General features: G+C 66.7%; 48 protein-coding genes and 3 tRNA genes (2 of these 51 cut by a window edge). 27 read left to right on the top strand and 24 right to left on the bottom strand.

Going from position 1 to position 57,232, the window contains the following annotated elements; genetic code table 11:
• From ACH0BU_RS05270 to alr, 4 genes are all read right to left on the bottom strand, one after another.
• Positions 1–2,430, bottom strand: the 5' portion of a protein-coding gene (locus tag ACH0BU_RS05270; protein ID WP_496001201.1) for a monovalent cation/H+ antiporter subunit A. The gene continues 387 nt to the left of window position 1, outside the view; only the first 2,430 of its 2,817 coding nucleotides appear in the window; its start codon is at positions 2,428–2,430; its stop codon lies off the left edge, out of view.
• Between the two features lie 91 nt (positions 2,431–2,521).
• A complete protein-coding gene (locus ACH0BU_RS05265; RefSeq protein ID WP_046411425.1) occupies positions 2,522–2,872 on the bottom strand; it encodes a RidA family protein in 351 nt (116 codons plus the stop codon).
• Between the two features lie 14 nt (positions 2,873–2,886).
• Positions 2,887–4,137: a D-amino acid dehydrogenase gene (locus tag ACH0BU_RS05260; RefSeq protein WP_145119701.1), complete on the bottom strand. Its 1,251-nt coding sequence runs from the start codon at positions 4,135–4,137 to the stop codon at positions 2,887–2,889.
• Positions 4,134–5,270, bottom strand: a complete 1,137-nt coding sequence (gene alr / locus ACH0BU_RS05255) for an alanine racemase (protein ID WP_296221655.1) — start codon at positions 5,268–5,270, stop codon at positions 4,134–4,136. Before alr ends, ACH0BU_RS05260 begins: the two co-directional genes overlap by 4 nt.
• A 128-nt stretch (positions 5,271–5,398) precedes the next feature.
• On the opposite strand from alr, the gene ACH0BU_RS05250 reads away from it, so the two are divergent.
• Complete coding sequence (locus ACH0BU_RS05250) at positions 5,399–5,839, top strand: Lrp/AsnC family transcriptional regulator (RefSeq protein ID WP_046411430.1); 441 nt, start codon at positions 5,399–5,401, stop codon at positions 5,837–5,839.
• Between the two features lie 18 nt (positions 5,840–5,857).
• Here ACH0BU_RS05250 and ACH0BU_RS05245 read toward each other — a convergent pair whose 3' ends face one another.
• Genes ACH0BU_RS05245 through ACH0BU_RS05235 form a run of 3 tightly spaced genes read right to left on the bottom strand, consistent with a single transcriptional unit; the run spans position 5,858 to position 8,646 of the window.
• Positions 5,858–6,499 carry a 3-oxoacid CoA-transferase subunit B gene (locus tag ACH0BU_RS05245; protein ID WP_296221668.1) on the bottom strand — a complete coding sequence of 214 codons (642 nt, stop codon included), beginning with the start codon at positions 6,497–6,499 and terminating at the stop codon, positions 5,858–5,860.
• Positions 6,499–7,209, bottom strand: a complete 711-nt coding sequence (locus tag ACH0BU_RS05240; protein ID WP_314470127.1) for a 3-oxoacid CoA-transferase subunit A — start codon at positions 7,207–7,209, stop codon at positions 6,499–6,501. Before ACH0BU_RS05240 ends, ACH0BU_RS05245 begins: the two co-directional genes overlap by 1 nt.
• Before the next feature lie 9 nt (positions 7,210–7,218).
• Positions 7,219–8,646: an NAD-dependent succinate-semialdehyde dehydrogenase gene (locus tag ACH0BU_RS05235; protein WP_296221661.1), complete on the bottom strand. Its 1,428-nt coding sequence runs from the start codon at positions 8,644–8,646 to the stop codon at positions 7,219–7,221.
• A 101-nt stretch (positions 8,647–8,747) separates the two neighbouring features.
• Between ACH0BU_RS05235 and ACH0BU_RS05230 the strand changes: the two genes are divergently transcribed.
• The 5 genes from ACH0BU_RS05230 to ACH0BU_RS05210 all read left to right on the top strand — a co-directional run bounded on the left by ACH0BU_RS05230 (position 8,748) and on the right by ACH0BU_RS05210 (position 14,259).
• Positions 8,748–9,518, top strand: a complete 771-nt coding sequence (locus ACH0BU_RS05230; RefSeq protein WP_296221663.1) for an SDR family NAD(P)-dependent oxidoreductase — start codon at positions 8,748–8,750, stop codon at positions 9,516–9,518.
• Between the two features lies 1 nt (position 9,519).
• The gene (locus tag ACH0BU_RS05225) at positions 9,520–11,289 is read left to right on the top strand and encodes an FAD-dependent oxidoreductase (RefSeq protein ID WP_296221665.1); all 1,770 of its coding nucleotides are present in this window, start codon (positions 9,520–9,522) and stop codon (positions 11,287–11,289) included.
• Between the two features lie 99 nt (positions 11,290–11,388).
• A complete protein-coding gene (locus tag ACH0BU_RS05220; protein WP_500263847.1) occupies positions 11,389–12,846 on the top strand; it encodes an ABC transporter substrate-binding protein/permease in 1,458 nt (485 codons plus the stop codon).
• 2 nt (positions 12,847–12,848) lie between these two features.
• Positions 12,849–13,538, top strand: coding sequence for an amino acid ABC transporter permease (locus ACH0BU_RS05215; RefSeq protein ID WP_046411442.1), 690 nt, complete (start codon positions 12,849–12,851; stop codon positions 13,536–13,538).
• A complete protein-coding gene (locus ACH0BU_RS05210; protein WP_046411444.1) occupies positions 13,516–14,259 on the top strand; it encodes an amino acid ABC transporter ATP-binding protein in 744 nt (247 codons plus the stop codon). Before ACH0BU_RS05215 ends, ACH0BU_RS05210 begins: the two co-directional genes overlap by 23 nt.
• Here the strand turns inward: ACH0BU_RS05210 and ACH0BU_RS05205 are convergent.
• Positions 14,240–15,376 carry an NAD(P)/FAD-dependent oxidoreductase gene (locus ACH0BU_RS05205; RefSeq protein WP_296221057.1) on the bottom strand — a complete coding sequence of 379 codons (1,137 nt, stop codon included), beginning with the start codon at positions 15,374–15,376 and terminating at the stop codon, positions 14,240–14,242. The genes ACH0BU_RS05210 and ACH0BU_RS05205 overlap by 20 nt on opposite strands.
• A 142-nt stretch (positions 15,377–15,518) precedes the next feature.
• On the opposite strand from ACH0BU_RS05205, the gene ACH0BU_RS05200 reads away from it, so the two are divergent.
• Both ACH0BU_RS05200 and ACH0BU_RS05195 read left to right on the top strand, forming a co-directional pair.
• Positions 15,519–16,478, top strand: a complete 960-nt coding sequence (locus ACH0BU_RS05200; RefSeq protein ID WP_168770701.1) for a dihydrodipicolinate synthase family protein — start codon at positions 15,519–15,521, stop codon at positions 16,476–16,478.
• Complete coding sequence (locus tag ACH0BU_RS05195) at positions 16,475–17,584, top strand: NADH:flavin oxidoreductase/NADH oxidase (RefSeq protein ID WP_296221056.1); 1,110 nt, start codon at positions 16,475–16,477, stop codon at positions 17,582–17,584. Before ACH0BU_RS05200 ends, ACH0BU_RS05195 begins: the two co-directional genes overlap by 4 nt.
• Positions 17,585–17,685: 101 nt before the next feature.
• Here ACH0BU_RS05195 and ACH0BU_RS05190 read toward each other — a convergent pair whose 3' ends face one another.
• On the bottom strand, positions 17,686–19,368 hold the full coding sequence (locus ACH0BU_RS05190; protein WP_296221054.1) for a DUF885 family protein: 1,683 nt from the start codon (positions 19,366–19,368) through the stop codon (positions 17,686–17,688).
• An 86-nt stretch (positions 19,369–19,454) separates the two neighbouring features.
• Between ACH0BU_RS05190 and ACH0BU_RS05185 the strand changes: the two genes are divergently transcribed.
• On the top strand, positions 19,455–20,363 hold the full coding sequence (locus tag ACH0BU_RS05185; RefSeq protein WP_046411452.1) for a polysaccharide deacetylase family protein: 909 nt from the start codon (positions 19,455–19,457) through the stop codon (positions 20,361–20,363).
• Between the two features lie 21 nt (positions 20,364–20,384).
• Here the strand turns inward: ACH0BU_RS05185 and ACH0BU_RS05180 are convergent, their stop codons facing one another.
• The gene (locus ACH0BU_RS05180; RefSeq protein WP_125944823.1) at positions 20,385–22,022 is read right to left on the bottom strand and encodes a DUF885 family protein; all 1,638 of its coding nucleotides are present in this window, start codon (positions 22,020–22,022) and stop codon (positions 20,385–20,387) included.
• A 286-nt stretch (positions 22,023–22,308) separates the two neighbouring features.
• On the opposite strand from ACH0BU_RS05180, the gene ACH0BU_RS05175 reads away from it, so the two are divergent.
• A complete protein-coding gene (locus ACH0BU_RS05175; RefSeq protein ID WP_500263846.1) occupies positions 22,309–23,997 on the top strand; it encodes a DUF885 family protein in 1,689 nt (562 codons plus the stop codon).
• Positions 23,998–24,262: 265 nt separating this feature from the next.
• On the opposite strand, the gene ACH0BU_RS05170 is transcribed toward ACH0BU_RS05175, so the two are convergent.
• Both ACH0BU_RS05170 and ACH0BU_RS05165 read right to left on the bottom strand, forming a co-directional pair.
• Positions 24,263–26,041 (bottom strand): DUF885 domain-containing protein, encoded by a 1,779-nt coding sequence (locus tag ACH0BU_RS05170; RefSeq protein ID WP_314470109.1) that lies wholly within the window; start codon positions 26,039–26,041, stop codon positions 24,263–24,265.
• 89 nt (positions 26,042–26,130) lie between these two features.
• Positions 26,131–28,995 (bottom strand): TonB-dependent receptor plug domain-containing protein, encoded by a 2,865-nt coding sequence (locus ACH0BU_RS05165; protein WP_500263845.1) that lies wholly within the window; start codon positions 28,993–28,995, stop codon positions 26,131–26,133.
• 189 nt (positions 28,996–29,184) lie between these two features.
• Here ACH0BU_RS05165 and ACH0BU_RS05160 point away from each other — a divergent pair, with 189 nt between their 5' ends.
• Positions 29,185–31,473, top strand: a complete 2,289-nt coding sequence (locus ACH0BU_RS05160) for a DPP IV N-terminal domain-containing protein (RefSeq protein WP_314470167.1) — start codon at positions 29,185–29,187, stop codon at positions 31,471–31,473.
• 90 nt (positions 31,474–31,563) lie between these two features.
• On the opposite strand, the gene ACH0BU_RS05155 is transcribed toward ACH0BU_RS05160, so the two are convergent.
• Complete coding sequence (locus tag ACH0BU_RS05155) at positions 31,564–32,337, bottom strand: IclR family transcriptional regulator domain-containing protein (protein WP_046411458.1); 774 nt, start codon at positions 32,335–32,337, stop codon at positions 31,564–31,566.
• A 193-nt stretch (positions 32,338–32,530) separates the two neighbouring features.
• On the opposite strand from ACH0BU_RS05155, the gene ACH0BU_RS05150 reads away from it, so the two are divergent.
• Positions 32,531–33,928, top strand: a complete 1,398-nt coding sequence (locus tag ACH0BU_RS05150) for an aminotransferase (RefSeq protein ID WP_500263844.1) — start codon at positions 32,531–32,533, stop codon at positions 33,926–33,928.
• Positions 33,929–34,037: 109 nt separating this feature from the next.
• Here the strand turns inward: ACH0BU_RS05150 and gcvPB are convergent, their stop codons facing one another.
• Positions 34,038–35,552, bottom strand: coding sequence for an aminomethyl-transferring glycine dehydrogenase subunit GcvPB (gcvPB, locus tag ACH0BU_RS05145; protein ID WP_125944830.1), 1,515 nt, complete (start codon positions 35,550–35,552; stop codon positions 34,038–34,040).
• The gene (gcvPA, locus tag ACH0BU_RS05140; protein ID WP_222119846.1) at positions 35,549–36,943 is read right to left on the bottom strand and encodes an aminomethyl-transferring glycine dehydrogenase subunit GcvPA; all 1,395 of its coding nucleotides are present in this window, start codon (positions 36,941–36,943) and stop codon (positions 35,549–35,551) included. Before gcvPA ends, gcvPB begins: the two co-directional genes overlap by 4 nt.
• 62 nt (positions 36,944–37,005) lie before the next feature.
• Here gcvPA and ACH0BU_RS05135 point away from each other — a divergent pair, with 62 nt between their 5' ends.
• Positions 37,006–38,088 carry an ATP-NAD kinase family protein gene (locus ACH0BU_RS05135; RefSeq protein WP_046411466.1) on the top strand — a complete coding sequence of 361 codons (1,083 nt, stop codon included), beginning with the start codon at positions 37,006–37,008 and terminating at the stop codon, positions 38,086–38,088.
• A gap of 16 nt (positions 38,089–38,104) precedes the next feature.
• On the opposite strand, the gene ACH0BU_RS05130 is transcribed toward ACH0BU_RS05135, so the two are convergent.
• The 3 genes from ACH0BU_RS05130 to ACH0BU_RS05120 are packed head-to-tail and all read right to left on the bottom strand — an operon-like array spanning position 38,105 to position 39,951.
• A complete protein-coding gene (locus tag ACH0BU_RS05130) occupies positions 38,105–39,136 on the bottom strand; it encodes an MBL fold metallo-hydrolase (RefSeq protein ID WP_296220806.1) in 1,032 nt (343 codons plus the stop codon).
• 24 nt (positions 39,137–39,160) lie between these two features.
• Entirely contained in the window at positions 39,161–39,697 is a 537-nt protein-coding gene (locus ACH0BU_RS05125; RefSeq protein ID WP_296220808.1) for a TspO/MBR family protein, read from the bottom strand.
• Positions 39,694–39,951 (bottom strand): glutaredoxin domain-containing protein, encoded by a 258-nt coding sequence (locus ACH0BU_RS05120; protein ID WP_231622021.1) that lies wholly within the window; start codon positions 39,949–39,951, stop codon positions 39,694–39,696. The genes ACH0BU_RS05125 and ACH0BU_RS05120 overlap by 4 nt, the downstream gene beginning before the upstream one ends.
• 198 nt (positions 39,952–40,149) lie before the next feature.
• Between ACH0BU_RS05120 and ACH0BU_RS05115 the strand changes: the two genes are divergently transcribed.
• The 4 genes from ACH0BU_RS05115 (at position 40,150) to ACH0BU_RS05100 (ending at position 44,008) form a co-directional block, all read left to right on the top strand.
• Positions 40,150–41,412 carry a DUF763 domain-containing protein gene (locus ACH0BU_RS05115; protein WP_500263843.1) on the top strand — a complete coding sequence of 421 codons (1,263 nt, stop codon included), beginning with the start codon at positions 40,150–40,152 and terminating at the stop codon, positions 41,410–41,412.
• A 5-nt stretch (positions 41,413–41,417) separates the two neighbouring features.
• Positions 41,418–42,008: an alpha-ketoglutarate-dependent dioxygenase AlkB gene (locus tag ACH0BU_RS05110; protein WP_500263842.1), complete on the top strand. Its 591-nt coding sequence runs from the start codon at positions 41,418–41,420 to the stop codon at positions 42,006–42,008.
• 104 nt (positions 42,009–42,112) lie between these two features.
• Positions 42,113–43,450, top strand: coding sequence for a ferredoxin reductase family protein (locus tag ACH0BU_RS05105; protein ID WP_500263841.1), 1,338 nt, complete (start codon positions 42,113–42,115; stop codon positions 43,448–43,450).
• 165 nt (positions 43,451–43,615) lie between these two features.
• A complete protein-coding gene (locus ACH0BU_RS05100) occupies positions 43,616–44,008 on the top strand; it encodes an HdeA/HdeB family chaperone (protein ID WP_046411989.1) in 393 nt (130 codons plus the stop codon).
• 257 nt (positions 44,009–44,265) lie between these two features.
• On the opposite strand, the gene ACH0BU_RS05095 is transcribed toward ACH0BU_RS05100, so the two are convergent.
• Both ACH0BU_RS05095 and ACH0BU_RS05090 read right to left on the bottom strand, forming a co-directional pair.
• Positions 44,266–44,341, bottom strand: a tRNA-Ala gene (locus ACH0BU_RS05095).
• 95 nt (positions 44,342–44,436) lie between these two features.
• Entirely contained in the window at positions 44,437–44,757 is a 321-nt protein-coding gene (locus tag ACH0BU_RS05090; protein ID WP_046411472.1) for a TIGR02300 family protein, read from the bottom strand.
• A gap of 101 nt (positions 44,758–44,858) precedes the next feature.
• Between ACH0BU_RS05090 and aroA the strand changes: the two genes are divergently transcribed.
• The 8 genes from aroA (at position 44,859) to ACH0BU_RS05050 (ending at position 52,370) form a co-directional block, all read left to right on the top strand.
• Entirely contained in the window at positions 44,859–46,199 is a 1,341-nt protein-coding gene (aroA, locus tag ACH0BU_RS05085; RefSeq protein WP_296221104.1) for a 3-phosphoshikimate 1-carboxyvinyltransferase, read from the top strand.
• 47 nt (positions 46,200–46,246) lie between these two features.
• A complete protein-coding gene (locus ACH0BU_RS05080; RefSeq protein ID WP_500263840.1) occupies positions 46,247–47,233 on the top strand; it encodes an alpha/beta fold hydrolase in 987 nt (328 codons plus the stop codon).
• 8 nt (positions 47,234–47,241) lie between these two features.
• Complete coding sequence (gene cmk / locus ACH0BU_RS05075) at positions 47,242–47,871, top strand: (d)CMP kinase (protein ID WP_145120388.1); 630 nt, start codon at positions 47,242–47,244, stop codon at positions 47,869–47,871.
• A 330-nt stretch (positions 47,872–48,201) separates the two neighbouring features.
• Complete coding sequence (gene rpsA, locus ACH0BU_RS05070) at positions 48,202–49,914, top strand: 30S ribosomal protein S1 (protein WP_046411993.1); 1,713 nt, start codon at positions 48,202–48,204, stop codon at positions 49,912–49,914.
• A 175-nt stretch (positions 49,915–50,089) separates the two neighbouring features.
• Positions 50,090–50,368 carry an integration host factor subunit beta gene (locus tag ACH0BU_RS05065; protein ID WP_046411477.1) on the top strand — a complete coding sequence of 93 codons (279 nt, stop codon included), beginning with the start codon at positions 50,090–50,092 and terminating at the stop codon, positions 50,366–50,368.
• Between the two features lie 46 nt (positions 50,369–50,414).
• A tRNA-Leu gene (locus ACH0BU_RS05060) sits at positions 50,415–50,501 on the top strand.
• Between the two features lie 59 nt (positions 50,502–50,560).
• Positions 50,561–51,940 carry an ABC transporter substrate-binding protein gene (locus tag ACH0BU_RS05055; RefSeq protein ID WP_500263839.1) on the top strand — a complete coding sequence of 460 codons (1,380 nt, stop codon included), beginning with the start codon at positions 50,561–50,563 and terminating at the stop codon, positions 51,938–51,940.
• A gap of 7 nt (positions 51,941–51,947) precedes the next feature.
• Positions 51,948–52,370 (top strand): DUF4112 domain-containing protein, encoded by a 423-nt coding sequence (locus ACH0BU_RS05050; protein WP_296221098.1) that lies wholly within the window; start codon positions 51,948–51,950, stop codon positions 52,368–52,370.
• A 30-nt stretch (positions 52,371–52,400) separates the two neighbouring features.
• On the opposite strand, the gene ACH0BU_RS05045 is transcribed toward ACH0BU_RS05050, so the two are convergent.
• Positions 52,401–53,504, bottom strand: a complete 1,104-nt coding sequence (locus ACH0BU_RS05045) for an anhydro-N-acetylmuramic acid kinase (RefSeq protein WP_296221107.1) — start codon at positions 53,502–53,504, stop codon at positions 52,401–52,403.
• A 112-nt stretch (positions 53,505–53,616) separates the two neighbouring features.
• Between ACH0BU_RS05045 and rimO the strand changes: the two genes are divergently transcribed.
• Positions 53,617–54,975: a 30S ribosomal protein S12 methylthiotransferase RimO gene (gene rimO / locus ACH0BU_RS05040; protein ID WP_296221095.1), complete on the top strand. Its 1,359-nt coding sequence runs from the start codon at positions 53,617–53,619 to the stop codon at positions 54,973–54,975.
• A 300-nt stretch (positions 54,976–55,275) separates the two neighbouring features.
• Entirely contained in the window at positions 55,276–55,818 is a 543-nt protein-coding gene (locus tag ACH0BU_RS05035) for a Pycsar system effector family protein (protein ID WP_125944839.1), read from the top strand.
• A 210-nt stretch (positions 55,819–56,028) separates the two neighbouring features.
• On the opposite strand, the gene ACH0BU_RS05030 is transcribed toward ACH0BU_RS05035, so the two are convergent.
• The 3 genes from ACH0BU_RS05030 to ACH0BU_RS05020 all read right to left on the bottom strand — a co-directional run.
• Positions 56,029–56,105, bottom strand: a tRNA-Met gene (locus ACH0BU_RS05030).
• A gap of 64 nt (positions 56,106–56,169) precedes the next feature.
• Positions 56,170–56,712: a 2'-5' RNA ligase family protein gene (locus tag ACH0BU_RS05025; RefSeq protein WP_125944840.1), complete on the bottom strand. Its 543-nt coding sequence runs from the start codon at positions 56,710–56,712 to the stop codon at positions 56,170–56,172.
• A protein-coding gene (locus ACH0BU_RS05020) for a potassium transporter Kup (RefSeq protein ID WP_296218886.1) crosses the window boundary here: on the bottom strand, positions 56,709–57,232 show its final stretch. The gene runs 1,384 nt beyond the window's last position; 524 of the gene's 1,908 nt are visible here — the last part of the coding sequence; its start codon lies off the right edge, out of view — the gene reads right to left on this strand; the stop codon is at positions 56,709–56,711. Before ACH0BU_RS05020 ends, ACH0BU_RS05025 begins: the two co-directional genes overlap by 4 nt.

Raw genomic sequence — 57,232 nt, 5'->3', positions numbered from 1 at the left:
GTAAATGCCGACCAACAATGCGATCGGCAGCAGCAGCCGCGTCACCATCACGAACATCACCGGGTGGCGTTCGGGCGAATGCGGCATGTCGCTGCGCCACGCGCGCAGCCGCCGCCCCGCGACGCCGCGCACCGCCGGCTCTAGCAGCGCAAAGATCGCCAGCCCGGCAATGCCAAGCACGATGATCTCGCCCAACGTGTCAAAGGCGCGAAAATCGACGAGGGTCACGTTGACCACATTGGTCCCGCCCCCACCGGCGTAGCTGTTCGCCCAATGGAAGGCGGAAATCGTGTCGCCCTGCACCCGCGTCATGATCGCCCAGGCGCCCACGCCAGCGGCGCCGCCGACGAACAGCCCGAGCAGCCCGTCACGCACTCGCCGCCCCCTGCCCGACAGCAACCGCGGCGTCTTGGGCATCAGGTGAAGCGCGAGCAGCAGCAAAAGGATCGTGACCACTTCGACCGCGATCTGGGTCAGCGCCAAGTCCGGCGCGGACAGATGGATGAACGCCAGCGCCATCACCAGCCCGATGACGCTGATGAAGATCAGCACCAGGAACCGCTGCCGATGCATCAGGACAACCGCCAGCGTCGCGACCAGCAGCAGCAGCCAGGCAATGATTGCGGTCATGCTCGCCGGCGTTGTCGCCCGGTCGCCGGTGACGATCGTGCCGGCCACGCCGGCGCCATCGACGGCGAACAGCGCCGCGACCGCGAAAACCATCAGCAGCGCGCGTTGCAGCGACGGCGCGTGGATGGTGAGCGTCATCCGCCGCGTGGCGGCTATCAACGCCTCAAGCCAATGCTCGAACAGCCTCTTCGCATCTGGCGTCTTCCACGCCCGGACGCGTCGTTCCAGCAGCGGATAACCCGACAACAGCAGGGCACCGACCAGTACCGCACCGATACTCAGCACCAGGGCGACGTTGACCCCGTGCCAAAGCGCAAGGTCGACTTTCACCGCTGCGCCACCGGTCACTGCCGCTGCGGCCTCGATCACCAGCGGCCCGGCAATCGCCATCGGCAGCAGCCCCAATGCCAGCGCCAGGACAGCCAGCAGCAGCGAGGGTCCCAGCATCAGCGCGCCGGGGTCATGCGGCGCCGGCACATCGCCGGTGCGCGTACGTCCGACATAGAGGCCGATGGCGTAGCGCAAGGAATAGGCCACCGACAGCGTCGCACCGATCGCCGCCAGCGCCGGTACCAGCCACGGCTGCCCCAACGCCACGGTATGGGCGCTCTGCTCCAGCATCATTTCCTTGGAAATGAACCCGCCAAGCGGTGGCAGCCCGGCCATCGCCGCGGCAGCCAGCGTGCCGCCAACTGCGGTCAGCGGCATCAACTGCGCCAGCCCGCCCAGCCGACGGATGTCGCGCGTTCCCGTCTCGTGATCGACGATCCCCGCGTTCATGAACAGCGCAGCCTTGAACGCGGCATGGTTGAGGATGTGGAATATCGCCGCCACTACCGCCGCGGGCGTCGCAAAGCCGAGCAGCATCACCATCAGGCCCAACTGGCTGATCGTCGAATAGGCCAGGATCGCTTTCAGATCGTCACGGAACAATGCGACGCTCGCGCCGAAGATCAACGTGACCAGCCCGGTGGTCGCCACCAGCGCGAACCACAAATCGGTACCGGCCAGCACCGGCCACAGCCGCGCGAGCAGGAACACGCCCGCCTTCACCATCGTCGCCGAATGCAGATAGGCGCTCACCGGGGTTGGCGCGGCCATCGCGTGCGGCAGCCAGAAGTGAAACGGGAATTGCGCCGATTTGGTGAACGCGCCCAGCAGGATCAGCGTCAGTATTGCCGGGTAGAGCGGCGATTGCTGCACCAGTTCGCGCTGAGCCAGCACTGCGGGCAGCTCATAGGAGCCGGCGACCTGCCCCAGCAGCAGCACCCCGGCGATCAGCGCCAGCCCGCCGCCGCCCGTCACGGCCAGCGCCATCCGCGCACCCTGTCGCGCGTCGGCCCGGTCGCGCCAGAAACCGATCAGGAGGAACGACGACAGGCTCGTCAGTTCCCAGAAGATCAGCATCAGCAGCAGGTTGCTCGACAGGGCAATGCCGATCATCGCGCCCTGGAACAGCATCAGGAACGACAGGAACCGCCCCGTCGCCTCCGCCCGCGCCAGATATCCTTGCGCATAGATGACGACGAGCAGGCCGATGCCAAGGATCAGCCCGGCGAACAGTAGCCCCAGCGGATCAAGCCACAGGCTGACGTCGAGGCCGAGCGCCGGTACCCACGGCACCTGCACCGCAATCGGCGCGCCTGCCAGAACCTCCTGCGCACGCGACAGCAGCAGCGCCAGCCCGGTCGCACTGGCCGACGCCGCAATGGCGACGTGCACCGAGCGCGGAAAGCGCGCCAACAGGCCGATCGCGACTGCGGCTGCGAACGGCAGCGCCAGAAGAACAAGAAGGGTCAAACGAGATCCTGCATCGTCTGGCCCCTCTTACATGCCTGCGCGCTCAGGTCGACCTGCGTTGATCCGCCGACCAAGCCAGCGCCGTGACGTGTCAGTCTGGCAGGGCGGCGGTGGCGATGATCTCCACCTTATAGTCCGGGGATGCGAGCTTCACCTCGCCCGTCGCGCGGGTCGGGGCATTGCCGCCGCCGATCCACTCTTCCCACACCATGTTCATGGCGTCGAAGTCGGCGATGTCCGCCAGCCAGATCGTCGCATGCAGCAGGTTCGACTTGTCGGTCCCGGCCAGGGCCAGCAGTGCGTCGATTTCGGCCAAAGTTGTCCGGGTCTGGGCCGAAATGTCCTCGCCGGGATTGCCCACCTGGCCGGACAGATACACGGTACGGCCGTGAATCACGACCTGGCTCATCCGGCCATCCTGGTCGATCCGGGTAATCGTCATCGCGTTTCTTCCCTTCAGTAGCGGTCGAGGCCCAGCCCATCGACGGGAATGGGCGGCTGCTTTCCGCTGATCATCGCCGCGGCAACCGCGCCCGATCCGCACGCCATCGTCCACCCCAGCGTGCCGTGGCCGGTGTTGAGGAACAGGTTCTTCACCTTAGTGGCGCCGATGATCGGCGGGCCGTCCGGCGTCATCGGGCGCAGCCCGCTCCAATACCCGGTCTCGCGCGTTTCCGCCGCGCCCGGGAAGAGATCGTTTAGGCAATGGAGCAACGTCGCCTCGCGGCGCGGGGGGAGCGAGCGGTCAAATCCGGAAATCTCCGCCATGCCCCCGACGCGGATCCGATCGCCCAATCGCGTGATCGCGATCTTGTACGTTTCGTCCAGCAGCGTCGATTCCGGTGCACGCGTCGTATCGGTGATCGGCACGGTGATCGAATAACCCTTGACCGGGTACACCGGCACCCGCAGCCCAACCGGCGCGACGACGTGCGGCGAATAGCTGCCCATCGCCACCAGATAGGCGTCGCCGCGGATCACCCCGGCGCTCGTCCGAACGCCGGTAATCGCTCCGCTTGCCTGCTCCAGCGCCTCCACGTTGGTGGACCAGCGGAAATCCACCCCCTCGGCCGCCAATCGCTCGGCAAGCTTGGTCGTGAAGATGTGGCAATCCCCGGTCTCATCATTGGGCAGACGAAGGCCGCCGGCGATCAGGTGCCGCGACGAGGCAAGACCCGGCTCCGCCCGCACGCAGCCATCGGCGTCCAGCAGTTGGAATGGTACGCCGTAGGAGCGAAGCACCTCGACATCCTTCGCGCTGCCCTCAACCTGCTTGGTCGTACGGAACAGCTGCAGCGTACCCTGCGCCCGTTCGTCATAGGCGATGCCCAGGCTCGTGCGCAGCGCGCGCAATTCATCGCGGCTGAACTCCGCCAGTCCCACCATGCGGCTCTTGTTCAGCGCGTAACGCTCCTCGGTGCAGTTGCGCAGCATCATCGCCAGCCACGCCAGCATCTGCGGGTCCAGCTTGGGCCGCAGGATCAAGGGCGCGTGGCGCATCATCAGCCATTTGATTGCCTTTGCCGGGATGCCGGGCGCTGCCCAGGGTGAGGCATAACCGGGCGAAATCTCGCCCGCATTGCCGAAGCTGGTTTCCAGCGCGGCGGCAGGCTGGCGGTCGACCACGACCACCTCATGCCCCTCCTGCCGAAGATAGTAAGCAGCAGTCACGCCGATCACACCGGCGCCGAGAACGACGACCTTCAACGTACCTCTCCAGCGATGCAGGCGGTGGCCATGCCGTGCTCCTTGTAGAAGCGCGCGTGCCGCCGGCCCAGGCTTGTCAAAATTTCGTAGGGGATGGTGCCGGCATCCGCGGCGACCTGGTCCAGGCTCTGCCCAGGGCCGATCAGTTCGACGAGGTCACCCTCGCCCAGCGCGCCCTCGTCCAGCGCGGTAATATCGACCATGATGCTGTCCATCGAGACCCGGCCGACGATCGGCAGTCGCTTGCCGTCGTGCCATGCAGCGCCCCGGTTGCTCAGCGCGCGCGGCCAGCCGTCCGCATAACCAATGGCCAGCGTCGCCAGCCGCCGCGTATCCGGTGCGGTGTAGGTCAACCCATAGCCTACGCCGGTGCCAGCAGCGATCTGGCGCGTCTGCAGGATGCGCGCGCGCAGGCCCACCACCGGCTGGATCACCGCCGCGCCCGGCGGCAGTGGCACGCCGTACAGGGCAATTCCGGCACGCACGACGTCATTGTGGAAAGCCGCCGGCAAGGCGCTTCCGAAACTGTTCGCGACCGATCGCGGCACGCCGGGGAATAGCGCGGTAAGCGCATCGAAGGTGCTCAATTGCGCGGCATTGCTCGGCGCACCCGGCTCGTCGGCCGATGCGAGGTGGGTCATCACCAGCCGCAGCTCCACCTCCGTGGCAAAGCCCGGATCACAGGCCACCCGCCGCGCTGTGGCGCCATCCACGCCCAGACGCGACATCCCGGTGTCGAACTGCAGCGCAGCCGGCAAACGCTGCCCGCGCCGACGCGCCGCCTCACGCCACCGCTGGAGCGCGCCGGGCGCATTGAGCGCCGGAACGAAGCCATGGTCTGCGCAGAGGTCCTCTGCCCCCGGATCGAGCCCGTTCAGGATCACGAGCGTGCAATCGTCGCCAAGAACGTCGTGAAGCTCGATTGCTTCGCACAATTGCGCGACAAAGAACGTCCGGCATCCCGCTTGGTACAGGGCCGGTACGGCGCGCCGGGCGCCAAGGCCATAAGCGTCCGCCTTGACGACGGCGCCGCATTGCGCGGGCGCGACATGATCGCGCAGGTTCCGGTAGTTTGCCGCGAGCGCGTCCAGATCGATCGTCAGCTCGCTGGAAAAGGTCATTTCGTGCGTCATCGCCCTTGGCATTATTGCGCGCATGGTGGATGCGGCACCTGCAAATGTCCGCTCCTTTCTGCGACGGATGTTGCGAAATATGGTGTTCATTAGCAAAAACCGCTCAATCTTCGAAGGATTCTGCAACCATGCTCGACGCGGTGGATCGTCGCATCCTGAACCAGTTGCGGCTCAACGCGCGGATCACGAATACGGCCCTCGCGCGGGAGGTCGGATTGTCGGAATCCGCTTGCCTTCGACGGCTGAAGATCATGGAGAAATCGGGCGTCATCCGCGGCTACACTGCCGTGGTCGCTGGCGTCGATACGGATGAGGGGACGGTCGCCATCGTCCAGGTCGAATTGCTGCGCCAGTCCGAGGAATATCTCTCCCGCTTCGAGGCCGCGATGCGCAAACATGCCCAGATTCGCGAATGGTACCTGCTCACCGGGATGGGCGATTACCTACTCCGCGTGCAGATCGCCGACATGGAGGATTATGCGACCTTCCACCGCGAAGTGCTCTCGCGGCTGCCGGGGGTCTCGCGCATCACGTCCAGTTTCGCGATGCGCAGCCACCGCAAGGCCTGAGGTCACGCGGCGCCTGGATCAGGCGACGGCAAGCTCGCGAAACGGCGCGCCGGTGCATGCGCGCACCTCGTCCCGCGTGACGCCGGGTGCCAGCTCAACCAGGGTCAGCCCCTCCTCACCGCATTGCATGACGCACCGGTCCGTGATCACCAGATCGACGCAGCGCGCGCCGGTCAGCGGCAGGGTGCAATTCTCCAGCACCTTCGGCTTCCCGTGCTTCGACACGTGATCCATCACCACGATCACGCGCTTCACGCCGGCCACCAGGTCCATCGCCCCGCCGACGCCCTTCACCATCGCGCCCGGTATCGTCCAGTTCGCGATGTCACCGCGCGCCGAGACTTCCATCGCCCCAAGGATGGTCAGGTCGATATGCCCGCCGCGAATCATCGCGAAGCTGTCGGCGGAGGAAAAGAAGCTTGATGTCGGCAGCAGGCTGATTGTCTGCTTGCCCGCATTGACCAGGTCGGGATCGACCTCATCCTCATAGGGGAATGGCCCCATGCCCAGCATGCCGTTTTCCGACTGAAGGATCACGTCGATCCCTGCCGGAATTTGATTGGCCACCAGCGTCGGAATGCCGATGCCCAGGTTGACGTAATCACCATCGCGCAATTCGCGCGCGGCACGCGCCGCCATTTCGTCGCGAGTCCAGGCCATCACGCCATCTCCCGGGGACGAGTCATCAGCTTCTCGATGCGCTTTTCGTTGATCGTGCACTGGACGATGCGGTCGACGTAGATGCCGGGCGTATGGACCAGATCGGGGTCGATGCTCCCGGCGGGCACGATCTCCTCCACCTCGACGACCGTGACCCGGGCTGCGGTCGCCATCTCGGGATTGAAGTTTCGCGCGGTGCGGCGGAACACCAGATTGCCCGCGGGGTCCGCCTTCCACGCCTTCACGATGGCAAGGTCTGCGCGCAGCCAAGTCTCGCGCACATAGTCCCGCCCCTCGAACGTCTCCGCCGGCTTGCCTTCGGCCAGCAGGGTGCCCGCCCCCGTTGCGGTGTAGAAGGCGGGGATGCCAGCCCCGCCCGCACGGATGCGCTCCGCCAACGTCCCTTGCGGCGTCAGCTCCAGCTCCAGCTCGCCCGACAGATATTGCTGCTCGAACAGCTTGTTGTCGCCAACATAGGACGCGATCATCTTCGTGATCTGCCGCGATCGCAGCAGCATCCACAGGCCGAAGTTGTTCGCGCCCGCGTTGTTCGAGATGACCGTCAGCCGCTGGACCCCGGAGGCCCTGATCTCGGGGATCAGGCTCTCCGGGTTGCCCGTCAGGCCGAAGCCGCCTGACATGATGGTCATGCCGTCGAACAGCACGCCCTCCAGCGCCGCTGCCGGGCTGTCGTAGATCTTGGAGCGCATCGCCGTGCCTCAGGCCTGGTGGATTGCCTTGACGTTCAGGAACGGCTCCAGCCCCTCGCGCCCGCCCTCGCTGCCGAAGCCGCTGTGCTTGACCCCGCCGAACGGCGAATCCGCGCCGCTGATGGCAAAGCTGTTGATGCCCACCATGCCTGCCTCGATCGCATCCGACACACGCGCGGCACGGCGTCCGTTCTCGGTAAACATGAACGATGCCAGGCCATACGGCAGGCGATTGGCGCTGCTGATCGCCTCTTCCTCGGTGTCAAACGGCTGGATCAGGGCGACCGGGCCGAACGGCTCGTTCGACATGATGTCCGCCTCCAGCGGCACGTCGGCCAGCACGGTCGGCTGATAGAAGAAGCCGCCATCGATCCGGCCGCCACCCGCCATCACCCGCGCGCCGCGAGACACGGCATCGTCAACCAGCGCCTCGATCGCATCCGGCCGGCGACCATGCGCCAGCGGCCCCATCTTGGTGTCGGGGTCCATGCCGTTGCCCACGGCAACGCCGCGCGTACGCGCCGCAAAGCCATTGGCGAACTTCTCGTAGATGCTGCGCTGGACGTAGAAGCGCGTCGGCGACACGCAGACCTGGCCCGCGTTGCGGAACTTCTGCGGCACGACCATGTCGAGCGTACGCTCCAGATCGCAATCGTCGAAGATCAGGACCGGCGCATGACCGCCCAATTCCATCGTCGTACGCTTCAGGTCCTCCGCCGCCAGCTTCATCAAATGACGTCCCACCGGCACCGATCCGGTGAAGCTCAGCGCGCGTACCACCGGCGATCCCAGGATGTGCCGGCTGACAAGATCCGGATCACCGAAGACGAGCTGCAGCACCTCGCCCGGCAGGCCGGCGTCGAGCAGGCAGCGGACGGCCGCGCTGGTGCAGCCGGGCGTCTCCTCGGGCGGCTTGGCCACGACCGAGCAGCCCGCCGCCAGCGCCGGTGCCAGCTTCTTGATCATCAGATAAACCGGGAAATTCCACGGCGTGAACGAGGCCACCGGGCCCACCGGCTGGCGAATCACGATCGAACGTGACCCCGCCGGGCGCATCAGCACCCGTCCGTCGATCCGCGTCGCTTCCGCCGCATAGAAATCGAGCAGTTCGGCGCTCGCACCCACTTCCCCGCGCGCCTCGCCGATCGGCTTGCCCTGTTCGGTGGTCAGCAGCGTGGCGATGGCGTCGACGCGCTCCCGCATCAGCGTTGCTGCCTTGCGCAGGACCGCGGCGCGCTGTGCAGGATCGGTGTTGCGCCAGGTGACGAAGCCGCGCGCCACCGAGTCCAGCGCGAGGTCGAGATCGGCCTTGGACGCAAGCGGAACCGCCGCAATCGCATCACCGCTGGCGGGGTTCAGCACCGGACGGGCATCCCGCCCCTCGCTACCCTGCCATGCGCCGTCCACGAACAACTGCAATTCAATATCGTAAGCCATAATCCTCCGCGCGGGACGATCGTTGCGCCCCGACTGTTGATGTTCGCATAGCGCCGGAAAGTTCGCTTTACGAGCAAAATTCGCGGCGATATGGCTCTACCATGACACAGGCACTCAGCGGAAAAACCATCCTTCTGACCGGCGCGTCGAAGGGCATCGGGGCAGCAACGGCACGTATTCTGCTGGAAGGGGGCGCGCACCTGATCGCCCATTATGGCAGCGACGAAGCCGGCGCGCGGCGGGCAGTCGACGGCTATCCCGAAGACCGCGTGACGCTGCTCTCCGCCAACCTCGGCGACCGCGCATCGACGCTGGCGTTGTGGGATGCGGCGCTTGCGTGGCGCGGGCGGATCGACGTGCTCGTCAACAATGCGGCGGTGATGCCGTTCAACGGCGCCTTCGATGGGCCGGATGAGGATTTCGAGGCGGCGTGGGACCAGTCGCTGGAGGTCAACGTGCGCGGGCCAGCGCGACTGATGCGCGGGGCCGTGAACCACTTCAAAGAGGCCGGAGGTGGTGCGATCGTCTCCATTTCGAGCTGGGCAGCGCAGCGCGGCGTCACCAATCCGGCCACCATCGCTTATGGTGCGTCGAAGGCGGCGGTGCGATCCGCCACCCAGTCGATCGCGCGTGCTTACGCCCGCGACAACATCCAGGCCTATATCATTGCGCCCGGCGTCGTCCGCACGCGATTGTCGGAGGAGTTCGCCGCCAGCCAGGGCGGCGAGGAAGCGGTCAACGCCACCTTAGCGAGCGGTGAATGGGTAACGCCGGAAGAGGTCGGCAATATCGTCGCATTCGTCGCCAGCGGCGCGGCGCGGCAGCTGTCGGGCGCGACGCTCGACGTGAACGGCGCGACGTACATCCGCTGACATGCGCATCACCCTGCCCGGAGCGGAACGCCGCGGCTCACCCTTCGCGCTGACCTTTGATGGGGAGACGATCGAGGCGTGGCCGGGCGAAAGCGTCGCCGCCGCACTGACCTCGGCGGGCAAGCGGGCGCTGCGGGAGGCGTCCACCGGCGCGCCGCGCGGCATGTGGTGTGGCATGGGGGTATGCGGCGAATGCCGGGTGGAGGTAGATGGGCAGGTCCGCCTTGCCTGCATGACACCGGCCCAGCCCGACCAGCAGATCAAGCAGGCGCCTGCCCGCGTCGTGGCAGGCGAAAAGACGATAATGCCCGCCCCCGGCGCGGCTACGGTGGAGACCCCCGACGTGCTGGTCGTCGGCGCTGGGCCGGCGGGTTTGTCCGCCGCGCGCATCGCGGCTGCCGCCGGCCTCGACGTCCTGATCGCCGACGAGCGCGCAATGGCGGGCGGGCAATATTTCAAGCAACCGGCCAGTGCCTTTGCGATCGATCCTGAGCGCAGCGATCGGCAGACCGCCGAGGGGCGGGCGCTCATCGGGCAGACACTGGCGGCCGGCGCGCGCCTGCTGCATGGGCGTACGATGTGGGCCGCCACGCGAGACGAGGCGGGGCAGCTGTCGATCAGCCTTTCCGGTGATGCAGGCGCGGTGGTGGTGCGACCGAAGCGGCTGGTGCTGGCGATGGGCGCCTATGAGCGGGCGTGGCCGGTGCCCGGCTGGACGCTGCCGGGCGTCATGACGGCGGGGGCGGCGCAGACGTTGCTGCGCGCCTATGCGACCGCGCCGGGGCGGCGCGTGCTGGTGGCGGGCAATGGCCCGCTCAACATTCAGGTTGCGCGCGAATTGCTGCGCGCAGGATGTGAGGTGGTGGCGCTGGTCGAGGCTGCACCGGCACCGGGGCCCAGACGCACGCTCGATGTGCTTCGCATGGCCAAGGCTGCACCAAGGCTGGTGATGGATGGCGCGGGGATGCTGGCTGCGCTGCGCCGGGCGAAGGTGCCGATGCTGTACGGCCATGTGGTGACCGGGATCGAGGGCTTCGACAAAGCGGAGAGGGTCACGGTCGCGAGGACCGATGCCGACGGTACGATCGTCCCCGGCAGCGAGCGGTCGTTCGAGGTTGATGCGGTGTGCCTGGGCTATGGCTTCCTGCCGCAAGCGGAGGCGGCGCGGGCGCTGGGATGCGCGACGGAGAGCAGCGCCGACGGCACGATCCGCGTCGTGCGCGACGATGCCGGGCACACCACGATCGAGGATGTTCAGGTGATCGGCGACGGCGGCGGGCTGGGCGGCGCGCGGATCGCGATGGCGCAGGGCGTGCTTGGCGGCGCGGCGCTGGTGGAGGCGCTGGGCGGGCGACCTGTTGCCGCCGCGGAGCGTGCGAAGGCGGTTCGCGAGTTGGGGCGGCATCGTGTGTTCCAGGATGCGCTGTGGCGCATCTACGCGCCCGTGGGGCTGCCGAATTTGCGGCCTGATGCGCTGCTGTGCCGGTGTGAAAGCGTGCCTGTTTCGGCCGTGGATTCGCTGCTGGCGGCCGGTCTGCGGGATATTTCGGCCATCAAGCGCGCAACCCGCGCGGGCATGGGCGCGTGCGGGGGAAGATATTGCGCCGCCGTGATCGAAGCGCGCCTGAAAGCGGCCGGCGAGGGCAACGTGGCCACCGCGCTGCCGGGCTTTGCGCCGCGCGCCCCGTTCAAGCCGACGACGATCGATCAGATCGTCGCTACCGCAACGAATGGTCGCATAAAGAACGAGAGTTCGACAGAAGAACATTGACTGGCCGGAGGGTCATTGTCATTCGACGCAGCGGGGAGGGCTGCCGTGCTGCGCCTGTGCTGGATGTTATCGTTTCTGATTGCTGTGGTGGCAGGCGGGATGGCGCATGCGCGCACGCTGGAGGATGTCCGCCAATCGGGTGAGATCCGCGTCGGGGTGAACCCCAATTTCCCGCCGATGAGCAGCTATGGCGACGACAACCGCCTCGCCGGGTTCGACGTGGATGTGGCGCGGCGCATCGCCGACGCGCTGGGCGTCAAGCTGACGCTGGTGCCGACCGAGGCGGCGCAGCGGGTCCCGTTCCTGGTGTCGGGGCGCATCGACATGTCGATGGGCGCGCTGACGATCACGCCGGAACGCCAGGCGCTGATCGATTTCACCATTCCGCTCCATTCGGAAGCGATGGGCGTCATCACCACCGATCGCGTGAAGGCCGACCGTTGGGAGGATCTGAACCGCCGCGACATCACGCTGGTCAACATGCGCGGCAACCAGTCGGTCAGCGTGCTGCAGGAAAAGCTGCCCCTGCCCCGCCGCCTGCTGGTCGACGGCAACGCCGACACGATCCGCGCGATCGCGCAGGGGCGCGCCGACGCGCTGATCGAGAACACCGATTTCTTCCTGGGCTTCACGCGCAACTATCCCGAGGTCAAATGGCGCGTCCTGCCCGACCCGATCTTCGCCGCCTGGTGCGGAATTGGCGTCGCCAAGGGCAATGCCACCCTTCAGGCCGAACTCGACCGCGTGCTCCATGCGCTGCACAAGGACGGCAGCATCGCCGCCATGTGGCGCAACCATTATGCCGCGGACATGAGCGTGCCGGTGGGCGAGGAGCAGATCGCGCCCGCGCTGCGCGATCGTCCCGCCGCCACGCAGGCGGAGAGCAGCGGCTACGCCTTCGATTTCAGCGGGGTGATCGGCCAGATCCCCTACCTGCTGGGCGGCGCGGCGATATCGCTGCAGATCGCGTTCCTCGCCTTCATCATCGGCGCCTCGATCGGCCTCGGCGGCGCGATGGCGCTGCTTTATGCGGCAGGGCCGGTTCGCAGCTTCGTCAGCGGCTATGTGACGCTATTCACCAACACGCCTGCGCTGGTGCAGATCTTCCTCATTTATTACGCGCTGCCGGACGCGGGGATCAAACTGGGCTCGTTCACTGCGGTGGTCATTGGCCTGACGCTTAACGCCGGCGCCTATCTGACCGAGATCATCCGCGCGGGCGTCGCATCGGTGCGGCCGGCGGAACTCGAGGCGGCGAGCGTCCTTGGTCTCAACCGCCGCGACGTGATGACTCATGTCATCGTGCCGCACGTGTTGCGCACGGTGTACCGCCCGCTGGCCAATTTCTTCATCGTGCTCGTGCTCGGCAGCTCGATGGCGGCGCTGTTCGGCGTCGAGGAACTGACCGGCCGCGCGATCAACGTCAGCACCGCCAGCCTGCGCACGATCGAGACGTTCGCCGTCGCTGGCCTCATCTACATCGCCCTGACCCTGATCGCCTCCGCGGCGCTGGCATGGTTCGGGCGCACCTTCTTCCGCGTCCGCACGGGGGCCTGACCATGATCGAGTCCATCGTTGAAAGCGCGCCGCGCTTCTTCACGCCGGGGGTCGCGCTGTTCCTGCTCGGCGCGCTGTGGCGCACGATCGTGATGACGGCGATCGGCTGCTCGCTCGGCTTTGCGTTCGGCATGGGACTGGCCGTCCTGCGGCGCACCCGCGCGCCGGCGCTGGCGCCGCTGCGGTTCGCCGCGATGCTGGTCGTCGAGACGTTCCGCCGCCTGCCCTTCCTGGTGCTGCTGATCCTGTCGCTGTTCGCCACGCAGATCATCGCGCCGGAGCTGTCGCTGCTCGGCATCGCGACGGTGGCGATCACGCTTTACGCCACCGCCTATCTGTCGGAGATCATCCGCGCCGGCCTCGATTCCGTGCCGCGCACGCAGGTGGAGGGCGCCGAGGCGCTCAACTTCAACGCCTGGCAGGTGTTCTGGCTGGTGGTCCTGCCGCAGAGCTGGCGCATCATCCTGCCGCCCGCGACCGCCTTCATCGTCATGTTCATCAAGGACACTTCGCTCGCCTCGCACCTAGGCGTCGTGGAGCTGACCTTTTCGGGCAAGATCCTGGTGAACCGCGGCTTCCCGCCGACTTTGGGCTTCGGCGCAGTCCTGATCCTCTATTTCCTTCTGTCTTGGCCGCTCGGCCTGCTCGCCAAGCGCCTGGAGAACCGCCTTGCACCATCTCGACGTCCGTGACCTTGAAGCCAGCTATGCCGGCAACCCTGTCCTGCGCGGCGTTACCCTGTCCGCCGACAAGGGCGAGGTCGTCAGCCTGATCGGCCCGTCAGGATCGGGCAAGAGCACGCTGCTGCGTGTCCTGATCGGCCTGACGCCGCCGACGGCGGGGGCGGTCTGTATCGGTGGCACCGCGGTCGATTATGCCGACAAGCGCAGCCTGCGTGCGCTGCGCAGCCGAATGTCGATCGTGTTCCAGCAGTTCAACCTGTTCCAGAACATGACCGCGCGCGCCAATGTCGCGATCGCGCCGGTGAAGGTGCACGGCGTGCCCAAGCGCGAGGCGGAGGAGCGCGCAATGGCGCTGCTGGAGAAGGTCGGCCTGGGGCACAAGGGCGACAGCTATCCCGATCAGCTGTCGGGTGGCCAGCAGCAGCGGGTGGCGATCGCCCGGGCGCTGGCGGTCGAGCCGGAGATCCTGCTGCTCGACGAAGTGACCTCAGCGCTTGATCCCGAGCGTGTCGGCGAAGTGCTGGACACGGTCCGCGCACTGGCGGGGGACGGCATCACCATGCTGCTGGTCAGCCACGAAATGGCGTTCGTGCGCGAAATATCGACCCGCGTGGTGATGATGGATGCCGGGCAGGTGGTGGAGACCGGGACATCGGCGGAGATCTTCACCGCCGCGAAGATGGAGCGGACGCGTGCCTTTGTCGGCGCCGTCATCCGGCACGCGGCCTGAAGGCGTCGAAGGGCGCCGCCATCGGGGGCGCCTTGCCCTGCACCATGCTGGCGATCGCGCGCGCCGCCGCCGGGCCGCCGGTGAAGCCCATCCACGGCACATAGTTCAGGAACACGCCGGGCGCGCCGGGCAGCTCGCCCAGGATCGGCAGCCAGTCATCGGTGCCGTTGACGAAGGCCGCCCAGCTGCGCACCAGTTTCAGCCCGCCGATCGCCGGCACCGCAGCGCGGGCGAGCGACAGGTTCTGCGCCAGGTTTTCGATATCGACCACCGGCCGCCCCTCCGCGTCGAGCCGCGCCGACCAGCCGCCGCCGATCAGGATGCTGCCCGCGCGCGTCTGCTTCATGGTGAGCTTTTCGCCAGCACTGTAAACGAGATGCTTGATCAGCGGCGCGGCCGGCTCGGTCACGCTCACCTGGATCGGGAAGGCCTGAACGCCCAGCGTCACGCCCAGCGACTGCGTCAGCGCGCCGCTGGCCGAGCCGGCGGCGATCACGATCCGATCGGCGGTGTAGCGGCCAGTGTCGGTGGTGACGGTATAGGCCCCCGCCTCGCGCCGGAGCGCCGCTGGGCCGCTGTAGCTGGCGATCTGCGCGCCCGCCGCCTGCGCGGCGCGGGCGAAGGCGGGGGCGACCAACATCGGATTGGCCTTCCCCTCGATCGGGCAAAGCGCGCCGCCGATCAGCGATTCGGAAAGATAGGGTGCGTGTTCGCGCAGCGAACGGCTGTCGAGCAGTTCCATCGGCAGCCCGGCGGCCCGCTCAACCTGCGCCTTGGCCGCGATCTCCGCCATCTCCGCCTCGGTCGCGCCGACCAGCAGGCCGCCGCCGAAGCCGATTTCGAGATCGGTGCCAAGCTCCGCCTCCAGCGTGCGCCAGATGTCGAGCGACGCCATGTAGAAGGGGATCGCTTGCGCATAGTTCTGCGCCCATTCCGGGCCGAGATTGCGGAAGGGATCGTGCGGGATCTGGGCGTGAAGGCTCCCGGCATTGGCGCTGCTCGCCAGGCCGCTGAGCCCCGCCTGTTCGACCAGCGTCACGGCAACGCCATCACGCGCCAGATAATAGGCCGTCGCACATCCGGCGATCCCGCCGCCGACCACGATCACCTCGTCCACGCGCATGCTCCCGTTATTAACCAACACCGTAACGTTCCCATCTTGCCACTGCAAAGTTGGGCGCTATGGTTACAAGTGTTCGCTTATCGCATCGCATGGCAAAAGCATATCCGTCATGCGTCCCCAGACAGAAAGCAGGTTCATGAAGAAATTCCGCGGTAGCTACACCGTCGCGGTCACGCCGTTCTCGACCGATGGCGCCACCGTCGATGTGGGCGCGCTTCGCTCCTTCCTCGACTGGCAGATCGACTGCGGCGTGCCCGGCATCATCATGCTGGGCACCACGGGCGAGTTCCTGACCATCAGCCGCGAGGAACGCCGCACGATCGTCGAGGAGACGGTGAAGCATGTCGATGGCCGCATGGACGTGCTGGTCGGCACGATGGATGCCTATACGCCCAACGCCGTCGCGCACAGCGCAGAGGCGCAGGCGCTGGGCGCCGATGGCCTGATGATCATCCCGCCTTATTATTACACGCCGACCGACGACGAGATCTTCGCCTATTATCGCGCCATCTGCGACGCGGTCACCGTGCCGATCATGGTGTACAACAATCCGGTGACGTCGAACCGCGACATGAGCGCGGCGCTGATCGCCAGGCTGACGAACGCGTTCGAGCAGGTCCGCTACATCAAGGAGGCAAGCATGGACGTCGCCCGGGTGTACGACATCGTCGAGGAAACCGGCGGGGTGATGAACGTGTTCGCCGGCGAGCGTCCGGTGGAAAGCTTCCTGCTAGGCGCGGTCGGCTATGTGAACCCTTACGGCAACTACCTGCCCTATTCGACGACACGGATGTGGGAGCTGCTGGAGGAAGGGCGCGTGCGCGATGCCGCCGCGATCCAGCATCTGGTGCACCGCGCCGATCGCATCATCGCGGAGGGCCACCCGACCTATGGCCATCAATGCTATTCCAAGGCGCTGGCCGCTGCGGTCGGCCATCCGGTCGGCGATGTGCGCCAGCCGCTGACGACCTTCGCCAGCCTGGGGGATGAGGGCAAGCAGAAGCTGGCCGCGATCCTCGCGATCTTCGAGGAGATCGACGCGCTGATGAAGGACATTGACGCGCGCAAGACCGACACCGTCGGGACCGCCGCGTGAGCGAGACGCCCGTCCTCTTCACGCCCTTTGCGTGCCGGGGCGTGGCGTTCCGCAACCGCATCATCCTGTCGCCGATGTGCCAATATGTCGCGCAGGACGGGCACGTCACCGACTGGCACCGTGCCCACCATGCGCGGCTCGCGCTGGGGGGCGTGGGCGGCGCGCTGGTCGAGGCGACGGGCGTCACGGCGGACGGGCGCATCACGCCCGGGTGCCTTGGCATCTGGTCCGACGATCATGTCGCCGGACTGTCGACGATCACGAAGCTGTACCACGATCATGGTGCCGCGGTCGGCATCCAGTTGGCCCATGCCGGTCGCAAGGCGAGCGCAGAGGTGCCGTGGGACGGGGCGCAGCCGATCGAACCGGCGGACCCGCGCGCGTGGCAGAGGGTAGCGCCGAGCGCGCTGCCGTTCCTCGACGGCTGGCCGACGCCCCATGCGCTGAGCGAGGATGAGATTTCGGGCGTCATCGATGCGTTCGCTGCCGCTGCGCAGCGCGCCGTCGCTGCGGGCTTCGATTTCGTCGAGGTGCATGGCGCGCACGGCTATCTGATCCACAGCTTCGTCTCGCCGCTGAGCAACCAGCGGAGCGACAGCTGGGGCGGCGACGAGGCGGGGCGGTTCCGGCTGCCGCTGGAGATCGTGCGGCGGCTGCGCGCCGAGCTGCCCGAAGGCATGCCGATCTTCTATCGCCTGTCGCTGTTCGACGGCGTCGACGGCGGGCTGACGGTGGATGACATGGTGCGGCTGGCGGCGGCGCTGCGTGCGGCGGGGGTCGACGTGGTCGACTGTTCGTCGGGCGGCGTACGCGGCAGCTCGGGCGTGGCCGATGCCGCCCCCTCCCCCGGCTATCTCGTACCCCATGCCGCGCGCATCCGTGCCGAAGGCGGCGTCGCGAGCATGGCGGTGGGGCTGATCGTCACGCCCGAAATTGCCGAACAGGCGATCGCATCGGGCAGTGCCGATCTGGTCGCGATCGGGCGCGAATTGCTGGCCGACAGCAACTTTGCCTATCGCGCCGCGGCCGAGCTGGGAATGGAGCGGCCCAATGCGGTGTTCCCGCGTAACTACGCCTTCTTCCTGGAGCGCCGGCGGTATCGCTGAGCTCGCTTAACCGACAAGGAAACGCCCGCGTCGCCCCTGGCAGCGCGGGCGTCTTCGTTTCATCCCGAGCCCCGCCGGTATCATCGACGGGGCTCCGGCGATCAGCGCATCGTGCGAACCTGATCGTCCTTGCCGGTCATTTCCCAGCGGATCAGCGCGATCGGGATGATACCCGACTGGATGAAGCGATCATGGAATTTGGTCAGATCGAAATCATCGCCCTTGGCCAGCCGCTCCTCGGCCAGCAATTGTTCGAGCTGAACCTTCCCGAAATAATAGTTCAGGCCAAGTCCCGGCTGACGCAGGTAGAGCGCCATGTCGTAGATCGCGGTGTCGTCGGTCTTTTCCATCCAGCGCGGGGTGCGACCGGAGAGTGACTCGAGCGCCTGGTCGAACGTCCATTCATTCGCCTGCGCCAGCAGCTCCGCCTTTAGCCGTGCGCCGCGATTGGCCTGCAGCACATAATGGATCTCACGCGCCTTGGGCCGATCGTCGAGCCAGCCGGACTGGAGCAGCATTTCCTCCAGATAGAAGGCCCAGCCCTCCAGCCGTCCGCTGTCGATGAACCCAAGTCGCTCGTCGCCGCGGATCGGCCGGGTGTCGCGCTTGCGATAGGCGCTGTCGAAGATGTGCCCCGGCAGGTTGTGCGCGCGCAGGCTGCGCGGATCGCGATCCTCCGCCTCGCGGAAGAAGTTGCGGTCGATCGGCGCGTCGAACGGCCCCGGCACCGCGGGGTCCTGGTTGGCGGGCATGACATAGGGGCCCTCGGGCGGCGGCACCGTCAGCCAGTCGGGCACGGTCATGATCCGTCGTTCCTTCAGGAAGCGCAGCAGATCCTCATCCGCCTCACGCCGAAGCGCCTCGAACCCCTCGAGCGACGTCACCGGCGCCGGCATCGGCGTCGCCTTATGCTCATGTTCCTCAAGCGCGAGGAAGGCCATGCTGCGTTCCCATTCGCGTTCGCCCAGCGCCTTCAGCTCGGCGAAGGTCCACGGCATCAGCATGACATTCTTGATGTACCAATCGAAGTCCGCAACGCCGATGCCGGCATGCTGCTTCGCCCGCGGCTTTTCGGCGCGCAGCCATGCCGCGAAGTCGCTCGAGGCCTTTTCTGCGGCACGCGCCGGGCCGACCAACTCTGGGTGATGCTTCGCCAGATCGCGCGCCATCCGGCCATAGACGCGCGTCTCAATATCATGGTGCATGATGCCGAGGTCGATCAGGTCGCCGCGCGCATCGGTCAGCGTCAGGCGCGCATTGGCCAGGATCGTCGGCGTTGCCCGCAACTGCGCCGCAAATGTCGCCTTTGCGGCCGCGTCGGTGATCGGCAGCTTGGGCGGGGAAAAAGCGGTCTTCACCTTCGGTCCCCAGCCAAGGTCGAGCGTCGACCACCAGCTTGGGTCGCGCGCCCACGGGCGCAGGACGCGGTGTTCGAAATCGACCCCGCGCATTTCGGCAAGCGCCAGCATCAGGTCGGCGCGCTGCGGGATCGGCCACGCCTTGTCATCAATCGCGCCGATCTGAGCGACCGCACGCTGCGCCGCCTGCTGCCGCGCGGCCATCGCCGCTTCGGACACGTCGGGCACATGGTTGCGGACGGTGAAGTCCACGTTCTTGCGCGCCTGCTGATAGAGCGCGACCAGACCGTCATGCGTGCGCACGCTGCCTGTCGGCGTCGTCATGGATGGCGCGGCCTGAAGCGCCGCGGGAGCCGCGATAGCTGGGGCGAGCGGCACCATCAGCGCCAGCGACGCGCTCATCATTCCCCGGAACATTCTATTCATCAAACCCCTCCCTTGTCCGCCAACCGAAACACGATCACAGTGCGAACGCAAGTTCGCATGGCGCATTTAAGTGAGAAGGATCGGCGATGCAGGATGCCAAGCCTTGGATGATCCCGCAGGACGAGTTACGTTCGCTGATCAACCGCGTACGCGCGGGACGAACGTTGCAGCCCGCATCATGGCCGGACGGGGCGCGCTTCGCCGTCGCGCTGTCGTTCGACTGCGATCATGAATCGTTCGAGATCGGCGCCGGCGGGCGTGCGATCGGGCGCCTCGCCTGGGGCGAGTTCGGGCGAAGGGTGGGCCTGCCGCGCGTGCTGGACGTGCTGCGTCGTCATGACGTGCCGGCAAGCTTCTTCATGCCTGCGCTGTGCGCCATCCTTGATCCGGACGAGACGCGTGGGCTGATCGGCGCGGGTCACGAGGTCGGCATGCATGGCTGGGTGCATGAGAATAACAGCCTGCTCGACGCGGCGACCGAGCGCGAGTTGATGCTGCGCGCGCATGACGTGCTCACCCCGCTGATCGGGTCGCCGCCGGTCGGCTTCCGCTCCGCCAACTGGGACCTGTCACCCAACACGATCGCGATCGTCGCGGAAATGGGGCTGCTGTACGACAGTTCGCTGATGGCGGACGAGGTCCCGTACGAGCTGCTGCTCGACGGGCGGGCCACGGGGGTCGTCGAGATACCGGTCGAATGGCTGCGCGACGATGCCGTCTACATGATGTTCAACCGGACGCCCGCCACCCGCCCGTGGATGACCCCTGACGACGTCTATTCAATCTTCAAACGCGAGCTGGAAGCCGCGGCGGTCGAGGGCAGCGTGTTCCAGCTGGTCATGCACCCCTTCGTCATTGGCTACCGATCGCGCATCTGGATATTGGAGGCGCTGATCGAGGCGGCGAAGGATCTGGGCGGCGCGTGGTTCGCCACCCATGCCGACATCGCGCGCTGGGTGCGCGACGCCGGCGGGCTGGGCGGCCGGGGCGAATAGCCACCGGCTGCCCTTCATCGGTTACGGCTTGATCCCCAGCTTTTCGAGTTCGTCGGTCTTGCCCAGCATTTCCCAGCGGATCAGCGACAGCGGGATCATCCCGTGGCGGTTCAGGCCGTCGAAGAATTCGCGCGGACGGAATTGCTGGCCGCGATCCTCCGCCATTTCGGTCAGCAGCCGCTCGACCATCGCCTTGCCGGTGATGTAGCTGGGGCCGTAGCCCGGCAGCCGCAGGTACATCTGCTGTTCAAAGCCGAGCAGCGGCAGCGTCGGCGACATATAGCCGTTGGGCGTGCGCGCGACCTGCATGTCCATCGCCGCCTTCAGGTCGATCATGTTGGCCTGCGCATACAGCGAGGCGAGGCCACGCGCGGCGCGCTGCGCCTGCATGATCCACACGAATTCGCGCGACCGAGGCTCATCGTCGAACAGCCCGGCGTGGAGCATCAGTTCCTCGACCGCAGTCGCCATGCCTTCCGAGCGGCTGAGCCACACATTGTACAGCAGGGGCCCGCGGCGCACCTCGCTTGGGTGCGGATCGGCCTGCATCATGCGCAGGTCCCACCAGTGATAATAATGCGTCCACAGCGTCATCGGCGCGCGGTGCATCACAATGTGGAAGAAGTTCTGCTTTTCCGGCGGGACATAGCTGCCCACCCGCTTCATCAGCTCCGGTTCCATATAGTCCCGGATGGTCAGGATGTCCTTGTCCTTCAGGAACTGCATGTACTTGCGCACCGATGCGGCGGCGAGCGCGTCATATTCCTGCGGGGTGGAGGCGCCGACCAGCTGCGGCAGGTTGCGATTGCGCTGTTCCTCCATGCGCAAGGCGGCGTGCGAGCGATCCAGCTCGCGCTGCATGATCGCGACCTCGTCGGCCCAGGTGAGCGTCGACAGCTGAACGTTCTTCAGGAACCAGTTGTAATTCTCGATGCCAACGCCCGACGGGCCGGTCTTGCGCGGCGCCTCGGCCTTCACCCAGGCGATGAAGCTGCGCGTGGCGGTCGCGGCATCGCTGACGGCGCGCACCAGCTTCGGATCGCCGCCGGCAACCTTGCGCTGAAGGTCGTCGAGCGCCTCCTGCTGGCCGCCCAGCGTGACGAGGCTCGCGGTCCACAGGTCGCGGGCGTTGCCGGTCAGGTTGACGCGCGCCTGGCGCAGCAGCTCGGGGATATGCGCCAGCTCGCCCGCCAACTTCTTCGACGCGGCGGCATCGAGCGGGAAGCTGTAGGTCCATAGTTCGACCGGCATCGGGTGGACCGGGCCTTCGTGCGCGGGCGTATCGCTCTGCGCCGCCCAGACGGAAAGGTACCAGGCGGGGTCACGTTCCCACGGCTTCGCGACGCGCAGGTCGAAATCGAGGCCGTTCATCTCCGCGCGGATGATCTCGCGATCGACCTTCTGCGACACGGTCCAGCCGGTGGTGGGCAGCGCGTCGAGCCGGGCACGAAGCTGCTTCAGCCCCGCCGCCTGCCGCGCCAGCGCGGGGGCGCTGTAATCCGTCGCGCCGTTCTTCACCTCGCCAAGCTGCAGCGTGCGCCAGTCGCGGAACACGCTCTCCAGCGTGTCGTGCCGTACCTGCGCCGCCAGCGGGGTCGGCACGGCGAGCGCCGCCATCGTCCCCATCATCGCCGCCGCCAGCAACAAACCATGTTTCATCTACCATCCCCTTCCCGCGCGGTACCGGGCACCCGGTCATCCACCAAGCGCACCGGCATCTTGCCTTTGCCGGCCATGACACAGCAGCAGTGGTCACACCAGACACTATGTGCGCACAGCGGCTATGTGTTCGCCTGATGATATCTTTCTTGACAGTTCGGATGCCCCCACACGATAGTACGCACAGAGAGCAGGATGTTCGCTGAGCGACCAAGGTTGGATCGGCGCCCGCACCTGCCGACGTGCACACTGCGCGAAGCAACAAATGCCAAAAGGAGTCGATGCCATGTCTTTGAAACGCCGGCCAATGACGCTGGTGATCGCTGCCGCGCTGATGACGACGGCGATGCCGGGCATTGCCGTTGCTCAGGGCGGAACGACGCTCGCCGCAGCATCCACCACCGCACGCCCGCCCTCGGGCCAAGGCAGCTACCAGGACCTGCTGCGGACTTGGGGTGAGTTCCTGGAATGGCGCACGGCGCAGGCCAAGAGCACGGATTTCACCCCAGCCGCGATCGAGGCACGCCGTGCGCAAGTGGGCGGCTACCTCAGCGCGATGGAGAATATGAACGTCGCCGGCTGGGAGCGGGCGCAGCAGGTCGACTGGCTCGCCGCGCGCGCCAAGATGAACGAGGAGGATTTCCTCCTGCGTGTCTCGAAGCCGTGGGAGCGTGATCCCGGTTTCTACGTCGACCAGATGCTGCGCGTGTCGTTCACCGAACTGCCCGCCAAGGGCGCCGCGCTGATCACGCTGCGCGGCCAGCTCCGCGAGATGCCGACGATCGTCGCGCGCGCCAAGGCAACGCTGCGCAACGTGCCCGGCGACTATGCCGATCTGGCGCTGCATAACCTGACCAACGCCGATGGCGTCGGCCATGGCCATCCGTACCGCAAGGTGCCGCCCGCCGGCATCATCGGCTGGTTCGACGATCTGGAAGCGCGCGCGAAGACCACGCAGCCGGCGATCCTCCCCGACATTCGCGCCGCGCGCGCCGCCGCGGCTGACCTTCGTACGTGGCTGGAAGCGGAGCGGCCGAAGATGACCGCGCCGGCCGGCGTCGGCGAAGCGAATTTCAACTGGTATGTGAAGAACGTGAAGCTGCTGCCGTACAATACGGACCAGCTGCGCACGATCGGCCATCGCGAAACCGAGCGCCTGTGGGGCATGCACGCGCTGGAGAAACATCGGAACCGCAACCTGCCCGAGCTGACGCTGCCGGCCAGCGAGGCGGACTATGAAAAGCGCAAGGCCGACACGCTGCGCGACATCCACGCCTTCCTGAAGGACGAGGAGATCATCACCGTCCCGGCGGACATCGGCTATCTCTATGTCAACGTGCCGTGGATCGTTCGGCCGAACGGGCCGAATTTCTGGGAGCAGATCCAGTATCGTGACCCCAGCCCCGACCTGTTCCACGCCACCATCCCCGGCCACGCCTTCGATGGGCAGATGGACAAGCGCGACACCCACCCGATCCGCAGCAAGATCGACGATGGCGTGCGGACCGAAGGCTGGGGCACGTATCTGGAGGAAGCGGCCCAGCGGCTCGGCTTCTTCGACAAGGATCGCGCGCGCACGCGTGAGTTGATCGACCTGTTCGGCATCTTCCGCGCGGTACGCGTCGCCGGCGACCTCGACCTGCAGCTCAACCGCGCCAATGTCTCGCAGGTCGTGGCCGAGTGGCAGAAATATACGCCCTGGCTCGACGCGGACGTGGCGCGCGTCGACGCCGAAATCTATCTGCGGCGGCCGCCGGGCTATGGCCTGGGCTATACGATCGGCATGGTCGAGATGCAGAAATTGCTGGGTGACGTTCGCCGGCATCAGGGCGACAAGTTCGTCCTCCGCGATTTCCACGATCGCATGATGACGATCGGCCGCATACCCTTGTCGCTGATCCGATTCGAGATGACCGGCAACGACGACGAAGTGTCCACTTTCTGGCGACGCGACCCTCTCCCCGGAGGGGCGTAGTCGGAAACGGCCGCCATCGCTCCCCAGCGATGGCGGCACCTTTCCCCGGTGTCATCATGCATGTTCCCGCGCCGGGGGAACCCAGAAACTCAGGGTGCTGACCGGCCATGGTCGGCCCCCTTTTTTTCGTCCCGGCCGCGGGCCGGACGTGATGTGTCATTTGTGACTTGTTGGATCGGCGGGTCAAGCACTTAACTGGCGACAAGCACAAAAAAGGCGCGGAGCATCAGCCCCCGCGCCCTTTTCCGTTGCCTGATGTGGTTGTTCAGATCGCTTGCGTGCCGATCCATTCCTCGATCCGCTGTTCCAGCACGCCGAGCGGCATGATGCCCGACAACAGCCCCGCATCATGGAAGGCGCGGATGTCGAAGCGCGCGCCGAGCCGGCGACGTGCGTCCTCCCGCAGGCGGATCCATTCGCGCTGGCCGATCTTGTAGCTCGGCGCCTGCCCCGGGATCAGGCAATAGCGATCGACCTCCGACGTAACGGAATCGCGGCTGCTGCCCGTGGCCGCGACCATATAATCGACCGCTTTCTCACGGCTCCAGCGATGGTGGTTGAGCCCGCTGTCGACCACCAGGCGCGCCGCGCGGAACAATTCGCTCTGCAAATAGCCGAGGCGACCAAGCGGATCTTTCTCGAACACGCCCATCTCGTCGGCGACGGTCTGCGCGTAGAGTGCCCAGCCCTCGACATAGGCGCTGCATTCCATCGTCCGGCGCCACATCGGGATGCTTTCATTCTCCTGCGAGAGCGAAATCTGCATGTGGTGGCCCGGAACGGCCTCGTGATGGGTGAGCGTGGCCAGTCCGACGATGGAGCGATCCTCCATCTCGCGCATGTTGATGAAATAGGAGCCCGGCACGCTGCCGTCGATGCTGCCGCGGCTGTAATAGCCGCCTGCCTTGCCGGCCTCGATCGCCTGCGGGATCCGCTTGGCGACAACCGATGCGCGTGGCTGGGTGCGGAAATAGCGCGGCAGCAGCGCGCTGATCTCCTCGATCTGGCGCGTGGCGTCGACCAGCATCTTCTCCCGGCCGGCGTCCGAATTCTCGTACACGCCCTTCATGTCGATCGCCATCGCGTGGATGCGCTCGCCCAGCGTGCCGCGGGTATAGCCACCCGGTTTCAGGATCGCCTCGATATCGGCGGTGTTCTGCGCCACCATCTCCAGGCCAAGGCGGTGAATCTCGTCACCGCTGAAGGCCTTGGTGTTGAAGAGGCGGATGCCCCAATCGTAATAGGCCTCGCCATCCGGCAGGCGCCACGCGCCGGCATCGTGATTGGCGGTCTGTCGCTGGCGTTGCAGCTCAGCAATCTGGCGGTCGAGCGCGGGATAGACGCGCTTCTCGACCAGCTCGGTCGATCGCTTCGCCCAGTCCCCCGTTACGCCGCGCGCAGTCGCCCGCCGCGCCACCGACGTGGCGAGCATCGATTGCGCCGCGGGCACGCCGCGCAGCAGCGAAATCTGCCTGATGCACGTATCGAGGATGAAATCGGGGGCCGACGCACCATTGGAGGCGTCGCGCCGCGAGCGTTCGGTGTCCTGATCCAGCACCGTCGCGAAGGCATCCAGGCGGCTGAGATAAGCCTCGGCGTCCTCCGCCGTCTCGACCCGGTGAGCGGTGTCGAGGAAGTCGGGGATGTTGTTGTACGTGCCATCGAGCTGGTTGACGGCATAGGCGCGCGGGTAACCCGGCTCGCCATATTTGAACCGGTCATACCCCTCGAGGGTGATGTCGGCGTAGAATTTCATCGATCGATGATTGACCAGGTCGATCCCGGCCAGCTTCGTCGTGTCGATCTGCGCCAGCTCCGTGCGGGCACGCCGCAGCGTGTCCATCGAGCGGGCGAACGCGCCCTCCGACCGGTCGTTCAGCAGGCGCCGTGCCGCGGCATGTTCCGCGCCGCGGTCCAGCCCGAGCGAGGTCAGCCGCTGCGGCGACGACGCGATCTCTTCGCGCCACACACGGGCGTAAAGAGCATCGAGCCGCGCCGCCGTGGCAGGATCGGATCGGGGAGCCCCCTTCCCGGCGCGGGCCATGGCCCCGCCGGGAAGTGCGGCGACTGCGGCACACGCAACGCCGGATTTCAGAAGGCTCCGCCGATCCATCATCTTACTGCTTCCTTGCCTCAGAACTTCGCGACAGCGCCGATCCGGAACATGCGGCCAAGGCCGTCATAGGTGCCCGGATAGGTGTTCGCGGTGGCGCCGAGGCCGCCCACGTCGTTGCCGAACACCTGCGGCTGGCGATCGAACAGGTTCGAGATGCCTGCCGTGAGCGTGAAGGCTTCCGACACGTTGAGCGAGGTATCGAGGTCGAAGTAGTTCGCCGCACGCAGGCTGGTGACCGGCGACGGACGCGTATCGGTGCCGAGCGCGAAGCGATCGAGCTCCACCTTGCCGATGTGGCGCCAGCGCAGCGACACGATCGTGCCGCCATTTTCGTACGCGAGACGGCTGGTCGACTTGAACTGCGGAATCAGGCCGTTGCAGATCGCGCCGAACCGGCCCGAGCATTCATAGGCCGGCAGCCCTTCGCCACCCTGACGGATGAAGCTGTCGACATAAGTCGCGTTGCCGCCGAAGCGGACCTGGCCCGAGCCGATCGGCACGGAATAGTTGACGGCAAAGTCGAAGCCCTTGGTCTCGATCCGGCCGGTGTTGACGAGCGTGGCGTAAACGCCGGTCTCATTGCCACCGAACAGCGAACCGTTGATCGGATCGCGCAGGATCGACTGACAGAACACCGAATTGATGTTCTGCGTGTTGAAATAGCAGGCGTTGAGCGCGTTCTGTGCGCCGCCCGCCAGCGATTCAATCGCATCGACGATCTTCAGGCTGTAATAATCGACCGAGACGACGAGCCGCGGGATGAACGACGGCTGGAAGATCGCGCCGATCGTATAGGTGTCCGACTTCTCGACGTTCAGGTTCGGGTTACCGCCCGTGAAGCCCTGGAACTGGCCGGCCGGGGGCAGCGGCACGGCGCCATAGCGGCCGCCGGGGACGCCGGTCGCCTCGCACAAAGACTGGCTGGCAGTCGGGCTGATGCCCGCGCACGGATCGATGCCGGTGACAGCGGTCTCAACACGCGGCTGGAACAGCTCGTTGATGTTCGGGGCACGAACCGCGCGCTGGTACAGGCCGCGGAAGCGGATGTCGCGGACCGGGGCCCAGTCACCGCCTGCCTTGAAGGTGTGGACCGTGCCGGCGGCCGTCGAATAGTCCGAGATGCGATAGCCGCCCTCGAACGACAGCGCCTCGAAGAAGGGGCGCGATTCGATCAGCGGGATGCGGATTTCGCCAAAGGCTTCCTTCACGTTGAAGTTGCCGATGACGGTCGCCGCGGTGCCGAAACCGGCCGAGCGGCCTGCCTCGTAATTGGCGTCGGGGCGGTAGCTCGACCCTTCCTCGCGATATTCGACACCGAAGGCGAGCCCGATCGGATTGTCGGCGAACGGCGAGCGGATGTTGCCGAGGTCACCCGACAGCGTACCGCCGGCGACGGTCTGACGGGTCATCGCCTGAACCTGAAGGTCGAGCGAGATGAAGTCGAGCGCGGCCTGGCTCACCGACGAGGGATCGTTGGTGAAGATGTTGAGCGGGACGCAGCCGCCGGTCGGATCGATGCACTGCGGCGTGCCGTTGACGTCGCGCACCAGCAGCGCCTGCTGAATGAGGCCAAGGTTGGCGTCGCCGGTGAGCTGGGTGTTGAGGTCAGTGCGCGAATGCTGGGCGAATACTTCCCAGTTCCAACCGCCCACCTTGCCGCGCAGGCCGCCCTGTACCTGGAAGGCGTTGCGGGTGAATTCGGAGAAGCGCGGCGCGGCGAACCGATAGCCGATCTGCGTGCGCAGATTGCCGTTGGCGTCGACACCGCCGGCACCCGCCTCGACCCGCAGCGCCGCGACGGTCGCCGGCGCAAGGAAGGGGTTGTCCGGATTGAGGCCGAAGGAGGCGAAGAAGGTGCCGCTCGGCGCAAGCTGCGTTGACACGCGGTTGTGCGCAAAGGTGAAGCGGCCGAACGCCTCAATATCGTCGGTCACGTCATAGCGGACGTTCGCACCGCCCAGCCAGCGCTCCTGCGGGACCTGCAAATAGTTGACCGGATTGGTGTTGTAGAAGCTCGCCTCGCCGTTGAGCGTGCCGCCCGGGCCGAAGGAGACCGTGCCGTCGCCATCGGCGTCGATGCCGCGGTTACCCGGGGCCGACAGGACGATGTTCGCGGGGAAGGAAGTGGTGGAGCCGGCGCGGATCAGGCTGGTACGATCACGGCTCGGCTGCAGTGCGTAACGCGAGAATTCGCGCTGGCCCTGGAAGATCGGCTCACGCTTCGTATAGCCGCCCCACATGGTCATATGGCCGCGACCGTCGGCGAATTCGCCGCCGACCGTCAGGTTTGCGTCGAACAGATGCCCGTCGCCACGCTCGGTGATCTGCGAGGTCAGGCCAAGCTGCGCCCCCTCGAAGCGGTCGTTGAAGATGAAGTTGACGACGCCAGCCAGCGCGTCCGAGCCGTACACGGCCGATGCGCCGCCGGTGACGACCTCGACCCGCTTCAGCAGAGCGACCGGGATGGTGTTGAGATCGACCACGCCGGTGTTGCCCGACGGCATCCAGCGCTTGCCATCGACGAGGACGAGCGTGCGGATATCGCCAACGCCGCGCAGGTTGACGGTGGTGGTGCCGTTGCTGCCGTTGTTGTTGGTGCTGCTGGTGCCAGGCGTCGCCTGCGGGATTTCGACCAGCGAATCCTCAACGTTGACGGTGCCCTGAAGCGCGAGTTCCTGCGAATCCGTGGTGTTGATCGGGCTGTTCGACAGGAGGTTCGGCACGGCGATGCGCGAGCCGGTCACCACGATATCGCCGCCGCCATTGTCCGCGGCGGGCTGGCTCGCCAGTTCACCGCCCACGTCCTGCGCGGCCGCCGGAATCGACACAAACAGCGCAGCAGTGGTCAACAGGATACGCCTGGCTGCGGAAGCCCTAGTCATCAACAAACCCCTTTGCTATTTTCGTTCGCACGGCGCAGTTTTGTTCGTAGAGCGCACTTGTCGTCAAGCATTTTCCTGCGTAGTTCCGAACGCGGGGCACAACAAATTTGCGATTTCCTCGCACTACGTGGAACTTTTTGGAGGGATCTGATGCGCTTAGTTCGCGCTGCAACAGCCGGCGTTTTTTTGGTGGCATGCAGCGGGGCGGCTGCCGCCCAGCCTAACGAAGCCGCCTACAAGGACGCGCTGAGCCTGCGTGAGCGCACGATGTACCTGACCGATGGGGTGGCGGATGCGGCCGTCTGGTCAAACGACGGCAGCCACTTCCACTATCGTCGGACCGAGAAGGACGGTTTTCGCTTCATCAGTGTTCGCTTGGCGGACAGGGAGAAGCGCGATGCGTTCGATCATGCGCGTCTTGGCGGTGCGATCGGCAAGATCACTGGCGACACCTATCGCGCCGATCGCCTGCCGTTCAGTGAGTTCGCGCTCTCCCCCGACGATCGCGCCATCCTGATCGCGGTTGGTGACCGGCGGCTCACCTGCGCGCTCGACACCTATGTCTGCCGCCCCACACCTGCCGCGCCGGGTCGTCCCAAGGCGATCGGCGTGCTGCGTGACCTGAGCGTGCCGGCCGACAACACGCCGCGCGTGTCACCGGATGGCCGCTATGTCGCGATGGTCGAGGGCGACAATCTGGTGGTGCGCGCTACGGCCGACGGACGCGAGCTGGTCCGCAGCGGCGACGGCTCACCCGGCAATTTCTACGATCCGGAGACGATCACCTGGTCGCCGGATTCTACGCGCGTCGTCATCAACCGCGTGCGCGCGGGGCATCGCCGCGAGATCTATCGCGTGGCGAGCTCGCCCACCGACCAGCTCGAACCCAAGCTGATCACCCAGCTGTACCCGAAGCCCGGCGACGTGATCGATATCGATCGCCCCATCCTGTTCGATGTCGCTGCCGCCAAGCAGATCGACGTCGACCCGGCATTGTTCGACAATCCCTATCAGCTGGGCAAGGTGACGTGGCGCAAGGATTCCGCCAGCTTCGCCTTCACCTACAATCAGCGCGGTCATGCGGTGTACCGGCTGATCGAGGTGGATGCGCGTACCGGCAAGCCGCGCGAGGTGATGGCGGAGAAGTCCGACACCTTCGTCTATGCGCCCCGCATGGACCATCGCGATGTCGATGGCACCGGGCGCGAGATCATCTGGATGTCGGAGCGCGACGGCTGGAACCACCTCTACCTGGTCGACGGGCGCGGGGGCAGGATCCGCAACCAGATCACCAAGGGTGACTGGGTGGTGCGCCGCATCGTCAGCGTCGACCCCGCGACCCGCACGATCATCTTCACCGCCAATGGCCGCGAGGGCGGCGATCCATATCTCCAGCATTTCTACCGCATCGGCTTCGACGGCCGCGGCCTGACGCGGCTGACGCAGGCGGACGCGTTCCACGATGTCGTCTTCTCGCCGGACGGGCAGCATTATGTCGACATCTATTCGCGCACCGACATGCCGCCGGTCGCCGAGCTGCGCCGCACCGCCGACGCCTCGCTGGTGGACACGATCGAGAAAGCCGACATCTCGCGCCTGCTCGCCGCTGGCTGGAAGGCGCCGGAGACGTTCGTCGCCAAGGGCCGTGACGGGAAGACCGACATCTGGGGCGTGATCGTCCGCCCGGCCGATTTCGACCCGACCAAGAAATATCCGGTGATCGAGAACATTTACGGCGCCGGCTTCGACGCCTTCGTGCCGAAGAAATGGTGGCCGTTCGGCTTCCACGCCGGCGGCGACGAAGTGGTCGGCATGCAGGCCCAGGCGAACCTCGGCTTCATCGTCGTCCAGATCGACGGCATGGGCACGCTGCACCGGTCAAAGGCGTTCCATGATGTGACGTGGAAGAATGTCGGCGAAGGCGGCGCGCCCGATCGCATCCTGTGGCACCGCGCCGCCGCGGCCAAGTACAGCTATTATGATGCCGATCGCGTGGGCCTGTATGGCGGCTCGCTGGGCGGGCAGAACGCGCTTGGCGGCCTGCTGTTCTTCCCCGATTTCTACAAGGCGGCGGTGGCGTACAACGGCTGCCACGACAACCGCATGGACAAGGTCAGCTGGAACGAACAGTGGATGGGCTGGCCGATCGACGAAAGCTATTCGCGGTCGTCCAACGTCGACAATGCCTGGCGCCTGAAAGGCGACCTGCTGCTGATCTCCGGCGAGCTCGACATGAATGTCGATCCGGCGGTGACGATGCAGGTGGCCGATCGCCTGATCAAGGCGGGCAAGGATTTCGACCTGCTGGTGGTACCGGGCGCCGATCACGGCGTGGGCCGGTCGGAGGAGCCGATGGAGTACGTGCTGCGTCGCCAGTACAGCTTCTTCGTGCGCACGCTGCGCGGGGAAAGCACGCCCAAATTCAACCGGAGCGATGCCACGCCGCCGGCGCGCGCCGCGCTGACAAGCGCGAACTGATCGGTCGGGAGGCGAGCGGACCGGCGTACTTCGCCGGCCGCTCGTCCTCCTGCCCCCCGCCCCGCATGACGCCGGCGGGAAGCGATGCCCTTACATGCCGCGCGTCACCGTCTGCGACGCCGCGATCAGTTCCGGCAGGATGTTCTTGCGCATGTCCTCCGACGTAACGCGCGCCGTCGGGCAGCACACGTTTAACGCGGCGAGTACCCGGCCCTCTCGGTTGCGCACCGGGACGGACAGCGAGCCAAGCCCGATCTCCAGTTCCTGGTCGACGAAGCTATAGCCTTCCAGCCGGACCTTTTCGATCTCGGCACGCAGCTTGACCTTGGACGTCACCGTGTGCGGCGTGATCGGTTCCAGCTTCACGCGATCGATGTAGCGTTCCAGCGCATCGTTCGGTTCGGCCGCCAGCAGAACGCGCCCCGTCGACACCGCATGGGCGGGAGTCGTGCTGCCGATCGTGATGCTCACGTTCACCAGCCGTTCGGATGTCGCCCGCGCGATATAGGTCACGTAGTCACCCGTCAGGACCGCGGCGAAGACCGATTCCTGAAGCTCTCGCGAAAGGTCATTCATGACGGGCTGGATGACGTCGAGAATACCCATCGACGACAGCGCCGAATAGCCAAGCTCAAGCACCTTGGGCTTCAGGCTGAAAAGCTTGTCGTCCTTTTCGGCATATCCTTCGCGCACCAGCGTCAGCAAGAACCGCCGCACCGTGGCGCGCGTCATACCAGTCGCCCGGGAGATTTCACTCAAGGTCATCTTCGGCCGTGTACGCGTGAAGGACGATATCACTTCGAGCCCGCGGGCCAGCGAATTGACATAATCGCGATCACTGACGTCCTGTTCGGCTGAAACCATATTCACTCCTTTGCCGTGCCCGACCGTCGATCGAGGCGGCGTTGTTTGAACCCGGCCTACAATGCTTCAGCCATTGCGTCGATTCCGCGCAGCGCAGAATGCGCCATCCCCTTGCGCGATCGCGCCCCGCGGCATTATTACCACATAGCGCACATGTGTTCGCGTGACGAGCGAGGGGTTTTACGTAATGGCAGTGAGCAGTTCCGGTCTCAGCACGGCGGAGATCGACCGCAAGTTCGTGTTCCACCCCTTCACCATGCTGGCCGACCATGAGCGCAGCGGCCCACCCGTGGTGATCACGCACGGCAAGGGCGCCGTCCTGACCGATGAGCGCGGTATCGACTATGTCGATGCGATGGCCGGCCTGTGGTGCGTCAACGTCGGCTATGGTCGCAGCGAGATTGCCGACGCGCTGCGCGATCAGGCCAATCAGCTTTCCTATTGCCACGCCTTTTCCTCGATGAGCAGCGACAAGCCCGCCCTGCTCGCCCAGCGGCTGATCGACATGGCACCCGCCGGCATGTCGAAGGTGTTCTTCGGCAATTCGGGCTCGGACGCCAACGACACCCAGGTGAAATTGGTGTGGTATTACAACAATGCGCTGGGCCGCGCGCAGAAGAAGAAGATCATCGCCCGCCAGCGCGGCTACCATGGCGTGACGATCATGACCGCCGGCCTGACCGGCCTGCCGGGCCTCCACGCCGGGTTCGACCTGCCGCTGCCGATGGTGCGCCACACCACTGCCCCGCGCCGCCTGTGGGAAGGCCATGGCCTGACCGACGCGGAATTCACCGCCAAGCTGGTCGCGGACCTCGAGGAACTGATCGCGCGCGAGGGCGCGGACACGATCGGCGCGATGATCATGGAGCCGGTGATGGGCGCCGGCGGCGTGATCGCTCCCCCGGAGGGCTATTATGCCGCGATGCGCGACGTGCTTCGCCGCCACGATATCCTGCTGATCGCCGACGAAGTGATCTGCGGCTTCGGGCGCCTGGGCGCGATGTTCGGGTCCGAGCTGCTCGACATGCAGCCAGACATGATCACCGTCGCGAAGGGCCTGACCTCCGCTTACTTCCCGCTCTCCGCCTGTATCGTCGGGCAGCGGGTGTGGGACGTGCTGAGCGGCGCGGGCAGCCAGTTCGGCGCCTTCGGCCATGGCTACACCTATTCCAGCCACCCGCTGGGCGCGGCCGCCGCGCTCGCCAACCTCGACCTGATCGACAAGGAGAACATGCTCGCCCGCGTCGCCGACGAGGGTGCGCATATGCAGGCGGCGCTGCGCGCGGCCTTTGCGGATCATCCCCTGGTTGGCGAAGTACGTGGGCAGGCGCTGATCGGCGCGGTCGAGTTCGTGAAGGAAGTGCGCGATACCGGGCCGGTCGCGTTCGATCCGGCGCTGAAGGTCGCGGCGCGCATCGTGAAGGGCGCGCTAGACCGCGGCGTTATCGGCCGCGCGCTGCCGTCCGCCGACACCGTCGCCTTCTCGCCCCCCTTCGTCATCCAGCGCGAAGAGATCGACCGCTCGGTTGCTGCGTTCCGCGATGCCGCGGATCAGGTTCTGGCCGAGCTGCGCGGCAGCGGCGACGCCTGATCTGAAACTCGGTGCCGCCGCACCCCAAAAAGCGGCGGCACAGACAAGCGAAAAGGGGCGCGCACCATATCGGTCCGCGCCCCTTTCCATCTGCGGTCACGACTGCCGTTCAGGCGCGGGCGTTCTTCCGCTGATGCGCGGCCCAGGTGGTCGAGCCGATCGCCGGATCATCCAGGTTGCGCGGGGCCAGCGGCTTCACGACCTGATTGTGCGGTCCGGTCTTCACCATCTCCGGATCGCGATACGCCTCATCGACGACATGGGCGAGAACATCGATCCAGTAATCCACGTCCTCGCGCGACCACATCTCGCCGGCTTCCGGCGTGAACGGCTGCGGCACGATCCATGGCTCATGGCTCAGCCAGAATGCGTCGATGCCGAAATCGCCCATGCGGTTCTGCACATCGAGCGCGCTGACGCCGGTGTCCTCGAACAGTTTCTCCATGCTGAAGCGGGTCATTTCCAGACGCCAGCCGGGCATGTCGGGGTGCGAGCGGGTGACACCGCGCACCTCAAGCAGGCGCTTCTCCATGTAATTGTTCAGCAGCACCGACATGTCGGACGCTTCGGACAGCCCCTCGACGCCCATCGCGCGGACCCAGGCATATGCCTTGAACACCTGATGCAGGTTGCCGAGATATTCGCGCACCTTGGGCGCATCGACCGATCCGTCCTCAAGCGTGAAGCGATCCTCGGCACGCACCACGCGCGGCCCGGGCAGGAACGGCAACAGCTCTGCCGAACAGCCATAGGCGCCGACAGCCGGCCCACCGCCGCCCTTCGACACGCCGAACGTCTTGTGCAGCATGAACATGCACGCATCGAAGCCCAGGTCGCGCGCGCGGATCTTCGTCATCACGCCGTTGAAATTGGCGTGATCGTAGAAAGCGAGGCCACCGGCGGCCTTTACGATCCGCACCCATTCGTCGATCTCGGGGTTATAAACGCCCATGTCGTCGGGGTTGTTGATCATCAGCGCTGCCGTCTTCGACGACACCGCGGCGCGCAGCGCGTCCAGTTCGGGATAGCCGTTCGGCCCCAGCGGAAGCGTGATGACATCGAAACCGGCGGTCGCGGCGGTCGCCGGGTTGCACGGATGCGACTGGATGCTGGTGATGATCTCGGTGCGCTGCCCCGCCTCGCCACGCGACGCGTGCCACGCGCGGGTGATGCATGCCTGCGTATAGGCGGCGTCCGCCCCGCCCGCCGGCTGGAAAGTGAAACCGTCCATGCCCGACAGCGCGCGCAGCGCCTCTTCCATCCCATGAACCGCGGCCAGCAGGCCCTGAATCGTATCGGGATGCTGCGCCGGATGGACGCCGGCGATCTCGCGCCGCATCGCCGTCTGCTCGCCGCGGCGCGGATTGTATTTCATCGTGCAGGTGCCGAACAGGCTGATGCCGATCATGCCCATCGTCTCCTGCGACAGGCGCAGGTAATGGCGCAGCACGTCCGGCTCGGAATTTTCCGGCAGCGCGGGCGGGTTCGCACGGCGCAGCGCGGCGGGCACGCGGGAGGCGCCGCCCTCCACGCGCGGGAAATGCTGTCCACGCCGGCCCGGCGCGCCCATTTCCATGATGATCGGCTCGTCCCAGACGGGTGCGTGATAGCGACGGAGCGTCATGCCAGGATCTCCTGCAGCGCGACGCCCAGCGCATCCACACTGGCGTCGTCATGAATTTCGGTGAAGGCGTAAAGCGCGGCCGACGGCAGCTCGGGGCACAGCTTGCCCACGTCGATCCCGCCCAGGATGTTGCGCGCGCGCAGCGCCGCATCGACGCTCGCGAAGTCGGCACGATCGTAAGAGACCGGGAATTCTTTGAAGAACCCGCCCGTCTCGGGGACGGACACTCCGGCAATTCCGGCCAGCCGCTCGGCGGCCCGGTGCGATCGATCGAGGATCAGTTCACCCACTTCGCGAAAGCCGGCCGGGCCGAGCAGCGCCATGTACACGCTGGCGCCAACCGCCCAGAGGTAGGTCGAATTGCCGGTCCAGTCCTTCCCCTCCTCACGCGAACCGTAGGAGGATTGGTGGAACCGCATCATGCCGAACGCCATCTTGCCATCGACCGTCTCGGTGATGCTGTTCAACAGCGTCGGATATTCGGCGGTATAGCGTTCCTCGTCGCGCGACGCGATGAAGCCGCCCAGACCGCCGCCAGCATGCATGTGGATGCCCAGCGTCTGGATCGTGCCAACTGCGATGTCCGCGCCATAGGCGCCCGGTGCAGCAATGACGCCCAGGCTGATCGGGTCGACACCAACCACCGCCTCGGCACCCACGGCGTGCGCGATATCGACGATATCGGCCACGCGATGCTCCAGCCCGCCGAGGAATGCAGGATTCTCGAAATAGACCGCCGCGATCCCGTCATCCGCCAGCGTACGCAGCGCATCGACATCGGCGCGGCCCAGCAGGTCGCACGGATATGTCTCGACCACGATCCCGCGGTCGGCACCGGCGGAGGCGCAATAGGAATGGAGCACCGCGCGCCGCTCCGGGCACATCCGCGCCGGGACCAGCACGCGGCGTCGGCCGTTCAGCCGCGCCGCCATGCGCAGCGCGTGCCCGGCGGCACAGCCCCAGCTGTACACCGGCAGGCCGACCATCTCGAGCTCGAGCAGCGCGCCGAGCTGGCTGGTGAATTCGAACCAGGCCTGGTTGCGCCCGAAGTCGGACGAGGGCGTGCCCCACACCGGCGTCAGGAATTCGGCGCGGTTGACGATCTCGTCCACCACGGCGGGGACGTGATGCTGCCAACAGCCCCCGCCAAGAAAGCTCGTCATCGACGCCGCCGGCCGGTTCTGCGCCAACAGCCCGTCAAGATGCCGCGCCAGCTCCACCTCGGAGCTGAGCGTCGGCGCCATTTCGATCGGCGTGCGCAGGCGGTGATAATCTGGGATTTGCCCGAACAGGGCCTCGGTCGTGTCGGCGCCAATCGCCCGCAGCAGGTCTGCGCGTTGCTCGGCCGTCGAATTGGGCATGTAAGGATGCGCGCGATCCGGTGCTGGCATGGAGTCTCTCATGGATTTGTGCTAACAGCGCACATTATGATTGCTGTGCGAACAGGACTTGCGTGCGCCTCGGCCTGATTGTCAACCCGGTCGCCGGGATTGGCGGGCCGCTCGCGCTGAAGGGATCCGATGGCGTGAGCGGCTCCGCGCTGGCGACGACGGCTCCGTCGCTGACAACGGCGCGTGCCGCGGCGGCGCTGGCCGCGCTTGCCGGCGAACCGTGCACGATCGTGACCAGCGCAGGCGCGATGGGCGAGGATGCCGCCCGGTCCGCCTCTCTACCGTGCGACCTGGCCCACGCGGCAGCTGCCGAGCGGACCACCTCAGCCGACACGATTGCGGCAGCGCGAGCGATCCTGTCCGCCGGCGTCGACCTGCTGGTCTTTGCAGGGGGGGACGGCACGGCACGTGACCTTCTTGCCGCTGACCTGGGGTGCTTGCCCGTCATCGGCATACCCGCCGGGGTGAAGATGCACAGTGCGGTCTTTGCGACGAGTCCCGCGACGGCTGGCACCATCCTGAAAAGCTGCCTCACCGGCTACGGTCGCCCGCCCGTTGCGGCGGACGTGATGGATCGCGATGACCGGGGTGCTATCACGCTATATGGCGTACTGCATGTGCCGCGGGCGCGCGGGATGCAGGCGGCCAAGGCAACATCGGCCAGTACCTCGGCCGCTGATCTGGAGCGTGCCGCCGCCGCGCTGGCGCGCGAATTGCGCGGCGAACCGCTGGCGATCATCGGTCCTGGCGCCACGATGATGATGGTGAAGCATGCGCTGGCGGGATGCGGCACCTTGCTGGGCGTCGATGCCTTTGCGCATGGCGAGCCGGTGGCGATCGACGCCCGTGCCGCGACGCTGCGCAGGCTGACCGCCGATACGCCGCCGCGCCTCGTGCTGGGCGTGATCGGCGGGCAGGGCTTCGTCCTTGGCCGCGGCAACCAGCAGATCGACGCCGCGGTGATCGCCCGCGCTGCGCCGCAGGGCCTGATCGTCCTGGCGGACGCCGGGAAGCTGGCGGCGCTCAGCGATGCGACATTGCTGGTCGACAGCGGCGACGCTGCGCTGGACCGCGCCATGGAGGGCTATGTCCGCGTGCGGACCGCGCCCGGCCGTTCGATGATGATGAAGCTGCGCGCCGCTTGAGCCAGGCGACTTCTGCTCACGCCCCGCGCGGTGATGAGCGCCTGATGTCATATGCATCGCCGGGCTCTCCAGCGACAAACCGGTCCGGCGCAAAGCCCATCGCACGCGCGGCGGCGGCGAGCAGCCGCGGTGGCTCCTCACGCGGTTCGTCGGTGAGCTGGAACGTGCCCCAGTGGATGCCGATTGCCTGTGCCGCGCCGACCTGCTCGCAGATGCGCACGGCTTCGGCCGGGTCAACATGCTGGGGCGCCATGAACCAGCGCGGGGCATAGGCGCCGATCGGGATCAGCGCGGCGTCCGGGCTGCCGAGCCGCTCGGGCAATTGTTCAAAGATCGCGCCGTCGCCATAGCCAGTGTCGCCGGCGAACCAGATCGTCCCCGCCGGCGTCGTCAGATAATGGCCGCTCCACAAGGACATGCGCACGTCCGTCGGCCAGCGGTTCGCCCAATGATAGGCGGGGGTCAGCGTCGTCGCCACGCCCTCGCCCAGCCGCAGCGTGTCCCACCAATCCCCCGCGAGACAGCGTGCGCCGGGCACGCCGGCGCGGACGATCGCGTCATTGCCCAGCGGCATCGCCATCAGCGGATCATGCGCCGCCTGCAGCCGGCGCAACGTCGCGATATCCAGATGATCGTAATGCGCATGGCTGATCAGCACGACGTGGATCGGCGGCAGATCCTCGAACCGGATGCCGGGCGCCGTCACACGTCGGGGCCCGAGCCGGCTGAACGGACTGGCGCGCGGCGACCACACAGGATCGGTCAGGATGTTCCAACCCGCCGCCTGGATCAGCGTGGAGGCATGGCCGACCATGGTGATGCGGATCCCCGGCACGTGCGCGTCGGGGACCGCGGGCGATACCGGCACCGTTTCGGGCCAGCGTGCTGCGCCCCCCGCCAGTTTCCATCGCAAGATGGCGCGCAGCCCGCCCTCCGGCCCCGATTGCCCGGGGTTGAAGAAGCGGGTGCCGTCGAAATGGTCGGTCGGGGGCCCGTGGTAATAACGGTTGCGCGCCACGCCGTCAGCGACGCTCGACCGATCCAGCAAAGGTGACGCCCGCGCGCATCGCGCTCACGCCGCCGCCGCGCCGCGATCGGGATTGCGCTGCCACACCTGTTCGGCGAGCAGGGTGGCAAAGCCGAGCCAGGCGACGAACGGCACGCCGAGCAGCCCGGCCGGTCGGTCTACCCGGCTCGCCGCGACGACATAGCCTGCGCCGGTGCCCATCATCATCGCCGATGCCGCGGTGCTCGCGCCAAGCGCGCGCTTGCGGAAGAACAATTCGGTCCAGCCGCCGATCATCCCGGTGTTGAGCAGCCACAGGCCAACGCCCAGATTACGGCTCGTGCTCGCGGATGCGCGGAGCAGGCGATAGCCGCCGACCGCGAGGCCCGCTTCGAGTGCCGGCCAGACCGCACCGATGGCGGCGTCGGGCGGGGTGAACGACGGCTTGTCCAGCCGGCGATACCACCCGCGGATGCCGGGGTGGCTCTTGTCAGGGGCGTTGCGTCGACCGACCAGCGCGCTCACGCCCATGACACCAGCAACGATCGTCGCTGCGGCGACGCGCGAAAGCCCAGTCGCGGGCTGCGTGCGGGCGGCGATCATGCGCCGAGATACCGCTGCAGATCGTCGCTGCCGCCGATCCGTTCACCATCGATGAAGACCTGCGGCGTGGTCTCCACACCCTGGTCCGCCTTGAACGCATCCACCTCTTCGCGCGTCGAGAGAATGCGATCGTCAACGGCATATCCCGCCGTTTCCAGCATCTCCTTCGCACGCACCCCGAACGGGCAAACATGGTCGGGCAGCACCATCCGGTACAAAATCGCAGACTTTTGATCCGCCACCAGCGTCTCCATCACATCAATGATCCTTGTCGCGGAACACAGCGCAGGATGGCGTCGTCAGTTCCCATGGCCGCCCCGCCCCGGTCAGCCACCGACCATGAGCGGCGATTCTATGTTCCACCTTCGTTCCGGATCAGCTATAGCCGCTGCCATGCCAAGCCGGCCGATCACCCGCCGTTCCCACCGCGCGCTCATGGCGGATCACCGCTGATGGCGCGGCGCGCGGGCAGTGCCGATCTGCCGCTGCATGGCGGCCGCGTGCCTGCGTGGCTGGGGCAGCGGATGGCGCGACTGGGCGCGGTAATCGCAGAGGCGATCGTAATCGAATACGGGCGCGACGAATTCCTCCGCCGGCTGGCCCACCCCTTCTGGTTCCAATCCTTTGGCGCGGTGATGGGGATGGACTGGCATTCCTCCGGCATCACCACCAGCGTGCTCGGCGCGCTGAAGCGGGGGCTGGCGCCGCGCGCGGGCGATCTTGGCCTCCACGTCTGCGGCGGGCGCGGCCGCCATAGCCGCGCCACGCCGGCGGAACTCGCCGCGGTGGGTGCGCGCGTCGGTATCGACGGCGACGCGCTTGCCCGCGCCAGCCGGCTGGTCGCCAAGGTGGACAGCGCGGCGGTGCAGGACGGGTTCGATCTCTATCTTCACGGCTTCATCGTCGGCGACGACGGGCGCTGGGTGGTCATCCAGCAGGGGATGAATGGCGATCGCCGTCAGGCCCGGCGTTACCACTGGCTGTCGGAAGGGATGGAAAGCTTCCTCGATGCGCCCCATGCCGCAATCGAGGGGAACAGCCGCGGGCGAATCGTGAACCTGGCAGACACCCGCGCCGCCGCCTCCCGCGACCGGCAACTGTCGCTGCTGCGTGATGAGGGCCCGGACGGCGTTGTCGGGCTGCTCCGCGACATCGATCCGGAAGCGGGCGGCCACCGACCCGCGCCGCCCGATCCGCAGGCGATGCTGCCGCATCTCGCGATGCCGGCCCATCACGATGTCAGGTCGGAGAACGTCGTCACCCGCCGCCTCCATGGTGCGCTTGCCGCTGCGGCTGAGCGCGGGCCGGCGGACTTCCCGGAGCTGCTGCTGATCCCCGGCATCGGTGCGCGTACCGTCCGCGCGCTCGCGATGGTGGCGGAGGTCGTGCACGGCGCACCCTGTCGGTTCAGCGATCCGGCACGCTTCAGTCTGGCGCATGGCGGCAAGGACGGCCACCCCTTCCCGGTGCCGACGCACGTTTATGATCAGACGATCGGCGTGATGAAGGCGGCCGTCACGGCCGCACGGCTCGGGCAGGATGAGAAAAGCGCCGCGCTCCGCCGCCTCGATCGACAGGCACGCCGGCTCGAGGCGCGTGCGCGCGGCCCGTCAGTCGAGGCATTCATCGCCGAGGAACGCCGCCAGTCGCACGCCTACGGCGGCCGCAGCGTGTTCGGCCATGAAGTCGCGCCGCGCGACGCCGGGGCACAATGATGGCCATGGACATGCTGTTAGACCTGCCTGCCATGCCTGCGCAGCCTGCCCTTCCCGGCCTGTCCACCACCAGCGATCTGGTCACGGCAGCGGAGGAGCAGCAACTGATCGCCGCGATCGATGCGACGGCGCTCGCGCCATTCCGCTTCCAAGGCTGGACCGGCAAGCGGCTGACCAGCTCCTTTGGCTGGCATTATGATTTCGATCGCGGTCGGCTGGAGCCGGGGGTGCCCTTTCCCGACTGGCTGATTCCGATCCGCGACCGGGCCGCCGCCTTTGCCGGCATTGCAGCCACTGATCTCGTCCAGGCGCTCCTCATCCGCTACGATCCCGGCGCTGGCATCGGCTGGCATCGCGACCGGCCTGCCTTCGGCCATGTGCTCGGCATCTCGCTCGGCGCGCCGGCCGCGATGCGCTTTCGTCGCCGGGCAGGCGCGAAATTCTCCCGCGTCACCGTGCCGCTGGCGCCGCGCGGCGCCTATCACCTCAGCGGCATGGCACGCGACGACTGGGAACATAGCATCGCCGCGATGGAGGAAACCCGCTGGTCAATCACCTTGCGCAGCCTGCGCACTGCGGCCGGAGACGCGCGCTGACGGTCGCCCCTCCGTAAGATTGCTGAGCGCACCCGCGCGCACGGCCTGTCATTCCCTGTGATCCGCACATAGGACAAAAAGCCAACGGGAGCGGAGGACAGGAGATGGCGCATCGCGCGCGGATCGTGCTCGCGTTTGTCGCCGTACCGCTGTTGCTGAGCATCCTGTGGGCCTTCAGCATGATGCGCACCCCAGGCTCCGGCGGCTTCTGGGGGGTTCGCCATACGCTGATCAATTACACCGGGCTGGTGGCGATCGGGCTCATGTCCGTCGGGTTGATCCTGGCCGCGCGCCCCGTCCAGATCGAAGGCTTCCTGGGTGGGCTGGATAAATACTACCGCCTGCACAAATGGTTCGGGATCGCGGCGACGATCGTCGCGATCATCCATTGGTTGATCGAGATCCTGCCGCGCAATTTTGTGCGTTGGGGTTGGCTGGAAGCACCCGTGCGCCGCCCACGAAGCGGCGCCGCAGTACCGGCCGGCTTCGACCCGTTCCGCGACTGGCATGGCGCCGCGGTCAGCGTGGCGGAGCCTGCGCTGTACCTGATGATCGCGCTGGTGCTGATCGCCTTGTGGAAACGCTTTCCCTATCGGCTGTTCTTCACCACCCACCGGCTGCTCTCGGTCGTCTTTCTCGTGCTGGTGTTCCACGCCACGATCCTCATGGGGCGCACCTATTGGGCGGCGCCGATCGGGCCTTTCCTGAGCGTGCTGATGGCCGCCGCATCGGTCGCGGCCATGGCATCGCTGTTCCACCGCATCGGCAAATCGCGCCGTGCGACGGGTACGATCGAGGCGGTCGAGCATTATCGTGACAGCAACGTGACCGAGGTGGTCGTCCGCCTCACGACTGCCTGGCCCGGGCATCTTGCCGGCCAGTTCGCCTTTGTCGACTTTGGCGACCGGGAGGGCGCGCACCCCTTTTCGATCGCCTCTGCCTGGCGCCATGACGGTCGTCTCCGCTTCGGCATCAAGGGGCTGGGCGATTATACCAAGGCGCTGCCCGACCGCCTGTTTCCCGGACAGACCGTCACGATCGAGGGGCCCTATGGCCGGTTCGATTTCGATTCCGGCCGCCGCCAGTTGTGGATCGCCGGCGGGATCGGCATCGCCCCCTTCGTCGCCGGGCTCGAATGGCTGGCGGATGAGGATCGGCCAGCCAGCGTCGACCTGATCTATTCCACCAGGATGCGCGACGATGCACTGCTGCATCGTCTGTCCGAGCTGGTCGATCGCACCGGCGTGCGGCTGCACCTGCTCGTCACCCCGCCCGACCCGCAGCTGACGGGTCCACGCCTTGAGGAAATGGTGCCCGACTGGCGATGTGCCGATGTCTGGTTCTGCGGCCCCGCCGCCTTCGGGGATGCGATGCGCGGCGGCATGATCGCCAACGGCTTTCCGGCGTCCCGCTTCCATCAGGAATTCTTTGAGCTGCGCTAGCCGCCTGCCCAGCCGCGTGGCGGCAGCACCTGTCGTCGTGCCCTGTAATGGCCACGGCCACCCGAGCCATCCGTGCATCCCCTCACTAGACCTCGGCGCTGATCCGCTGAACTCTGGTTTCCGGACAGCGTTCAACCCGTGCTGCCCTACTCGAAGGAGTTTCCAATGACGCGAAGCTTTGTAATCGCGGGGGCAATCCTGGCCGCCTGCGCAGCTACCACCGGTTCGGCCCAGACGACGCCCCAGATCGAACGGCAGGCCCAGGTGCCGCAGAAGGACGGCATGACCTACATCGACGTGTTCAAGGTGAACAAGAAGATGGAGACGATCACCTGCCGCGACTTCAACCTCGTGGACGTCAATTATCGCCCGCAGGCCGTCGTCTTTGCCGCGAATTATGGCCCGAAGGGAAAGATGTCCGATCCGTCGGTCACCGTCGACGGCGTCGCCAGCGTCGTGCCAGTCGTGGTGGACGCTTGTCGTGCAACCCCGGGCAATAATTTCGTCGCCGCCGTCCGCCGTGCCATGGCGCAGCAGCGTGCCGGCATGAAACGTTAACTCCCCGCCTCGGTGCCGGCGCTGACCGCGTCGGCACACTTTTTGGCGCGGTTGCGTGAACCCGATCGATAATGGCCGGCACGGATCGCGCACGACGGTGCCGTCTTGGCGGACTGACGCTCGCACGAACCTGGATCGTGACCGTTCCGATGGGATGGCGACGGTTTAGCCGCCGCGGCACGCTGCAGCCGTGTGGCTCGCAAGTGCGCCTCACCGCGCGATCACGCGCTGGTGGATGGATCGTAATGTGGTGGAAATGGTGGAGCCGAGGGGGATCGAACCCCTGACCTTCGCAATGCCATTGCGACGCTCTCCCAGCTGAGCTACGGCCCCATTCCGTTGGGAAGGCGCCCACTAACGGGGCGCTTCAGACTTGGCAAGCGGCCTTTTGAAGAAAGCCGCCTGCCAGCCTATTTTTCTTCAGACGATCAGTTGTTGTCGTCGTCGTCGGTCGGCGCTTCCACGCCCAGATCGTCGTCACCGCCCAGATCGACTTCGTCGTCAGCGTTGGGCTCTTCGTCCTCGTTCTCGACCAGGTCCGTATCGTCATCGCCAGCGAGATCGCTGTCGGCTGCCTTCTCGGACTTCGCCGCCTCGAACGGCATCGGCTGCTTGGACTTGAGGATCGGCTCCGGCTCCCATGCGTAGCCGCATTCGATGCACGTGACCGGCTCGTCCTTCTGCAGGTCGTAAAAACGCGTCGCGCATTTCGGACACGTCCGCTTCGTGCCCCATTCCGGCTTGATCATGCCGTCTCTTGCCTTTCGGAAAATTGGTTCAGCAGGTATTGACCTGTGAAGTGGCGCGCGCCTTGCCATAGCGCAACCCCGCTGGCAAGGCGCGGCGCGCAATGGCGCACCCTGATCCCCGTCCCGTCTCCGTTCATTCGGCCCCTCGCCTCGCCGGCCGCATTCGCGTCCCAGGCGACAAGTCGATCAGCCACCGTGCGCTGATGCTCTCCGCGCTGGCGGTTGGCGAAAGCCAGGTTGAGGGACTGCTGGAAGGGGAGGACGTGCTCGCCACTGCCGCCGCGATGCGCGCGATGGGCGCCACCATCGTACGCGGCGATGACGCAATCTGGCGGATCAACGGCGTCGGCGTCGGTGGGCTGCTCCAGCCACAGGCCGCGCTCGAGATGGGCAATTCGGGCACCTCGACGCGCCTCCTGATGGGGCTGGTCGCCAGCCATCCGATCACCGCCACCTTCACCGGCGACGCGTCGCTGTCAACGCGGCCCATGAACCGCGTCATCGATCCGCTCTCGACGATGGGCGCGGAGTTCACCGCCTCGCCGGGCGGCCGGCTGCCGCTGATGGTGCGCGGCCTGTGCCCTGCGGTGCCGATCACCTATCGCCTGCCGGTCGCCTCGGCGCAGGTGAAGTCCGCCTTGCTGCTGGCCGGCCTCAACACGCCCGGCATCACGCGCGTCATCGAACCGGTGCCGACGCGCGATCATAGCGAGCGGATGCTGGCCGGATTTGGCGCGGAGATCAGCGTCGAGGAGAGCGATGAAGGGCGCATCATCTCGCTCACGGGCGAGGCGGAGCTTCGCCCACAGTCGATCGTCGTGCCGGGCGACCCCTCCTCCGCCGCCTTCTGGATGGTCGCCGCGTCGATCGTCCCGGGCAGCGACGTGGTGATCGAGAACGTCGGCTTGAACCCGACCCGCGCCGGCCTTGTCACCGTGCTTCGCCTGATGGGCGCGGACATCGTCGAACAGGATCCGCGCGTCGTCGGCGGCGAGCCGGTCGCCGACCTGCGGGTGCGCCACGCCGCGCTGTCGGGGATCGAGGTGCCGCATGATGTCGCGCCGTCGATGATCGACGAATATCCCGTGCTGTTCGTCGCCGCGGCCTTTGCCAGCGGCCGGACGATCGCGCGTGGCGCGGACGAGCTGCGCGTCAAGGAATCGGATCGCATCGCGGTGATGAAGGCCGCACTGGAGGCCAATGGCGTCCCCTGCGAGGAGCATAAGGACGGGCTGACGATCGAGGGGACGGGCGGCGACCCGATCCCCGGCGGCGGCACGGTTGCCTCGCGGCTCGACCATCGCATCGCGATGAGCATGGCGGTGGCCGGCCTCCACGCCGCGCAGCCGGTCGCGATCGACGACGCGAGCCCCGTCGCCACCAGCTTCCCCAGCTTCTTCGATCTGCTGACCCAGCTTGGCGGCCGCGTCACATGGGCCTGAGCACGGGCCTGCACAGGGGGCCAAACAGGAGGCCGACCGGCGCCTCATTGATCGACCGCCGCGCGCTGATCGCTGGCGGTGCCAGCCTGGCGGGCGTCGCGCTGGCCGGTGCCGGCCCCGCGCGGGCGCGAGATCTCGCGCGGCCGACGCGCGAGCTGATGGTCCCGGTCGAGGGCGGGCGCGTCTATGTCCGCGTCGATGGCGACCTCGCCGGCGCGCGCGCGCCGATCATCATGGCCCATGGCGGCCCCGGGGGAACGCACGCGAGCTTCCTCGAAGCGCTCGCGCTCGCTGGCGAGCGGGCGGTGATCCTCTACGACCAGCTCGATTCCGGCCGCTCCGATCACCCCAACAACCCTGCCAACTGGCGCGTCTCGCGCTTCGTAGATGAGCTGAAGGCGATCCGCGCCGCGCTGGGTGTCGCTCGCTGGCACATGCTCGGCGCAAGCTGGGGCGGAACGATCGCGCTCGAATATGGCGCCCGCCGGCCGGCGGCGCTCGCCGGGCTGGTGCTCGCCAGCCCGCTGATCTCGACCCGCAGCTGGCTGGCCGATGCGCGCGCGCTGATCGGCGAACTGCCCGCCCCCATCCAGGAGGAGCTGCGTCGCTGCGGCGCGCTCACCCTGCCCGCCCCGCCGCCCAGCTGCGACGAGCCGACCCGTGCATTCTATGCGGCGTTCAACCGGCGCGAGCCGCCGGCACCTGATATCAAGGCCTACACGGGGCAGGGTCGCGGCTTCAACGCAGGCCTTTACCGCGCGATGTGGGGTGCGAGCGAGTTCGTCTCGACCGGCACGCTCAAGGATTATGACGGCGAACCGTTGCTCGCCAAGCTGGAGGGGAAGCGTACCTTGTTCCTTTGCGGTCAGTATGATGAGGCGCGGCCGGTGACGGTCGGCGCCTTTGCCGCGCGCGTCCCGGGGGCCGGCTTCGGCGTGGTGCCGGGTGCCGCGCACGGCCTGTTCAATGACCGCCCGGCGGAAACGATCGGCATGCTGCGGGCGTGGCTGGCGCGGCAGGACGCGCTGGCATGACCCCGGGTATGATCATCGCCGTTGATGGCCCCGCCGCATCGGGCAAGGGCACGATCGCCAAGGCACTGGCGCGTCACTATAATCTCCCGCATCTCGACACCGGCCTGCTGTACCGCGCGGTCGCCGCCACGGTGCGCCGGCTGGAGCTTGATCCGACGCGTGAGGCCGATGCCGTCGCCGCGTGCGACTTCGACGAACTGACCCTCGCCGATCCGGTGCTGCGCGAGGAGGAGATCGGCAAGCTCGCCTCCGTCGTCTCCGCGCATCCGCTGGTTCGCGCCGCACTGCTCCAGCGGCAGAAAAGGTTCGCACATCAGGAGGGCGGCGCCGTTCTCGACGGGCGTGACATCGGCACCGTCATCGCGCCCGACGCCGATGCCAAGCTGTTCATCCGCGCAACGCCTACGATCCGCGCTCGCCGCCGCCACAATGAACTGATTTCCCACGGCGCATCGGTCAGCTTCGACCAGGTGCTCGCCGACATCCGCGCGCGCGACACGCGCGACAGCTCCCGCTCGACCGCCCCCCTGGTGCCCGCCAATGACGCGGCACTGCTCGACACCAGCTTCCTGTCGATCGAAGCGTCGATCGAAAAGGCGATCGCCCTGGTCGAGGCGCGGCGCCGCAAGGAGAGCTGACGACTCGGGGCCAGGGGTTGGTCGGCGGCGCGGTGAGCGCCTCGCAAAATTGCCCCGCCTTTCCGCCCCACCTTGCTCCCACGCCGGTGCTACGCCAACCTTGCTCCCGGCCGTCCTTTGCAGTATGGCGCACCGTCCGGCGAACCTGGGTTCGTGGAGGCATGGCGCGGAGGAGCACTCCAGCGCCCTTTTCGCATTTCGTGCGTCTTGGCCCTTCCCACCCCGGTTGCACGGATGCTGCGACGGCATGCGGCTGCCGCGGCAACGATGGCCAAGACCAGCGGAACCAACCGCTTGGCCGGAAACGAACTGACTAGGACGAACGATTTTATGGCCTCAACGGCAGCTCCCACGCGGGACGATTTCGCGGCGATGCTCGATGACATGTTCGGCGGCGCCGACAGCTTCGAGGGCCGCGTGGTGCTCGGCACCGTCACTGGCATCGAGAATGACCTCGCCGTCATCGACGTCGGCCTGAAGAGCGAAGGCCGCGTGCCGCTGCGCGAATTCGCGCCGGCGCCGGGCCAGAAGGCCGAGCTGAAGGTCGGCGACGAAGTCGAAGTGTACGTCGACCGCGTCGAGAACATGCATGGCGAAGCGATGCTGTCGCGCGACCGCGCACGCCGCGAAGCTGCATGGGACAAGCTGGAGACCGAATTCGCCAAGACCGCGCGCGTCGAGGGCGTGATCTTCGGCCGCGTGAAGGGTGGCTTCACCGTCGACCTGAACGGCGCCGTGGCCTTCCTTCCGGGTTCGCAGGTCGATATCCGTCCGGTGCGTGACGTCACGCCGCTGATGGACATCCCGCAGCCGTTCCAGATCCTGAAGATGGACCGCAAGCGCGGCAACATCGTCGTGTCGCGTCGCGCCGTTCTGGAAGAGACCCGCGCCGAGCAGCGTTCGGGCCTGATCCAGAGCCTGGCCGAGGGTCAGATCATCGAAGGCGTGGTGAAGAACATCACCGATTACGGCGCCTTCGTGGACCTGGGCGGCATCGACGGTCTGCTGCACGTCACCGACCTCTCCTACAAGCGCGTCCAGCACCCGTCGGAGATGATCAACATCGGCGACACGGTGAAGGTGCAGATCATCCGCATCAACAAGGACACGCAGCGCATCTCGCTGGGCATGAAGCAGCTCGAGAGCGATCCGTGGGATGGTGCGTCGGTCAAGTATCCGGTCGGCGCGAAGCTGTCGGGCCGCGTCACGAACATCACCGAATATGGTGCGTTCGTCGAACTGGAGCCGGGCATCGAAGGCCTGGTGCACGTCAGCGAAATGTCGTGGACCAAGAAGAACGTCCACCCGGGCAAGATCGTGTCGACCTCGCAGGAAGTCGACGTGGTGGTGCTCGAGGTCGATGCCGACAAGCGCCGCATCTCGCTGGGCCTGAAGCAGGCACAGCAGAACCCGTGGGAGCGTTTCGCCGCCGAGCATCCGGTCGGTTCGACCGTCGAGGGCGAAGTCAAGAACTCGACCGAGTTCGGCCTGTTCATCGGTCTCGACAACGACGTCGATGGCATGGTCCACATGTCCGACATCGCCTGGGGCGTGTCGGGTGAGGACGCGCTCAACCTGCACCGCAAGGGTGAGACCGTTCAGGCGATCGTGCTCGACGTCGATCCGGAGAAGGAGCGCATCAGCCTCGGCATGAAGCAGCTGGAGCGTGGCGCACCGGTCGTGGGCGGTGCCACCGCTGGCGATCGCCTGTCGAAGAACCAGGTCGTCACCGTCACCGTTCTGGAAGTCCGCGACGCGGGCCTCGAGGTTCAGGCGGGCGACGATGGCGCGACCGGCTTCATCAAGCGCACCGATCTCGGCCGCGACCGCGACGAGCAGCGTCCGGAGCGTTTCCAGGTCGGCCAGAAGTTCGACGCGATGGTCACCGGCTTCGATCGTTCGAAGAAGCCGACCTTCTCGGTCAAGGCGATGCAGATCTCCGAGGAGAAGCAGGCTGTGGCGCAGTACGGCTCGTCCGACTCGGGTGCCTCGCTCGGCGACATCCTGGGCGAAGCGCTCAAGGCTCGTCAGAACAAGCAGTAATCCTGCATCCCAGGATTACCGAAAGGGGGGTTGGGTGGCACATGCCGCCCGGCCCCTTGTCGTTTCACGGGCGTAATAATTAAACTTTCGTTTCGGCCCTATTCTGATAGAGCTTTATCTGTATTAAGGTGAATCGAAGCCGGCGACGGCCACGGGCAGATCAAGGACGGGACAGATGATCCGATCGGAACTGGTGCAGCATCTGGCAGAGGCCAACCCGAGCCTCTCCCTGCGCGAGGTCGAGGCGATCGTCTCCACGTTCTTTGACGAGATCGTGCGCCGCCTGGCGGAGAACGGCCGGGTCGAGCTGCGCGGCTTCGGCGCCTTCTCGACGCGGGCCCGCGACGCGCGTACCGGGCGCAACCCGCGCACTGGCGAGGTGGTCGAAGTGACCGCCAAGCGCGTCCCATATTTCAAGCCTGGCAAGGAAATGCGCGTTCGCTTGAACGTGTAACGCTTGACGGCGGCGCTTCCCTGCCGCTTTTCGTCGGGCGTGATGCGCGGACGTGGCGGAACCGGTAGACGCCGGAGACTTAAAATCTTCTGCCCTCAGGGGCGTGCGGGTTCGAGTCCCGCCGTCCGCACCATCGCTCTCTCCCTGCTCCTGGCCACTACGGCCTGTGAGCGTCGGCCCGATGTCGGCGCGGTGATCGTCAGCGCTGCCGGCACCGCGCCGCGCCTGAGCCCGGTGATCCCGGCACCGGACGACCTCGCCGGGCTTCTGCTGGCCGATGCCGCAGCGCAGGGGCTGGTCCGGTTCGACGCCGCCGGGCAGATCGAACCCGGCATTGCCGAACGCTGGATCGTCACGGACGAAGGGCGCACCTACATCTTCCGCCTGCGCGAGATGACATGGACCAACGGGCGGCCGGTCCGCGCGGCAGAGATCGTCACCATCCTGCGCAGCCGGCTGCAGCAGCGCGCGCGCAACCCGCTCGCCGACTATCTCACCGCGGTCGATTCGGTGGTGGAGATGACGCCCCAGGTCATCCAGGTCGAATTGTCGCGCCCCCGCCCCGATCTGCTGAAGCTGTTCGCCCAGCCGGAGATGACCTTGGTCGACCCCGCCCGCGCGATCGGCAGCGGCCCGATGCGGATCGTGCGCCAGGCCGGCAATGTCACGCGCCTCACCCCGCGTCCGGACCCGAACCGCGCCGCCGACGAACAGCACGAGCCAGTGCCCGAGGACGACGTTCTGCTGGTGGCCGAGCGTCCTGCTGCGGGCATCGCCCGCTTCGCGGAGCGCAAGTCCGATCTGTTCGCCGGCGGGCGACTGTCCGAATGGCCGCTGGTCGCCGCGGCCAGCGTGGCGCAGGTCAACATCCGCGTCGATCCGGCGGCCGGCGTCTTCGGGCTGGCCGTCAGCCGGCGGGAGGGTTTCCTGGCGCTGCCTGAGAATCGCGCCGCCATCGCCATGGCGATTGACCGCACCGCGCTTACCCGCAGCTTCAGCCAGGATTGGCGCCCGGCGGAGGACCTGCTGCCGGCCGCGCTCGATTCAGCCGCGCCGCCTGCCCACGGGGCCTGGCAGGCGGTTCGCCCGGCCGACCGGGTGGCCACCGCGCAGGCCCGCGTCAGCGCATGGCGCGAGGCGGGAAATCCCGTCCCGACGCTGCGCCTGGCCCTACCCGGCGGCTCGGGTGGCACGCTGCTGTGGGCGCGGCTGGCGGCGGATCTGTTCGCGATCGGGGTGCGCCCGGTCCGCGTGAGCGCCACTGACGACGCGGACCTGCGGCTGGTCGATCTGGTCGCCCCCTATGACAGCGCCCGCTGGTACGTGGACCAGGCCTGCCAGCCGTGTGACGAACGCGCCGCCGTCGCGATCGAGGCGGCGCGAGTCGCGCCAACGCTGGCGATCCGCGCGCGCGAGCTTGCCGCCGCGGACGAGGCGCTCGCCGCGGACGTCGCCTTCATCCCGCTCGCCCGGCCGTTCCGCTGGGCGCTGGTGGCGCAGCGGCTGCGCGCGTGGCAGCCCAACGACCGCGCGTGGCACCCGTTGAACCTGCTGCGCCGCGCCCCCAATTGATATCATCATGATCAAAGCCGATCCCAATTCGCCCATGGCGTTCGCCGCGACGCTGCCGCTCGGGCGCGATCCCGAGTCCGTCAGGCGCCGGATCGGGGCGATGGAGCGCCTGCTGGAGGGCGTGGTCGACGTCCCCGGCATGAACCGCAAGGTGGGGCTGGACTTCTTCCTCGGCCTCATCCCCGTGGTCGGCGATGCGGTGGCTGCGGCGCTCGGCGCGTGGATCGTATGGGAAGCGCGCAACCTCGGGATGAGCCGGCTTCAGCTCGCGCGGATGGGCGCGCGCGTCGGCTTTGACACGTTGCTGGGCATCGTCCCGTTCGTCGGCGACGCCGCGGATTTCTTCTATCGTTCCAACACCCGCAATCTGAAGACGATCAGGCGCCACCTCGACCGCCATCACCCCTCGACGGTGACGGTCGAGCGCTGATCGAATTGGCGGGGCTTGCCGTCCCGCCGATCAGCCGGCGCTCGCGCTCGCCGGGTCGTGCCGCACCCCACCGGTCATGGGCGCGGGTACGCCGGTCGTTCCGGGGAAGGAGATCGGCAGGTCGCGCAGCATACGCACCGCCATATAGGCGAAGCCTTCCGCCTCCATCGCGTCGCCGTTCCACCCCAAGGCATCGACCGGCTCCGGCACCAGGCCGGTCCGCTCCGCAATCATCCGCAGCATCACCGGATTGTGCCGCCCGCCGCCCGCCACCAGCAGGCGAAGCGGCCGCTCGGGCAGGTGCGACAGCGCTTCCGTCACCGTCGCTGCGGTGAACGCCGTCAACGTGGCCGCACCATCGGCCGCCCCCAGCCCGCGCACCGGCTGCACGGTGAAATCGTTGCGATCGAGCGACTTGGGCGCCGGTTGCCCGAAGAACGGATGGTCCAGCATCGCGTTAAGGATCGCCTCGTCGACGCGCCCGCTCGCCGCCAGCGCGCCATCGGCGTCGAACCGCGCCCCCGTCTCCTGCTCGACCCAACTGTCGATCAGCCCGTTCGCGGGGCCGGTGTCGAATGCCACCAGCTCGCCGTCCGCGCCGATCCAGGTGATGTTGGCGACCCCGCCCAGGTTCAGCACCGCCAGCGGCCGCGGCAGTCCGGCAGTCAGCGCGGCGTGATAGATCGGCAGCAGCGGCGCGCCCTGCCCGCCCGCTGCCACGTCCGCGCTCCTCAGATCGGCGATCGTGACGATCCCGGTGGCATCCGCCAGTGCCTGTCCGTCGCCGATCTGCCACGTCCAGCCACGATCGGGGCGATGCGCCACGGTCTGCCCGTGAAAACCGATCACGTCGACATCGGCGGCGCTCAGCCCTGCGTCGCGCAGCAGCTTCTGCGCCGCCAGCACGTGCGTCCGCGTGATCAGCTCCGCCGCCGCCACCATGTCGGGGTTGGCGCGTGGCCGGTCGAACGTCAGCGCCAACGCGGTCGCCGCGGCAAGCTGCGCGCGCGCCGTGTCCGAATAAGGCTCACCACGGAATGCGACCGCCCTCACCATCGCCTCGCCGTCCGTTTCGATCAGCGCCGCATCGATCCCGTCGAGCGACGTGCCGGACATCAGCCCGATCGCCAGCATCATCTTGTCCCCATCTTGCCTGCGCTGTCCCGCGATAAGGCCAGCCTTTCAACGCGCATAGCGGCGCAGATATGGCAAAATGGTGCATTGCACATTATGTGCGCCACCACTCATGGCAACGCGTCTTCCCTCACCGCCCCGCGTGGGCATGGTGTCGCTCGGCTGTCCCAAGAACCTGGTCGACAGCGAACGTATCCTCACCCAGCTGCGCGCAGACGGCTATCAGATGTCGCCCGACTATGCCGGCGCTGACGTCGTGCTCGTCAACACCTGCGGCTTTCTCGATTCGGCGAAGGAGGAAAGCCTGGAGGCGATCGGCGAAGCGATCGCGGAGAACGGCCGCGTCATCGTCACCGGTTGCATGGGCAAGGAAGCCGATGTCATCCGTGCCCGCTTCCCCAACGTCCTCGCGATCACCGGCGCGCATGAATATGAGCAGGTGGTGGAGGCGGTGCATGAGGCGGCGCCCGCGAACCTGTCGCCCTATATCGATCTAATCCCCGATGCCGGGCTGAAGCTGACCCCGCGTCACTACAGCTATCTTAAGATTTCGGAGGGCTGCAACCACCGCTGCTCCTTCTGCATCATCCCGTCATTGCGCGGCGACCTGGTCAGCCGGCGCCCCGACGCGATCCTGCGCGAGGCGGAAAAACTGGTCGCCGCCGGCACGCGCGAGCTGCTGGTGATCAGCCAGGATACCTCCGCCTACGGACTCGACCTGCGCCATGCCAGCTACCCGGTGAAGAGCGGCGGGCCGCTTTCCGGGCAAGCGCCACGCGACGTGCGTGCGCACATGACCGATCTGGCGCGCGAACTGGGCCGCATCGCGCCCTGGGTCCGCCTGCACTATGTCTATCCCTACCCGCACGTGGATCAGGTCATCCCGCTGATGGCGGAGGGGCTGGTGCTCCCCTATCTCGACATTCCGTTCCAGCATGCCGCGCCCAACGTGCTGCGTGCGATGAAGCGCCCGGCGAACGACGCCAAGGTGCTCGCCCGGCTGCGCGGCTGGCGCGAGATCTGCCCCGATATCGCTATCCGATCGACCTTCGTCGTCGGCTTCCCGGGCGAGACCGAGGCGGACTTCGAATATCTCCTCGAATGGCTCGACGAGGCGCAGCTCGACCGCGTCGGCGCCTTCCGCTTCGAGCCCGTCGAGGGCGCCAGCGCCAATGCGCTGCCCAACCCGGTGCCAGAGGAGGTGAAGGAAGAACGCTACGCCCGCATCATGGAGAAGACGGCAGCGATCAGCGCGGCGAAGCTCCAGGCGAAGATCGGTCGCAGCTTCGACGTCATCATCGACGCGGTGGGCGATGAGGGCGCCACCGGCCGCTCCTATGCCGACGCGCCGGAAATCGACGGCGAAGTCCACCTGCGCGACGCCGGCCACCTCAACGAAGGCGACATCGTGCGAGTCACGATCGAGGACGCCGACGAACACGACCTGTTCGGCGTACCCGTCACCAACTGACAATCAGCCGGGCGGCCGCAGCAATGCGCCGCCCCGGCTCCCTCATGTTCGACGGCAAGCAACGCACGCGCACCGCTCTGCGCGGTGCCAACCTTCCTGTGTCCCCGCTCGAATGTTTTTGAACCTGATGGCGGAGCCGTGTGGCGAGCGGCTCGAACTTCCACTGTACGCTTACTTCTTAGGCGAGGGTGGCGGCGGGGGTGGCGGCGGCGGCGGCGGCGGTGCGGGCCGTGCCCAATCATTCTTCTTACGCGATTGATCGTCTGGTGGTCGTGCCATGACACAACGTATGAAGATGTCATGGATCAGTTCAAGAGCCTCGACGGGCTTAGAGAGTTCGACGACGACATCCTTAAGGAGGTTGTCAGGGAGGGCGAGCTGATGATGGCCGCACAGCTCAGCGTAGCCACAGCCTCGGATCAACGTGCACTCACTTGGGCCGGCTTTGTTCTTACGATCGCAATTGCGTCGATTGGCGGAAGCGCAAGTCTTGCGATCGACGGAAAACAACTACCGCTTGCAGCAATTTCCGGGGCGGGCGCCATTCTCATGGCCATCTCAGGATACTACGCCGTGCGGGCGGTTCGTCCACGCAAATACAGCATGCCTGGTAACCTTCCCCAGAACTGGCTACCCGAGCATTGGGAAAGCGGAAGAACACGAGACTTTAGGCAGGCACGAATAGAGCAGGCGCGCACTATAAACGGTCAAATCGTCAAGAACGCAGCTTTGGCCGAACGCAACGCCACCGATCTTAACCATTCAATTCATACCGCTGGGTGCGCGGTACTACTCGCTGGAGTTTATGTGATAGCCTATTTGACATATACTATCTTGAGATAATTCATATGAACGAATTATCATCAGATCGTTCCCACCTAAACTGATAGTAGGCTTGCATTCCGTCTGCAATTGAGCCCGCGCCATAGAGCTTAGTGAGATCCCAGTCTCGACTGGGGAAGTATTCGCAGCCACGCCTTGAACTTGTCTCGAATGAAGATAGGCAATCCACTAGCGAGCGAAGCAGATCACCAACCTCATATACGTCGCGAGTGGTAGCGGAGGAGGGACTTGAACCCCCGACCCCAGGATTATGATTCCCGTGCTCTAACCAGCTGAGCTACTCCGCCGCGCCTTCGTGAAGGGGCAAGTACCGCTCGCGAGGCGCGGGCTATAGCAGGGGTTCGCGGGGCGTCAAGCGCTGAACATGTGCCGCGACAACAACTCCCACGGGCCGCCCCGATACCAATAGGCCGCCAGTCCCGTGATCTGTACCGCGCGCGGCCGGAACCCGCCCTGCAATTGCGCCAGCAGCGCGCGCGCAACCGCCGGCTCCACCTTGTTCTGCACCGTCACGTGGGGGCGCCATCCGGCCTGGTCCTGCGGCGTCAGGACGCCGGCAAAGCCATCCGCGAGCCGCGCACGGATCGCCCACAGCTCGTCGCTGGCGATCCGGTAGGCGACGCCGCGCCCGAGCGAGAATGGCGCTTCCACGCGTGCGGCCGGCGCGGGCACGCCCCGTGTCTCCGCGATGAGCCGCTGCTTCACCTCTGCCGCCATGCTGGGCGGCAGATGGTGGAACATCGTCAGGTGCGCGGCGAGAACGTTACGCTCCGGCGGAAAGTGCGCCGCGCGCTGTTGATCGAACCATGCCTGGTCCGCTTTGCCGAACACGGCAGCGATGATGATCGGCGCCGCAAGCGGGCCCGGCGGCTGGGTGGGCGCGGGCTCGCTCAAATCTCGATCTGGCTGCCCAGCTCGACCACGCGGTTGGTCGGCAGGCGGAAGAATTCCATCGCGCTTTCGGCGTTGCGCAGCATCCAGGCGAACAGCTTCTCCCGCCAGATCGCCATGCCCGGCCGGGCGGAAGGCAGCAGCGTCTGTCGCGACAGGAAGAAGCTGGTCTCCATCATGCGGAACTCGCCACCGCATTCGTCAAACGATTTGAGCGCCGCAGGGATGTCCGGCGATTCCATGAAGCCGTAGCGTAGGATCACGCGGTGGAACCCCTCGCCCAGCGCCTTGTGCTCGAACCGCGACTCTTCGGCGACATAGGGCATGTCGCTGACCTTCACCGTCAGCAGGATTACGCGCTCGTGCAGCACGCGATTGTGCTTGAGGTTGTGGAGCAATGCGTGCGGCACGCCCTCGGGGGTGGAGGTCATGAACACCGCCGTCCCCGGCACCCGCGTCGCGCTGCCCGCGGCGGAGCCGATGAACACCTTGATCGGCATCGCCCCCTCGCGCATCCGTTCCA

The organism is Sphingomonas olei (assembly GCF_045369765.1).
GTDB classification, from domain to species: domain Bacteria; phylum Pseudomonadota; class Alphaproteobacteria; order Sphingomonadales; family Sphingomonadaceae; genus Sphingomonas; species Sphingomonas panaciterrae.
This window is presented reverse-complemented; position numbering and strand designations above follow the sequence as displayed.

Coding starts and splice junctions, on each gene's coding strand:
- gcvPB (WP_125944830.1), bottom strand. CDS start 35,552: ATGACGCTCCGTCGCTATCACGCACCCGTCTGGGACGAGCCGATCATC.
- ACH0BU_RS05230 (WP_296221663.1), top strand. CDS start 8,748: ATGACACAGGCACTCAGCGGAAAAACCATCCTTCTGACCGGCGCGTCG.
- ACH0BU_RS05155 (WP_046411458.1), bottom strand. CDS start 32,337: ATGGTTTCAGCCGAACAGGACGTCAGTGATCGCGATTATGTCAATTCG.
- ACH0BU_RS05190 (WP_296221054.1), bottom strand. CDS start 19,368: ATGAATAGAATGTTCCGGGGAATGATGAGCGCGTCGCTGGCGCTGATG.
- rpsA (WP_046411993.1), top strand. CDS start 48,202: ATGGCCTCAACGGCAGCTCCCACGCGGGACGATTTCGCGGCGATGCTC.
- ACH0BU_RS05050 (WP_296221098.1), top strand. CDS start 51,948: ATGATCAAAGCCGATCCCAATTCGCCCATGGCGTTCGCCGCGACGCTG.
- ACH0BU_RS05120 (WP_231622021.1), bottom strand. CDS start 39,951: ATGGAGACGCTGGTGGCGGATCAAAAGTCTGCGATTTTGTACCGGATG.
- ACH0BU_RS05245 (WP_296221668.1), bottom strand. CDS start 6,499: ATGGCCTGGACTCGCGACGAAATGGCGGCGCGTGCCGCGCGCGAATTG.
- ACH0BU_RS05200 (WP_168770701.1), top strand. CDS start 15,519: ATGAAGAAATTCCGCGGTAGCTACACCGTCGCGGTCACGCCGTTCTCG.
- aroA (WP_296221104.1), top strand. CDS start 44,859: ATGGCGCACCCTGATCCCCGTCCCGTCTCCGTTCATTCGGCCCCTCGC.
- ACH0BU_RS05175 (WP_500263846.1), top strand. CDS start 22,309: ATGTCTTTGAAACGCCGGCCAATGACGCTGGTGATCGCTGCCGCGCTG.
- ACH0BU_RS05265 (WP_046411425.1), bottom strand. CDS start 2,872: ATGACGATTACCCGGATCGACCAGGATGGCCGGATGAGCCAGGTCGTG.
- ACH0BU_RS05110 (WP_500263842.1), top strand. CDS start 41,418: ATGGACATGCTGTTAGACCTGCCTGCCATGCCTGCGCAGCCTGCCCTT.
- ACH0BU_RS05065 (WP_046411477.1), top strand. CDS start 50,090: ATGATCCGATCGGAACTGGTGCAGCATCTGGCAGAGGCCAACCCGAGC.
- ACH0BU_RS05115 (WP_500263843.1), top strand. CDS start 40,150: ATGGCGCGGCGCGCGGGCAGTGCCGATCTGCCGCTGCATGGCGGCCGC.
- ACH0BU_RS05090 (WP_046411472.1), bottom strand. CDS start 44,757: ATGATCAAGCCGGAATGGGGCACGAAGCGGACGTGTCCGAAATGCGCG.
- ACH0BU_RS05165 (WP_500263845.1), bottom strand. CDS start 28,995: ATGACTAGGGCTTCCGCAGCCAGGCGTATCCTGTTGACCACTGCTGCG.
- ACH0BU_RS05105 (WP_500263841.1), top strand. CDS start 42,113: ATGGCGCATCGCGCGCGGATCGTGCTCGCGTTTGTCGCCGTACCGCTG.
- ACH0BU_RS05180 (WP_125944823.1), bottom strand. CDS start 22,022: ATGAAACATGGTTTGTTGCTGGCGGCGGCGATGATGGGGACGATGGCG.
- gcvPA (WP_222119846.1), bottom strand. CDS start 36,943: ATGCCAGCACCGGATCGCGCGCATCCTTACATGCCCAATTCGACGGCC.
- ACH0BU_RS05125 (WP_296220808.1), bottom strand. CDS start 39,697: ATGATCGCCGCCCGCACGCAGCCCGCGACTGGGCTTTCGCGCGTCGCC.
- alr (WP_296221655.1), bottom strand. CDS start 5,270: ATGACGCACGAAATGACCTTTTCCAGCGAGCTGACGATCGATCTGGAC.
- ACH0BU_RS05185 (WP_046411452.1), top strand. CDS start 19,455: ATGCAGGATGCCAAGCCTTGGATGATCCCGCAGGACGAGTTACGTTCG.
- ACH0BU_RS05170 (WP_314470109.1), bottom strand. CDS start 26,041: ATGGCCCGCGCCGGGAAGGGGGCTCCCCGATCCGATCCTGCCACGGCG.
- ACH0BU_RS05240 (WP_314470127.1), bottom strand. CDS start 7,209: ATGCGCTCCAAGATCTACGACAGCCCGGCAGCGGCGCTGGAGGGCGTG.
- ACH0BU_RS05235 (WP_296221661.1), bottom strand. CDS start 8,646: ATGGCTTACGATATTGAATTGCAGTTGTTCGTGGACGGCGCATGGCAG.
- ACH0BU_RS05250 (WP_046411430.1), top strand. CDS start 5,399: ATGCTCGACGCGGTGGATCGTCGCATCCTGAACCAGTTGCGGCTCAAC.
- ACH0BU_RS05225 (WP_296221665.1), top strand. CDS start 9,520: ATGCGCATCACCCTGCCCGGAGCGGAACGCCGCGGCTCACCCTTCGCG.
- ACH0BU_RS05215 (WP_046411442.1), top strand. CDS start 12,849: ATGATCGAGTCCATCGTTGAAAGCGCGCCGCGCTTCTTCACGCCGGGG.
- cmk (WP_145120388.1), top strand. CDS start 47,242: ATGATCATCGCCGTTGATGGCCCCGCCGCATCGGGCAAGGGCACGATC.
- ACH0BU_RS05035 (WP_125944839.1), top strand. CDS start 55,276: ATGGATCAGTTCAAGAGCCTCGACGGGCTTAGAGAGTTCGACGACGAC.
- rimO (WP_296221095.1), top strand. CDS start 53,617: ATGGCAACGCGTCTTCCCTCACCGCCCCGCGTGGGCATGGTGTCGCTC.
- ACH0BU_RS05045 (WP_296221107.1), bottom strand. CDS start 53,504: ATGCTGGCGATCGGGCTGATGTCCGGCACGTCGCTCGACGGGATCGAT.
- ACH0BU_RS05100 (WP_046411989.1), top strand. CDS start 43,616: ATGACGCGAAGCTTTGTAATCGCGGGGGCAATCCTGGCCGCCTGCGCA.
- ACH0BU_RS05220 (WP_500263847.1), top strand. CDS start 11,389: ATGGCGCATGCGCGCACGCTGGAGGATGTCCGCCAATCGGGTGAGATC.